This window comes from Thermus sp. 2.9 (assembly GCF_000794385.1).
Taxonomy (GTDB): Bacteria; Deinococcota; Deinococci; order Deinococcales; family Thermaceae; genus Thermus; species Thermus thalpophilus.
Genome location: NZ_JTJB01000047.1, coordinates 1 through 54,245, shown reverse-complemented (window position 1 = coordinate 54,245; position 54,245 = coordinate 1). Strand labels below are relative to the sequence as shown.

50 protein-coding genes and 4 pseudogenes (1 of these 54 running past the window's edge) are annotated in these 54,245 nt (G+C 68.0%); 23 read left to right on the top strand and 31 right to left on the bottom strand.

Annotated elements, in window-relative coordinates; genetic code table 11:
• Both pheT and QT17_RS11675 read left to right on the top strand, forming a co-directional pair.
• A protein-coding gene (gene pheT / locus QT17_RS11680) for a phenylalanine--tRNA ligase subunit beta (RefSeq protein WP_039460201.1) crosses the window boundary here: on the top strand, window positions 1-884 show its final stretch. 1,465 nt of this gene lie to the left of the window's left edge; only the last 884 of its 2,349 coding nucleotides appear in the window; its start codon lies beyond the left edge, outside the window; the stop codon is at window positions 882-884.
• A gap of 9 nt (window positions 885-893) precedes the next feature.
• Entirely contained in the window at window positions 894-1,367 is a 474-nt protein-coding gene (locus QT17_RS11675; RefSeq protein WP_039460199.1) for a hypothetical protein, read from the top strand.
• On the opposite strand, the gene pfkA is transcribed toward QT17_RS11675, so the two are convergent.
• The 5 genes from pfkA to QT17_RS11650 form a co-directional block, all read right to left on the bottom strand.
• Window positions 1,335-2,303 carry a 6-phosphofructokinase gene (gene pfkA, locus QT17_RS11670; protein ID WP_039460197.1) on the bottom strand — a complete coding sequence of 323 codons (969 nt, stop codon included), beginning with the start codon at window positions 2,301-2,303 and terminating at the stop codon, window positions 1,335-1,337. The two genes, QT17_RS11675 and pfkA, sit on opposite strands and share 33 nt — an antisense overlap.
• On the bottom strand, window positions 2,300-3,100 hold the full coding sequence (gene rsmI, locus QT17_RS11665) for a 16S rRNA (cytidine(1402)-2'-O)-methyltransferase (protein WP_039460195.1): 801 nt from the start codon (window positions 3,098-3,100) through the stop codon (window positions 2,300-2,302). Before rsmI ends, pfkA begins: the two co-directional genes overlap by 4 nt.
• Before the next feature lies 1 nt (window position 3,101).
• Entirely contained in the window at window positions 3,102-3,596 is a 495-nt protein-coding gene (locus QT17_RS11660) for a hypothetical protein (RefSeq protein ID WP_039460194.1), read from the bottom strand.
• Between the two features lie 74 nt (window positions 3,597-3,670).
• The gene (locus QT17_RS11655; RefSeq protein WP_039460190.1) at window positions 3,671-4,198 is read right to left on the bottom strand and encodes an inorganic diphosphatase; all 528 of its coding nucleotides are present in this window, start codon (window positions 4,196-4,198) and stop codon (window positions 3,671-3,673) included.
• A gap of 10 nt (window positions 4,199-4,208) precedes the next feature.
• Complete coding sequence (locus QT17_RS11650) at window positions 4,209-4,838, bottom strand: glycerophosphodiester phosphodiesterase (protein WP_039460189.1); 630 nt, start codon at window positions 4,836-4,838, stop codon at window positions 4,209-4,211.
• Window positions 4,839-5,470: 632 nt separating this feature from the next.
• On the opposite strand from QT17_RS11650, the gene QT17_RS11640 reads away from it, so the two are divergent.
• Both QT17_RS11640 and QT17_RS11635 read left to right on the top strand, forming a co-directional pair.
• Entirely contained in the window at window positions 5,471-5,779 is a 309-nt protein-coding gene (locus QT17_RS11640; RefSeq protein ID WP_039460187.1) for a ComEA family DNA-binding protein, read from the top strand.
• A complete protein-coding gene (locus tag QT17_RS11635; protein ID WP_039460185.1) occupies window positions 5,766-7,796 on the top strand; it encodes a DNA internalization-related competence protein ComEC/Rec2 in 2,031 nt (676 codons plus the stop codon). The genes QT17_RS11640 and QT17_RS11635 overlap by 14 nt, the downstream gene beginning before the upstream one ends.
• On the opposite strand, the gene QT17_RS11630 is transcribed toward QT17_RS11635, so the two are convergent.
• The 4 genes and pseudogenes from QT17_RS11630 to mnmG all read right to left on the bottom strand — a co-directional run bounded on the left by QT17_RS11630 (window position 7,784) and on the right by mnmG (window position 11,863).
• On the bottom strand, window positions 7,784-8,590 hold the full coding sequence (locus tag QT17_RS11630; RefSeq protein WP_039460183.1) for a ParB/RepB/Spo0J family partition protein: 807 nt from the start codon (window positions 8,588-8,590) through the stop codon (window positions 7,784-7,786). The genes QT17_RS11635 and QT17_RS11630 overlap by 13 nt on opposite strands.
• Complete coding sequence (soj, locus tag QT17_RS11625) at window positions 8,574-9,323, bottom strand: chromosome-partitioning ATPase Soj (protein ID WP_039460181.1); 750 nt, start codon at window positions 9,321-9,323, stop codon at window positions 8,574-8,576. The genes QT17_RS11630 and soj overlap by 17 nt, the downstream gene beginning before the upstream one ends.
• The gene (gene rsmG, locus QT17_RS11620; protein ID WP_039460180.1) at window positions 9,317-10,045 is read right to left on the bottom strand and encodes a 16S rRNA (guanine(527)-N(7))-methyltransferase RsmG; all 729 of its coding nucleotides are present in this window, start codon (window positions 10,043-10,045) and stop codon (window positions 9,317-9,319) included. Before rsmG ends, soj begins: the two co-directional genes overlap by 7 nt.
• Before the next feature lie 28 nt (window positions 10,046-10,073).
• Window positions 10,074-11,863 (bottom strand): annotated as a pseudogene (gene mnmG, locus QT17_RS11615) (tRNA uridine-5-carboxymethylaminomethyl(34) synthesis enzyme MnmG).
• Between the two features lie 64 nt (window positions 11,864-11,927).
• Between mnmG and dnaA the strand changes: the two are divergent.
• From dnaA to pyk, 4 genes are all read left to right on the top strand, one after another.
• Window positions 11,928-13,241 (top strand): chromosomal replication initiator protein DnaA, encoded by a 1,314-nt coding sequence (gene dnaA / locus QT17_RS11610; protein WP_039460178.1) that lies wholly within the window; start codon window positions 11,928-11,930, stop codon window positions 13,239-13,241.
• Between the two features lie 301 nt (window positions 13,242-13,542).
• Complete coding sequence (gene dnaN, locus QT17_RS11605) at window positions 13,543-14,661, top strand: DNA polymerase III subunit beta (protein ID WP_039460176.1); 1,119 nt, start codon at window positions 13,543-13,545, stop codon at window positions 14,659-14,661.
• Window positions 14,662-14,711: 50 nt separating this feature from the next.
• Complete coding sequence (gene eno, locus QT17_RS11600) at window positions 14,712-15,980, top strand: phosphopyruvate hydratase (RefSeq protein ID WP_039460175.1); 1,269 nt, start codon at window positions 14,712-14,714, stop codon at window positions 15,978-15,980.
• Window positions 15,967-17,391 (top strand): pyruvate kinase, encoded by a 1,425-nt coding sequence (gene pyk, locus QT17_RS11595; RefSeq protein WP_039460173.1) that lies wholly within the window; start codon window positions 15,967-15,969, stop codon window positions 17,389-17,391. Before eno ends, pyk begins: the two co-directional genes overlap by 14 nt.
• 47 nt (window positions 17,392-17,438) lie before the next feature.
• On the opposite strand, the gene QT17_RS11590 is transcribed toward pyk, so the two are convergent.
• Both QT17_RS11590 and QT17_RS11585 read right to left on the bottom strand, forming a co-directional pair.
• On the bottom strand, window positions 17,439-17,867 hold the full coding sequence (locus QT17_RS11590; RefSeq protein ID WP_039460172.1) for a cytochrome c: 429 nt from the start codon (window positions 17,865-17,867) through the stop codon (window positions 17,439-17,441).
• Window positions 17,868-17,895: 28 nt separating this feature from the next.
• A pseudogene (locus tag QT17_RS11585) lies at window positions 17,896-18,777 on the bottom strand (radical SAM protein); the annotation flags it as partial.
• A gap of 30 nt (window positions 18,778-18,807) precedes the next feature.
• Between QT17_RS11585 and QT17_RS11580 the strand changes: the two are divergent.
• Window positions 18,808-20,028 (top strand): IS256 family transposase, encoded by a 1,221-nt coding sequence (locus QT17_RS11580; protein ID WP_039460170.1) that lies wholly within the window; start codon window positions 18,808-18,810, stop codon window positions 20,026-20,028.
• Between the two features lie 6 nt (window positions 20,029-20,034).
• Here QT17_RS11580 and QT17_RS14585 read toward each other — a convergent pair.
• From QT17_RS14585 to QT17_RS11550, 7 genes and pseudogenes are all read right to left on the bottom strand, one after another.
• A pseudogene (locus QT17_RS14585) lies at window positions 20,035-20,232 on the bottom strand (radical SAM/SPASM domain-containing protein); the annotation flags it as partial.
• Between the two features lie 38 nt (window positions 20,233-20,270).
• Complete coding sequence (locus QT17_RS11575; RefSeq protein WP_039460168.1) at window positions 20,271-21,260, bottom strand: hypothetical protein; 990 nt, start codon at window positions 21,258-21,260, stop codon at window positions 20,271-20,273.
• Window positions 21,257-21,871, bottom strand: a complete 615-nt coding sequence (locus QT17_RS11570) for an MBL fold metallo-hydrolase (RefSeq protein ID WP_039460167.1) — start codon at window positions 21,869-21,871, stop codon at window positions 21,257-21,259. The genes QT17_RS11575 and QT17_RS11570 overlap by 4 nt, the downstream gene beginning before the upstream one ends.
• The gene (gene dxs, locus QT17_RS11565; protein ID WP_039460165.1) at window positions 21,858-23,705 is read right to left on the bottom strand and encodes a 1-deoxy-D-xylulose-5-phosphate synthase; all 1,848 of its coding nucleotides are present in this window, start codon (window positions 23,703-23,705) and stop codon (window positions 21,858-21,860) included. Before dxs ends, QT17_RS11570 begins: the two co-directional genes overlap by 14 nt.
• A 7-nt stretch (window positions 23,706-23,712) precedes the next feature.
• Window positions 23,713-24,357 (bottom strand): hypothetical protein, encoded by a 645-nt coding sequence (locus QT17_RS11560; RefSeq protein WP_039460163.1) that lies wholly within the window; start codon window positions 24,355-24,357, stop codon window positions 23,713-23,715.
• A 10-nt stretch (window positions 24,358-24,367) separates the two neighbouring features.
• A complete protein-coding gene (locus tag QT17_RS13710) occupies window positions 24,368-24,766 on the bottom strand; it encodes a hypothetical protein (RefSeq protein WP_039460161.1) in 399 nt (132 codons plus the stop codon).
• Between the two features lie 5 nt (window positions 24,767-24,771).
• Window positions 24,772-25,434, bottom strand: coding sequence for a PspA/IM30 family protein (locus QT17_RS11550; protein ID WP_039460159.1), 663 nt, complete (start codon window positions 25,432-25,434; stop codon window positions 24,772-24,774).
• Between the two features lie 71 nt (window positions 25,435-25,505).
• Here QT17_RS11550 and QT17_RS11545 point away from each other — a divergent pair, with 71 nt between their 5' ends.
• The 5 genes and pseudogenes from QT17_RS11545 to QT17_RS11525 all read left to right on the top strand — a co-directional run bounded on the left by QT17_RS11545 (window position 25,506) and on the right by QT17_RS11525 (window position 29,480).
• Window positions 25,506-26,090 carry a TetR/AcrR family transcriptional regulator gene (locus tag QT17_RS11545; protein WP_039460157.1) on the top strand — a complete coding sequence of 195 codons (585 nt, stop codon included), beginning with the start codon at window positions 25,506-25,508 and terminating at the stop codon, window positions 26,088-26,090.
• Window positions 26,077-26,580, top strand: a pseudogene (locus QT17_RS15060) (ABC transporter ATP-binding protein); the annotation flags it as partial. The gene QT17_RS11545 and the pseudogene QT17_RS15060, both read left to right, overlap by 14 nt.
• A gap of 349 nt (window positions 26,581-26,929) precedes the next feature.
• Window positions 26,930-28,051: an ABC transporter permease gene (locus QT17_RS11535; RefSeq protein ID WP_039460155.1), complete on the top strand. Its 1,122-nt coding sequence runs from the start codon at window positions 26,930-26,932 to the stop codon at window positions 28,049-28,051.
• Window positions 28,048-28,839 (top strand): hypothetical protein, encoded by a 792-nt coding sequence (locus tag QT17_RS11530; protein WP_039460153.1) that lies wholly within the window; start codon window positions 28,048-28,050, stop codon window positions 28,837-28,839. Before QT17_RS11535 ends, QT17_RS11530 begins: the two co-directional genes overlap by 4 nt.
• Window positions 28,824-29,480: an outer membrane lipoprotein carrier protein LolA gene (locus QT17_RS11525; RefSeq protein ID WP_039460151.1), complete on the top strand. Its 657-nt coding sequence runs from the start codon at window positions 28,824-28,826 to the stop codon at window positions 29,478-29,480. Before QT17_RS11530 ends, QT17_RS11525 begins: the two co-directional genes overlap by 16 nt.
• On the opposite strand, the gene cysK is transcribed toward QT17_RS11525, so the two are convergent.
• Window positions 29,477-30,391 (bottom strand): cysteine synthase A, encoded by a 915-nt coding sequence (cysK, locus tag QT17_RS11520; protein WP_039460149.1) that lies wholly within the window; start codon window positions 30,389-30,391, stop codon window positions 29,477-29,479. The genes QT17_RS11525 and cysK overlap by 4 nt on opposite strands.
• 81 nt (window positions 30,392-30,472) lie before the next feature.
• Between cysK and QT17_RS11515 the strand changes: the two genes are divergently transcribed.
• From QT17_RS11515 to surE, 3 genes are all read left to right on the top strand, one after another.
• Entirely contained in the window at window positions 30,473-30,940 is a 468-nt protein-coding gene (locus tag QT17_RS11515; RefSeq protein ID WP_039460148.1) for a peptidylprolyl isomerase, read from the top strand.
• A 114-nt stretch (window positions 30,941-31,054) separates the two neighbouring features.
• On the top strand, window positions 31,055-31,261 hold the full coding sequence (locus tag QT17_RS11510) for a cold-shock protein (protein WP_016330342.1): 207 nt from the start codon (window positions 31,055-31,057) through the stop codon (window positions 31,259-31,261).
• Window positions 31,262-31,319: 58 nt separating this feature from the next.
• Window positions 31,320-32,069, top strand: coding sequence for a 5'/3'-nucleotidase SurE (gene surE, locus QT17_RS11505; protein WP_039460146.1), 750 nt, complete (start codon window positions 31,320-31,322; stop codon window positions 32,067-32,069).
• Here the strand turns inward: surE and QT17_RS11500 are convergent.
• Together QT17_RS11500 and QT17_RS11495 are read right to left on the bottom strand one after the other, a co-directional pair.
• The gene (locus QT17_RS11500; RefSeq protein ID WP_039460144.1) at window positions 32,056-32,838 is read right to left on the bottom strand and encodes an S-adenosyl-l-methionine hydroxide adenosyltransferase family protein; all 783 of its coding nucleotides are present in this window, start codon (window positions 32,836-32,838) and stop codon (window positions 32,056-32,058) included. The genes surE and QT17_RS11500 overlap by 14 nt on opposite strands.
• A gap of 1 nt (window position 32,839) precedes the next feature.
• Window positions 32,840-34,297, bottom strand: a complete 1,458-nt coding sequence (locus QT17_RS11495) for an abortive infection protein (protein ID WP_039460142.1) — start codon at window positions 34,295-34,297, stop codon at window positions 32,840-32,842.
• A gap of 57 nt (window positions 34,298-34,354) precedes the next feature.
• On the opposite strand from QT17_RS11495, the gene QT17_RS11490 reads away from it, so the two are divergent.
• Entirely contained in the window at window positions 34,355-35,056 is a 702-nt protein-coding gene (locus tag QT17_RS11490; RefSeq protein ID WP_200883403.1) for a hypothetical protein, read from the top strand.
• A gap of 4 nt (window positions 35,057-35,060) precedes the next feature.
• Here the strand turns inward: QT17_RS11490 and QT17_RS11485 are convergent, their stop codons facing one another.
• Together QT17_RS11485 and ispF are read right to left on the bottom strand one after the other, a co-directional pair.
• Window positions 35,061-35,657, bottom strand: coding sequence for a trimeric intracellular cation channel family protein (locus tag QT17_RS11485; RefSeq protein WP_039460139.1), 597 nt, complete (start codon window positions 35,655-35,657; stop codon window positions 35,061-35,063).
• Entirely contained in the window at window positions 35,650-36,108 is a 459-nt protein-coding gene (gene ispF / locus QT17_RS11480) for a 2-C-methyl-D-erythritol 2,4-cyclodiphosphate synthase (RefSeq protein WP_039460137.1), read from the bottom strand. Before ispF ends, QT17_RS11485 begins: the two co-directional genes overlap by 8 nt.
• Before the next feature lie 16 nt (window positions 36,109-36,124).
• Here ispF and QT17_RS11475 point away from each other — a divergent pair, with 16 nt between their 5' ends.
• Window positions 36,125-36,676, top strand: coding sequence for an HD domain-containing protein (locus QT17_RS11475; RefSeq protein ID WP_039460135.1), 552 nt, complete (start codon window positions 36,125-36,127; stop codon window positions 36,674-36,676).
• Window positions 36,677-36,712: 36 nt separating this feature from the next.
• Window positions 36,713-37,033 carry an FUN14 domain-containing protein gene (locus QT17_RS11470; protein ID WP_039460133.1) on the top strand — a complete coding sequence of 107 codons (321 nt, stop codon included), beginning with the start codon at window positions 36,713-36,715 and terminating at the stop codon, window positions 37,031-37,033.
• Here the strand turns inward: QT17_RS11470 and QT17_RS11465 are convergent.
• Window positions 37,008-37,580 (bottom strand): 5-formyltetrahydrofolate cyclo-ligase, encoded by a 573-nt coding sequence (locus QT17_RS11465; RefSeq protein WP_039460131.1) that lies wholly within the window; start codon window positions 37,578-37,580, stop codon window positions 37,008-37,010. The genes QT17_RS11470 and QT17_RS11465 overlap by 26 nt on opposite strands.
• A gap of 52 nt (window positions 37,581-37,632) precedes the next feature.
• On the opposite strand from QT17_RS11465, the gene dnaE reads away from it, so the two are divergent.
• Window positions 37,633-42,576 (top strand): DNA polymerase III subunit alpha, encoded by a 4,944-nt coding sequence (gene dnaE / locus QT17_RS11460; RefSeq protein WP_039460130.1) that lies wholly within the window; start codon window positions 37,633-37,635, stop codon window positions 42,574-42,576.
• Between the two features lie 45 nt (window positions 42,577-42,621).
• On the opposite strand, the gene groL is transcribed toward dnaE, so the two are convergent.
• The 7 genes from groL to QT17_RS11425 all read right to left on the bottom strand — a co-directional run bounded on the left by groL (window position 42,622) and on the right by QT17_RS11425 (window position 51,280).
• Window positions 42,622-44,253, bottom strand: a complete 1,632-nt coding sequence (groL, locus tag QT17_RS11455) for a chaperonin GroEL (protein ID WP_039460128.1) — start codon at window positions 44,251-44,253, stop codon at window positions 42,622-42,624.
• Between the two features lie 11 nt (window positions 44,254-44,264).
• On the bottom strand, window positions 44,265-44,570 hold the full coding sequence (groES, locus tag QT17_RS11450; protein WP_015716023.1) for a co-chaperone GroES: 306 nt from the start codon (window positions 44,568-44,570) through the stop codon (window positions 44,265-44,267).
• Window positions 44,571-44,667: 97 nt separating this feature from the next.
• A complete protein-coding gene (locus tag QT17_RS11445) occupies window positions 44,668-45,741 on the bottom strand; it encodes a DUF58 domain-containing protein (protein ID WP_200883402.1) in 1,074 nt (357 codons plus the stop codon).
• Window positions 45,738-46,652: a MoxR family ATPase gene (locus QT17_RS11440; protein ID WP_039460126.1), complete on the bottom strand. Its 915-nt coding sequence runs from the start codon at window positions 46,650-46,652 to the stop codon at window positions 45,738-45,740. The genes QT17_RS11445 and QT17_RS11440 overlap by 4 nt, the downstream gene beginning before the upstream one ends.
• A complete protein-coding gene (locus QT17_RS11435) occupies window positions 46,622-47,905 on the bottom strand; it encodes a DUF4129 domain-containing protein (protein WP_039460125.1) in 1,284 nt (427 codons plus the stop codon). Before QT17_RS11435 ends, QT17_RS11440 begins: the two co-directional genes overlap by 31 nt.
• A gap of 374 nt (window positions 47,906-48,279) precedes the next feature.
• Entirely contained in the window at window positions 48,280-49,059 is a 780-nt protein-coding gene (locus tag QT17_RS11430) for an RNA methyltransferase (protein WP_039460123.1), read from the bottom strand.
• Window positions 49,037-51,280, bottom strand: a complete 2,244-nt coding sequence (locus QT17_RS11425) for a GNAT family N-acetyltransferase (protein ID WP_039460122.1) — start codon at window positions 51,278-51,280, stop codon at window positions 49,037-49,039. Before QT17_RS11425 ends, QT17_RS11430 begins: the two co-directional genes overlap by 23 nt.
• A gap of 37 nt (window positions 51,281-51,317) precedes the next feature.
• Between QT17_RS11425 and pgi the strand changes: the two genes are divergently transcribed.
• Both pgi and pckA read left to right on the top strand, forming a co-directional pair.
• Window positions 51,318-52,571, top strand: coding sequence for a glucose-6-phosphate isomerase (gene pgi / locus QT17_RS11420; protein ID WP_039460120.1), 1,254 nt, complete (start codon window positions 51,318-51,320; stop codon window positions 52,569-52,571).
• A 52-nt stretch (window positions 52,572-52,623) separates the two neighbouring features.
• Entirely contained in the window at window positions 52,624-54,213 is a 1,590-nt protein-coding gene (pckA, locus tag QT17_RS11415) for a phosphoenolpyruvate carboxykinase (ATP) (RefSeq protein WP_039460118.1), read from the top strand.
• The last annotated feature ends 32 nt before the right edge of the window (window positions 54,214-54,245 follow it).

The window sequence follows — 54,245 nt, the reverse complement described above, 5'->3', positions numbered from 1 at the left end:
ACCAAAAGGAGCGCCGCCTCCGGGAGCTTTTGGCGGGGCTGGGCTTCCAGGAGGTCTACACCTATAGCTTCGCCGACCCCGAGGAGGCCCCCCGCTTCCGCCTCTTTCTACCCCCCCTGCGGCTCCTAAACCCCTTGAGCCCCGAGCGGGCCGCCTTGCGCACCCATCTCTTCCCGGGCCTCCTTAAGGTCCTCAAGGAAAACCTGGCCCTGGACAAGCCGGAAAGGGCCCTCCTCTTTGAAGTAGGCCGGGTTTACAGGGTGGAAGGAGGGGTGGTGCGGGAGGAAACGCACCTGGCGGGCCTCCTCTTCGGCGAAGGGGTGGGGCTTCCCTTTGGGGAGAAGCTTTCCGGCTACCCCCTCCTAAAGGGGCTTTTGGAAACCCTCTTCGCCCGGCTCGGCCTGGCCTTCCAGGTGGAGGCCCACCCCTACCCCTTCCTCCACCCCGGGGTTTCGGGCCGCCTTTGGGTGGAGGGAGAGGAACGGGGGTTTTTGGGGGAGGTCCACCCCGAGGTGCTAAGGGGGTTAGAGCTCCCCCGGGTATGGGTCTTTGAGCTCCGCCTGCCCCTTCCCGAGAAGGCGTTCCGCTTCCAGGACCCCTCCCGCTACCCCCTGGCCCTCCGGGACCTGGCGGTGGTGGTGCCCGAGGCCACGCCCTACGCCGAGGTGGAAGGGCTCCTCAAGGAAGCGGCGGGGCCCCATTTGGAAAGCCTCGCCCTCTTTGACCTTTACCAGGGGGCGCCCCTCAAGCCCGGCACCAAGAGCCTCGCCTTCCACCTCCGCTTCCGCCACCCCGAGCGCACCCTCACCGACGAGGAGGTGGATGCGGCCATGGCCCGGATCTTCCAGGCGGTGCGGGAGCGGGGCTGGGAGATCAGGGGGTAAACTCTTCCCATGCTCACCTGGGTGGACCTGTTGGCCCTCTTTAGCCTGGCTTTAGGGCTCGCCCTGGGCCACCGGGGCGGGGTGGTGATGGGCTTTGCCGGGGCGGGCTTACTGCTCTACCTCCTCTTGGCGCAGTTCGGGCTTTCCGGCTGGGGGGTGGCTTTGGCGTTGGGCCTGGGGGCGGGGCTTTTGGGGAAGAGCCTCCCCTTGCCCCACCTTTCCCGGGCCCTCGAGGCCACCTTGGGAACGCTTGGGGGCCTCCTGTTGGGCCTCCTCCTCGCCTTAAGCCTCTGGGCGGGGTACCCCTGGGAAAGGACCGCCGCCTCCACCCTGCGCTACCCCGCCACCACCCTTCCCACCCCCGTTTACCAGGGAGTGGCGCAAAGCCCCTTCGCCCGGGAGGCCTTCCGCCTGGCCTGGAGCACCCCGTGGCTCCGCAAGGCCCTTAGCCTAGAGGGCCAGCACCCGGGAAAGGCCAAGTAGGGCCCGGTTGATGTCCTTGCGCCGCTCCACCGCCTCCTTGAGGGGGGTGAGCTCCACCTCCCCCTCCACCTCCCCCACCATGACCCCACTGGTCCCCGCGGCCAAGGCCTCCACCGCCGCCGCCCCCAGGCGGCTCGCCAGGATGCGGTCCTTGGCCGTGGGGCTCCCGCCCCGCTGGATGTGCCCCAGGACCGTGACCCGGGCCTCCACCGCCACGTGCTCCCTGATGGCGGCGAGAAGCCCCGCCGCCCCTCCCGGGTACGCCCCTTCCGCCACCACCACGATGGAGCTGGTCTTGCCCCGGCGCTGGGACTCCAGAAGTCCCTCGGCGATGGCCTTGGGGTCCACCGGCTCCTCGGGCACGGCGATGACCTCCGCCCCCCCCGCCAGGCCCACGTCCAGGGCGATGAAGCCGGCGTTCCGCCCCATGACTTCTATGAAGAAAACCCGCTCGTGGCTCGCCGCGGTGTCGCGGATGCGGTCAATGGCCTCCAAGGCGGTGTTCACCGCGGTGTCAAAGCCGATGGTGTAGTCGGTGCCGTGGAGGTCGTTGTCAATGGTGCCGGGAACCCCCACCACGGGGATGCGGTGCTCCTCCGTGAGCCGCATGGCTCCACGGAAGGTGCCATCCCCTCCGATGGCCACCAGGCCCTCAATCCCCGCCTCCATAAGCTTCTTCGCCGCCTTGGCCCGGCCCTCGGGGGTGAGGAACTCCTGGCTCCTTGCGGTGAGGAGGACGGTCCCTCCCCGTTGCAGGATGTTGGCCACGTCCCGCACCCCCAAGGGCACCATCTCCCCCAGGATCATCCCAGCGTAGCCCCGCCGGATGCCGATGACCTCGAGGCCCAAGGCGTAGGCCTGCCGCACCACCGCCCGGATGGCGGCGTTCATCCCGGGGGCGTCGCCCCCGCTGGTGAAAACCCCGATGCGCCTCATGCGTCCTCCTCTGCCTCCTCCATGGAAAGCCGGTAGGCCTCGTTCCGCGGCACCCCCCGCTCCAAGAGGGCCCGGAAAAGGTCCCTTCCCCTAAGCCCCTCCGCCCGGAGCACCCCCGCCCAAGCCTCCCCCGAGGGGGAAGAAGGCGTTTTGGGCCCGAGGACCAAGACGAACTCCCCCTTGGGTTCTTGAAAGCGCTCCAAGGCCTCCACCAGGGTTCCCCGGAAGATCTCCTCGTGCACCTTGGAAAGCTCCCGGGCCACGGCCACGGGGTGCTCGGGGCCGTAAACCTCCACGAGGTCCCGAAGCGTCTTGGCCAGGCGGTGGGGGCTTTCGTAGAGCACCGCGGTCCTCCCCTCCCGGGCCAGGGCAAGAAGCCTTTCCTTGCGCGCTTTCCCCGCCTTGGGCAGGAAGCCCTCAAAGGTGAAGCGGTGGGTGGGCAGGCCCGAGGCCACCAGGGCGGGGATGAGGGCGGTGGGTCCGGGAAGCGCTTCCACCCGCCAGCCCCATTCTAAGGCGAGGCGCACCAGCTCCGCCCCGGGGTCGGAGATGCCCGGGGTGCCGGCGTCCGTGGCGTAGGCCACGTAGGTGTAGGGGGCGAGGAGCTCCTGGGCCCGGTCCAGGGTGTGCTGGTCCAGCCTCAAGGTGGGGGTGGGGATGCCAAAGTGGCGGAGGAGAAGCCCCGTGCGCCTCGTGTCCTCGCAGGCCACCACCTCCGCCTCCTTCAACACCCTAAGCGCCCTTAGGGTGATGTCCTCCAGGTTGCCGATGGGGGTGGGGACGAGGACGAGGCGCACGCTAGAGGAGGATGGGGCGCAAGAGGGCCAAGACCTGGCGGAAGGGGAACTCGTAAACCGATCCCGAGGGGAGGGTGAACTCCAAAAGGTCCTCCGCTCCAGGAAAGACCACCCGCCTCAGGGCCAAGACGCCCTGGCCGCTCTCCACGTGGACCGCGACGTAGTCGGGCTCCAGGTTGGGCTCGTCCTCCGCCTCTTTGGGGGATTCCTCCCCTACCCCTTCTTCCAGGCGGCGGAGGGCCTCCAAAAGCGCCGTCTTGGGCACGCGCGCCTCTTCTTCTAGGGTGCCGTCGGAAAAGACCAAAACTGCCTCCTCCCCTTCCCCGTAAGCGGAAAGGCCCCAAAGAGGCTCCTTCTCCTCCTCCGGGAGCTCCACCACCTCCAAGGTGCCATCGGAAAGGAGGCGCAAGACCGCCCCGCAGGCCTCGCAGTCCAAAAGATCCCCCGCCTCGTACCCCTCCAGCTCCAAGGTTTCCCCGCACACCAGGCAGACCATGATCCCCTCCTAGGGCCATTCTACGCCGCAAAAAGCCCGGCCCCGGGGCCGGGCGGAAGGGGCTCAGGTCCCGCCTACCCCTCGTAGCGGGCGATGCAGGCCCTTACCTCCTCCAAGGCGGCGGCCCGGTCGCGCCAGCCCGTGACCTTGACCCACTTGCCCTTCTTGGCCTCCAGGGCCTTGTAGGTTTCAAAGAAGTGCTGGATCTCCTGCTTCACCCCTTCGGGAACATCGGAAATGTCTTGGATATGGTCCAGGCGCTGGTCCTCCGCCACCACCCCGATCACCTTGGCGTCCCCGCCCTTCTCGTCCTCCATGAGGAGGAGGCCCACCACCCGCACCTCCACCACCACTCCCGGAAGCAGGGGGTAGGTGGAGAGGACAAGGCCGTCCAAGGGGTCCCCGTCCTCGGCCAGGGTGGAGGGGATGAAGCCGTAATCCCCGGGGTAGAACTGGGCTCCCGGCAGAACCCGGTCCAGCTTGATCACCCCGAGCTCGGGATCGTACTCGTACTTGTTCCCAGAGCCGCGGGGAACCTCAATGACCATGTTCACCACTTCCGGCGCCTTCTCGCCCACGGGGAGGGTCTTCAGGTTCGCCATAGCCCCCCCATTATACGAGGGCCTCGGGGAAGTCCCCCACCAGGGCGTCCACCCCCCAGGCGGCCAAGGCCTGGGCTCTGGGCCGCTCGTTCACGGTCCAGGCGAGGAGACGATAACGTCCCTTTAGCGCCCGCACCCGCTCCTCCGTGAGGAGGGAGGCTTCGGGATGGAGCCACTCCACCCCCAAACAAGGGGCCAGGGCCTCCGCCTCCTCCCGCTCATAAAGGAGGCCCAAGGGGCCCACCCCCAGGCGCCTTAAGCGCACCAGGGCCAAGGGGTCAAAGGAGCTCACCCAAAGCCGCCTTGTGGGGTGGCGGGCGAGAAGCCGGGCCAAGGCCTCCTCCCGGCCGTCCGTTTCGGGGGGAAGGCTTTTTAGCTCCACGTTGATCCAGGCCCCGGGAAAGGCCTCCAAGACCTCTTCCAAGGTGGGCACGTAGGCGGGCAGCTCCCGCCGGGTAAGCCCCGCCAAGGGTACCCCCTCCAGGGTGAAGTCGTGGTGGACCACCAAGACCCCGTCCCGGGTAAGGTGCACGTCCAGTTCAAACCCGTCCAGCCCCGCCTCCAAAGCCCTCCTAAAGGACTCCAAGGTGTTTTCCCGCGCCAAGCGGGGGGCGCCGCGGTGGCCTAAGCGCAAGGGCACGGAAGGGAGTATACAATGGGGCCATGGGCAAGTATGAAGAAGCCTTTTCCCGGCTAGGAGAAAGGGCCCTGGCCCGCCTCGAGGGGCCGGGTGGTTTCCTGGCCGTGACCGAGGCGCACCTGGTCTTCGTGGACGAGGATGGGGTAAGGCGCCTGGAGCTCGCCCGCATCCGCCGGGTGGGCCGGGGGGAGGGGGGGCTCCTCCTGGTCCAGGGGGAGGGGGGCTCCTTGGAAATACCCCTGAAGGCTTTCCCTCTTGAGGAACTCAAAGCCTTCTTGGAGGGCCTAAAACCCCACGTGGCCCGGGCCCGCAAGGCCACCAGCGCCCCGCCGCCGACACCGCCCACCCCCTCCGAGCCCAGCAGCCCTCCAGAGCCCTCGAAGCCTCCCATTTGGGAAGAGGAAGCACCCCCAAGGCGGGCCTCGGTGGAACTCGCCCCGGAGCCGGAACCATCCCGGGAAGCCCCGCTTTCCGAAGCCCCCAAGCGGCGAAACCCTTTGGCCCTGCCCCTTCGGGTCCTCGCCCTCCTCACCCTGGGGTACGCCTTGGCCTTCGTGGCCCTGAACCCCGGGGCCGGACCCCTGGGCCTTGGGGGGGGTGGTCCTCGGAGGGCTTGGCCTCGCCTTGACGGAGTGGGCCTTGGCTACCTCCTCGCGGTAGCCCTCCTCGCCTTCCTCGCCCTTTGGCCCAAGGTGGCCCCCCGGCCGGGGCCCGTGCGGGTGGAGGTGTACCGCCAGGTTGCCTTTCAAGCGCCCGCCCCCGAGCCCATCAGCCTCAACCGGGCCAGCCTCGAGGAGCTGGAAGCCCTCCCCGGCGTGGGCCCGGTTTTGGCCCGGCGCATCGTGGAAGGAAGGCCCTATAGCCGGGTGGAAGACCTCCTTAGGGTGAAAGGCATCGGCCCCGCCACCTTGGAACGCCTCAGGCCTTATGTCCGCCCTTAGAAGTCTGGGCTTGGGGCTTGGTCTGGGGGGCTTGTTAGGTGCCTTGGGGCTCCTTTACCCCTGGGCCCTCCTCCTCGCCCTTCCCCTTCTCCCCCTCTTCCGCCTGCCCCTGGCAGCGGGGCTTGCCCTGGTGCTCCTCCGGGGACTCCTCCTTCCCCTCCCCGAGCCCCCCTACGGAACGAGGCTAGAGGGGACCTTCGCCGTGCGGAGCGGCCTCACCGCCGCCGAGGGGTACCGCCTTTACGTGCGCCACTACCCGCCCCTCCCCGACGGGGTCTACCGCCTCCATGGGTACATCGCCCCGCCGGAGGGGAAACGCAACCCAGGGGGGTTTGACCAGGCGGTCTGGCTCCGCTCCTTGGGGGTGCGGGGGGTGTTCCACGTGGAACGGCAGGAGGCCCTGGCCCCCCTGCCCGACCCCCGCGAGGGTTGGCGTAAGCGGCTCCGCGCCGGTCTCTCGCCTCCCGTGGCGGAACTCGCGGAGGGGGTGGTTTTGGGGGAGAAGAAGGGCCTCGAGGAGGCCTACACCTGGTTCCAGAAGGCGGGCCTCGCCCACCTCTTGGCCCTCTCCGGGCTCCACGTGGGTTTCCTGGTGGGGGCCCTTCTCGTCCTTCCCCTGGGGCGGTGGCGCTACCTCCTCGCCCTCCTCCTTCTTCCCCTGTACCTTTGGCTCGCCGGCCCGAGCCCCTCCCTTGTGCGGGCCAGCCTCATGGCGGGGCTTTCCCTCCTTGGGCTTTTCCTGGGTCTGGGGGCCGCTGGGGTGCTCCAAGCCTTGGGCCTCGCCCTCTTCCTCCAGCTCCTCCTCGCCCCCCACGCCCTCCTAAGCCTGGGGCTTCAGCTCTCCTATCTGGCGGTCCTAGGCCTGGCTCTGGTCCTCCCCACCCTCGGAAGGCCCCGTGGCCTTGGGGATCATCTCCTTCACGCCCTCGCCGCCACCCTGGCGGCCCAGGCCTTCCTGGTACCCCTCCTCCTCCACCACTTCGGCTTCCTCCCCCTCCTCTCCCCCCTCACCAACCTCCTGGCCTTGCCCCTGGTGGCCCTCCTGGTACCCTTGGGCTTCCTCAAGCTCCTCCTCGGCGGCCTCCTCGCTCCCCCGGTAGAGGCGCTCGGGCGGGCCCTCCTCGCCCTGGCCCAGGCCGGGGCGGCGGGGCCCCTGTTGCGCTGGGGGGAGATTTCCCCCTGGGGTTTTGGCCTCTATTACCTAGGGCTTCTTCCCCTCCTCCTCGCCCTTCACCGGAAACTCCCCTGGCGCCAGGCCCTCTTCCTCGCCTCCCTGCCCGTCGTGGCAAGCCTCCTCACCGCCTGGCCCAAGCCCATGGATCTTTACCTCCTGGATGTGGGCCAGGGGGACGCCCTCCTCGCCCGCATGGGCGGGGCCGAGGTCTTGGTGGATGGCGGCCGGCCCGAGCAGGCGGAAAAGCTCCTCCGGGCCCTCCGCGCCCTGGGGGTGGAGGCCCTGGAGGTCCTGGTGGCCACCCATCCCGACGCTGACCACGTGGGAAGCCTCCCACGGGTGGTGGCCGAGCTCCCCGTGGGCCTCGCCCTCCTCTCCCCCACCTTCCCCCAAGACCACCCCCTGGTGCAGGCCCTCAAGGAAAAGGGCGTGCCCACCCTCCACCCGGGGGCGGGAAGCCGCTTCCGGGTGGGAAGGGGGGAGGTGCGGGTCCTCTGGCCTGTCCACCGGAGCGGGGACGACAACCGAAACGGCCTCGTCCTCCTCCTGGACTACGGCTTCGGCAAAGCCCTCCTCCTCGCCGACCTTCCGGCGGAGTTGGAAGCGGCGCTGGAGGTGGACCGGGTGGAGGTCCTCAAGGTGAGCCACCACGGCTCCCGCACCGGCACCTCGGAAGCCCTCCTGGCCAGGACCAAGCCCCAAGTGGCCCTGGTGGGCGTGGGGAAAAACCCCTTCGGCCACCCCCACCCCGAGGTGCTGGAGCGCCTGGAGGCCCAGGGGGTTCGGGTCCTACGCACCGATCAGCACGGGGCCATCCGGGTCCTCTTCGGCTACGCCTGGTAGCCGAGGCGCTCCAAGAGGAGGGCTAGCTCCTCTTCGGAGCGGAAGTGGATCACCACCTTCCCCCGCTTTTCCCCCACCACGCGCACGGGCAGGCCCAGGTGCCGGGAAAGCTCCAGGGCCAAGGGGGAAGGCTCCGCGCTCTTCCGCTCCTGGGAAAGGCGCTCCTTCAGCGCCTCCGCCTGGCGCACGGAAAGGCCCTTTGCCAGGATCTCCTTTAGCCCCCAAAGCCGGTCCTCGGGCTTTAGCATCAAAAGGGCCCGGGCGTGGCCCGCGGTGATCTTCCCCTCCTCCAAGGCCGCCAGGACCTCCTCGGGAAGCTGCAAGAGCCTTAAGGCGTTGGCCACGGTGGGCCGGGCCTTGCCCACCCGTTTCGCCACCTCCTCCTGGCTGAGGCCCATCTGGACCAGGGCCTGGTAACCCCGGGCCTCCTCCACGGGGGAGAGGTCTTCCCGCTGCAGGTTTTCCACCAGGGCGAGCTCCAGGGCTTCTTGGTCCGTGAGGTCCCGCACCAAGGCGGGCACCTCTTCAAGCCCCGCCAACAGCGCTGCCCGATAGCGCCTTTCCCCAGCCACCAGCTCGTACCCGTCCCCTTTGGGCCGCACCAAAAGGGGCTGGAGAAGGCCCTTTTCCCGGATGGAGGCGGCGAGCTCCGCCAGGCTTTCCTCAGTAAAACGGCGCCTCGGCTGGTTGGGGTTCGGGCGGATGGCGGCGAGGGGCAGGCGCACCGCCCCCCCAGGGGACCTGGGCAAGAGGGCCTCGAGGCCCTTCCCTAAGCCGCTAGCCTTCTTGGACACGGGCGATCACCTCCTCGGCCAGGCGGCGGTAGGCGTGGGCCCCGGGGGAGGTGGGGGCGTGCTGGGCGATGGTGCGGCCGAAGCTGGGCGCTTCCGCCAGGCGCACGTTGCGGGGCACCACCGTCCAGAACACCTTCTCCCCGAAGTGGGCCCTAAGCTGGGCCTCCACCTGTTGCGAAAGCAGGGTGCGGCCATCGTACATGGTGATGAGGATGCCCAAAAGGCGCAAGGAGGGGTTGAGGCGGCTCCGCACCTCGTCCAAGGTGGCGAGCAGGCCCGCCACCCCCTCCAGGGCGTAGTACTCCGCCTGCACCGGGGCCACCACCCCCTCCGCCGCCGCCAGGGCGTTTAGGGTGATGGGAGAAAGGCTTGGGGGAGCGTCCAGGAGGGTAAAATCGTAGGCCTGGTCCTCCAGGGCTTCCCGGAGCGCCATCGGCGCCTCGGCGAGCTCCACCGTGGCCCCCACCAGCTCCGGGGTGGAGGGGAGGAGGTGGAAGCCGTCCACCGCCTGGACCAGGTCCTCCAGCCTCGCGCCCTGGAGGAGGTGGTACACGCCCCGCCCCACCCGCACCCCTAGGCCGCTGGTGGCGTTCCCCTGGGGGTCTAGGTCCACCAGGAGAACCCGCTTGCCCATGCGGGCCAGGTAGGCGGCCAGGTTGATGGCGGTGGTGGTCTTGCCCACCCCTCCCTTCTGGTTGACCAAGGCGATGCGCCGCACCTTGGCCTTTAGCATAAAGGATGCTTCTCGGGAAGGCCGGGACGCCGGGGGTAGCGGGGCGGGGTGGAGGCCTCCTTGACGAGGACCACCAGGTGCCGCTCCTCCCCGCCTTGGGGGAGGGCAAGGCGGCGCACCTCCCCCATGCGCCCGCCCAGGAGGGGAAGGGCCTGCGGCAGCCGGCCAAGCTCCTCCGCCACCTTAGGCCCCTTCTGGGCCACCATGGCCCCTTCCAAGGCCAAGAAGGGGAGCCCGAGCTCCGCCAGAACGCACATGGGGGCAACCGCCCTTGCCACCACCCGGTGGTAGGCCTCCCGGTGGGTGGGATCGTGGGCCAGGACCTCCGCCCTCCCCCAAAGGGCCATAGCGCCCTTCAGGCCCAAGGCGGCCACCGCCTCCGCCACGAAGTCCACCTTCTTCTTGGTGGCGTCCAGGAGGGTGATTTCCAGCTCCGGGCGCACGATCTTGAGCGGTAGGCCGGGGAAGCCCGCCCCCGTACCCAGGTCCAAAACGCGCCAGGGGCCTTCCCAAAGGGGCAAGGCGAGGAGGGTGAGGGAGTCCAGGAAGTGCTTCACCACCACCTCCGTCTCCGTGCGCAAGGCGGTGAGGTTGACCCGGCGGTTGGCCTCCATCAACAGGTCGTAAAGGCGGGAAAAGGCGGGCACGTGGGGGCTTAGGTCCAAACCCAAAGCGTTGCCCCCTTCCAACAGGAGCCGGACGCCCTCCGGGCTCAGCCCCACGCCCCACCCCCTTGTTTCACGGGCAACATCAGGCGAGCCTCCGCAGGTGGACGAGGAGGGCGGTGAGGTCGGAGTCGCGGATTCCCGGAACCCGCGCCGCCTCGGCCAGGGTGCGGGGACGGAGGCGGGAAAGCTTCTCCACCGCTTCCCGGGAAAGGCCCGGCACCTTGGGGAAGTCCAGGCCCTCGGGGATGGGGTGGGCCTCGAGGTCCCGCATCTTGTCCCTAAGCTTCTCCTGCCGCTCTATGTAGCCGGAGTACTTGGCCCGCACCTCCACCTGGTAGGCCTCCTCGGGGCTCAGGGGTTCGGGCGGGGGGAAGCGCTCCGCCAAGGCCTGGTAGGTGCTTTCCGGCCGCCTGAGCCAGTGGAGGCCGCTCACCCCCTCTATCCGTAAGGCCTCGAGGCGCTTGAGCTCCTCCGCCACCCGGCGGTATTTGGCCTCCACCCGCTCCAGATCCTCCTTGGGCCTGAGGCCCCAGGCCACCGCCAGGGGGGTGAGGCGCTCGTCGGCGTTGTCCGCCCGGCAGAGGAGGCGGAGCTCCACCCGGGAGGTCATCATGCGGTAGGGCTCGTCCGTTCCCCGGCCCACCAGGTCGTCCACCAGGACGCCGATGTAGCCGCTTTCCCGGGGAAGGTGCACCTCGGGAAGGCCCAAGGCGTGGCGGGCGGCGTTGAGCCCCGCCAAAAGCCCCTGGGCCGCCGCCTCCTCGTAGCCCGAGGTCCCGTTCACCTGGCCGGCGGCGAAGAGCCCGGGAAGGAAGCGGGACTGAAGCCCCCGGGTGAGCTCCGTGGGGTCCAGGCTGTCGTACTCCACGGCGTAGGCGTAGCGCTGGATCACCGCCCGCTCAAAGCCGGGGAGGCTTCGCACCATCTCCTCCTGGAGCCCAGGGGGAAGGCTGGAGGAAAACCCCTGCAAATAGACCTCGCTGGTGGAAAGGCCATCGGGCTCCACAAAGAGGAGGTGGCTCTCCTTGTCGGCGAAGCGCACCACCTTGTCCTCAATGGAGGGGCAGTACCGGGGCCCGATCCCCACGATGTCCCCGGCGTAGAGGGGGGAGAGGTGCAGGTTTTCCCGGATGAGCCGGTGGGTCCTCTCCGTGGTCCGGGTCTGCCAGGTGGGAAGCCGGGCGGCGTAGGGCCCGGGGTTTCCCGTGAAACTCCCCGGGGGCACCTCCGGGGGCACCACCTCGAGGCTTGCAAAGTCCACCGAGTCCGCCCGGATCCTGGGGGGCGTGCCCGTCTTGAAGCGGCGCAGGGTGTGCCCCACCGCCCTCAAGCTCTGGGAGAGGAAGCGGGCCGGGGGCTCCCCCTGCCTCCCCGCGGGCCGGGAGCGCCGCCCGTACCAGACCACCCCGCCGAGGAAAGTCCCCCCCGCCACCACCACCGCCTTGGCGGGGATGCCCCGGCCGTCCACCGTGCGCACCCCGAGGAGCCTTCCCCCCTCCACCCAAAGGGCCGCCACCTCCCCCCGGAGGACCCCTATGGGCCTTTCCGCCAGGATCTCCTGGGCCTTCAGGGCGTAGAGGTCCCGGTCCACCTGGACCCTAAGGCTTTGCACCGCGGGGCCCTTGGAGCGGTTCAGGACCCGGGTGTGGATGGCGGTGGCGTCCGCCGCCCGGCCCATGAGCCCGCCCAGGGCCACCACCTCCGCCACCAACTGGCTCTTGCCCGGCCCCCCACCGCGGGGTTGCAGGGCATGGTGCCGATGCGTTCCGGGTTCACCGTGACCAGGGCGACCCGCACCCCCAAGGCCGCCGCGGCCCAGGCGGCCTCGAGGCCGGCGTGCCCTCCACCCACCACCACCACGTCGTACCCCATCCCGCCCTCCACTTTAGCCCAGGGCCTGGCGTAGAATGTTCCTCCGGAACGCTGGGGGGTAGCCTTGACCCACGAGGCCGTTTGGCAACACGTCCTGGAGCACATCCGCCGCAACATCACCGAGGTGGAGTACCACACCTGGTTTGAGCGGATCCGCCCCCTGGGCATCCGGGATGGGGTCTTGGAGCTGGCCGTGCCCACCTCCTTCGCCCTGGACTGGATCCGGCGCCACTACGCCGAGCTCATCCAGGAGGGCCTGAGCCTCTTGGGCGCCCAGGCCCCGCGATTTGAGCTCAAGGTGGTACCGGGCAACCCGGTGCAGGAGGACATCTTCCAGGCTGCCCCCTCCCCCGAGCCCGCCCAACCCAAGCTCAACCCCAAGTACACCTTTGAGAACTTCGTGGTGGGGCCCAACAACTCCATGGCCCACGCCGCGGCGGTGGCGGTGGCCGAGTCCCCAGGACGGGCCTACAACCCCCTCTTCATCTACGGGGGGGTGGGCCTGGGCAAGACCCACCTGATGCACGCCGTGGGGCACTCGGTGGCCAAGCGCTTTCCCCACCTGAAGATTGAATACGTCTCCACGGAGACCTTCACCAACGAGCTCATCAACGCCATCCGCGAGGACCGGATGACGGAGTTCCGCGAGCGCTACCGCTCCGTGGACCTCCTCCTGGTGGACGATATTCAGTTCATCGCCGGCAAGGAGCGCACCCAGGAGGAGTTCTTCCACACCTTCAACGCCCTCTACGAGGCCCACAAGCAGATCATCCTCTCCTCCGACCGCCCCCCCAAGGACATCCTCACCCTCGAGGCCCGCCTGCGGAGCCGCTTTGAGTGGGGCCTCATCACCGACATCCAACCCCCGGACCTGGAAACCCGCATCGCCATCCTGAAGATGAACGCCGAGCAACGGGGCCTACGGGTGAGCGAGGAGGTCTTGGAGTACATCGCCCGCCAGGTGACCTCCAACATCCGGGAACTGGAAGGGGCCCTGATGCGGGCCATCGCCTACGCCTCCCTAAACGGGGTGGAGCTCACCCGGGCCGTGGCCGCCAAGGCCCTTTCCGACATCTTCGCCCCCCGGGAGGTGGAGGTGGACCCCCAGGAGATCGTCCGCAAGGTGGCGGAGCACTTCGCCCTCCGCCCCGAGGACCTGGTGGGGGGCGGGCGGCGCAAGGAGGTGGTGCTTCCCCGCCAGATCGCCATGTTTTTGGTGCGGGAGCTCACCCGCGCCTCCTTGCCAGAAATCGGCCAGCTCTTCGGGGGCAGGGACCACACCACGGTCCTCTACGCCATCCAGAAGATCCAAGAGCTTGCGGAAAGCGACCGGGAGGTGCAAAGCCTCCTCCGGCGCCTCAAGGAGGCCCTGGTATGACCCCTGTGGATAACCTGTGGATAACCCTGTGGATAACTGGGCTTTTCCTGTGGATAACCCTGTGGACAAGCTGTGGAAAACTGGGTCCCTCCGGGAGGCTGTGGATAACTCGCCAGTTATCCACACGTTATCCACAAGCTAGGGCCACTTATCCACAGGAGTTATCCACAGGCCTTTTCCCGTTCAGGACGGCACTTCTGCCCTCTTTTCCACATATCCACAGGCCCTACTCCTACGACTACGGATCTTTTAAATCTTTAAAAGACCAAGTCATAGTAGCAGTTAAAAGGAGGAACCGGTAATGCGTGTAATTCTTCCCAAAAACCTGTTGGCCGAACGCCTTTCCTTCCTGGAGAGGGTCATTCCCTCCCGCAGCTCCAACCCTCTTTTCACCTACCTGGGCCTGGCCCTGGGCCAGGACGCCCTGGTGCTCTTTGGGAGCAACGGGGAGGTGGACCTCGAGGCCGGCCTCCCGGCCGAGGTCCAGGGGGAGGGGCGCTACCTTGTTCCCGCCCAGCCCTTCTTCCAGCTGGTGCGGAGCCTTCCCGGGGAGCGGGTGGAGCTGGTTTTGGGGGGGGATCTGGAGCTCGCCTCGGGGAGCTTCCGCACCCGGCTCGCCCTCGCCCCCACCGAGGGCTACCCGGAGCTTTCCTTCCCCGAACCCATCCCTTCCGAGGTGTACCCATGGCAGACCACCTTGCCCGTGGAGGAGTTCCTCCGGGCCTTGACCCACGTGCGCTACGCCGCCAGCCACGAGGAGTACCGGGCCATCTTCCGCGGGGTGCAGCTGGAGTTTTCCGAAAGGGGTGTCCGCAGCGTGGCCTCGGACGGCTATCGCCTGGCCCTTTACCAGCTGCCCAAGCCTCAGCCTTTCCAGAAGAAGGCGGTGGTGCCCGCCCGCAGCGTGGACGAGGTGGCCCGGGTCCTCAAGGGGGTGGGGGCCGGGGAGGTGGTCTTGGCCCTGGGTCCCGGCACCTTGGGTTTGGCGGCGCGGGAGGGGGAGGGCTGGGTGCGCCTGGCGGTGAAGCTCATGGAAGGGGAGTTCCCCGATTACGAGCGGGTGATCCCCAAGGAGTTTCCCCTGAGGGCCACCCTCGAGGCCGAGGCCTTCCGCGAGGCCTTGCGGCGGGTGAGCGTCCTGGCGGACCGGCAGAACCACCGGGTGGACCTCTTCTTCCAAGAGGGCCGCGTCCTCCTCTCCGCCGAGGGGGATTACGGAAAGGGGCAGGAGGAGCTCCCCGTGGTTCTGGAGGGCACGCCCCTGGCGGTGGCCTACAACGCCCGCTACCTCCTGGAGGCCCTGGGCCCCGTGGCGGGCCAGGCGGCCTTATGGCTTTCCGGGCCCACCAGCCCAAGCCTCGTCCGCCCGGCGGAAGAAGGCTCAGGCTACCAGGCGGTGGTGGTCCCCCTAAGGGTGTAAGCTAAGGACCAGGGGGGCGTGAAGCGTTTCCACGCCGCGGGAGGAAACCCATGACCACGATCGTAAGCGTCAAGGCGAGGGAAGTGTTGGACTCCAGGGGCTTCCCCACGGTGGAGGCCGAGGTGGAGCTGGAAGGGGGAGCCCGGGGGCGGGCCATGGTGCCTTCCGGGGCCTCCACGGGCACCCACGAGGCCTTGGAGCTACGGGACGGGGGGCGGCGCTACCTGGGCAAGGGGGTGCGCCGGGCGGTGGAAAACATCGCAGAGCGCATCGCCCCCGAGCTCATCGGCCGCGACGCCTTGGACCAGGAAGGGGTGGACCGGGCCATGCTGGAGCTGGACGGCACCCCCAACAAGGCCAACCTGGGGGCCAACGCCATCTTGGCCGTTTCCTTGGCCACGGCCCGGGCGGCGGCGGAAGCCTTGGGGCTTCCCCTTTACCGCTACCTGGGGGGGGTCCAGGGGGTGATCCTGCCCGTTCCCCTCATGAACGTGATCAACGGGGGCAAGCACGCGGACAACCGCTTGGACTTCCAGGAGTTCATGCTGGTCCCCGCGGGAGCCAAAAGCTTCGCCGAAGCCTTGAGGGTGGGGGCCGAGGTCTTTCACGCCCTGAAGGGGGTCTTGCGGGAGCGGGGCTACAGCACCAACGTGGGGGACGAGGGGGGCTTCGCCCCCGACCTCAAGCGGAACGAGGAGGCGGTGGAGCTTCTTCTCCTCGCCATTGAGCGGGCGGGGTACACCCCGGGGGAAGAGGTTTCCCTGGCCTTGGACCCGGCGGCGAGCGAGTTTTACCGGGACGGCAAGTACCACCTGGAAGGGGAAGGCAAAGTTCTCTCCTCCGAGGAGATGGTGGCCTTCTGGGCTTCTTGGGTGGAGAAGTACCCCATCCGCTCCATAGAAGACGGCCTAGCCGAGGACGACTGGGAGGGGTGGCGCCTTCTCACCGAAACCTTGGGCAACCGGGTGCAGCTGGTGGGGGATGACCTTTTCGTCACCAACCCCGAAAGGTTGCGCCAGGGCATTGAACGGGGGGTGGCCAACGCCATCCTGGTGAAGGTGAACCAGATCGGCACCCTTTCCGAGACCCTCGAGGCCATCCGCTTGGCGCAGCGCTCCGGGTACCGGGCGGTGATCAGCCACCGCTCCGGGGAAACCGAGGATAGCTTCATCGCCGACCTAGCGGTGGCGGTGAACGCCGGCCAGATCAAGACGGGCTCCCTTTCCCGCTCCGACCGCCTGGCCAAGTACAACCAACTCCTGCGCATTGAAGAGGCGCTGGGCCAGGCGGCCCGCTACCTAGGCTATGGGGCTTTTTAAGCGCACCAAGATTGTGGCCACCTTGGGGCCCGCCTCCAGCACCAAGGAGGTGATCCGGGCCCTGGCGGAGGCGGGGGTGGACGTCTTCCGCCTCAACTTCAGCCACGGCACCCCTGAGGACCACAAGGAGCGGGTGGCCCTGGTGCGGGAGGTGGAGGAGGAACTGGGCAAGACCCTGGCCATCCTCCAGGACCTGCAAGGCCCCAAGATCCGGGTCGGCCGCTTCCGGGAAGGGCGGGTGGAGCTCAAGGCGGGGCAGACTTTCATCCTCACAAGGAAGCCCGTGGAGGGGGATGAGACGCAGGTTTCCCTCACCTACCGCGGCCTTCCCGAGGACGTGGTCCCGGGCCAGGTCCTCCTCCTGGACGACGGCAGGATCCGCCTCCGGGTGGAAAAGGTTGTAGGGGACGAGATCCACACCCGGGTGGAGGTGGGGGGCGTCCTCTCCGACCACAAGGGGATCAACGTCCCCGGGGCCGACCTCTCCATCCCCGCCCTCTCGGAAAAGGACATCCAGGACCTGGCCCTGGGGGCGGAGCTCGGGGTGGACTGGGTGGCGGTTTCCTTCGTGCGCACCCGGGACGACCTCCTCCTCGCCCGGCACTACCTTTCCCGCTACGGCTCGCGGGCCAAGCTCATGGCCAAGATTGAGAAGCCCTCCGCCGTGCAACGTTTTGAGGAGATCCTCGAGGAGGCGGATGGCATCATGGTGGCCCGGGGGGACCTGGGGGTGGAGATGCCCTTGGAGGAGGTTCCCATCGTGCAAAAGCGCCTCATCCTCCGCGCCATCGCCGCCGGGAAGCCGGTGATCACCGCCACCCAGATGCTGGAGTCCATGGTGCAAAGCCCAAGCCCCACCCGCGCCGAGGCCTCCGACGTGGCTAACGCCATCTTTGACGGGACGGACGCGGTGATGCTCTCGGCGGAAACCGCCGCCGGGGCTTACCCGGTGGAGGCGGTGGCCATGATGGCCCGCATCGCCAAGGCAGTGGAATCCTCCCCGGAGTTTTTGCAGAAGCTCAACGTCCTGCGCCCCGCCCCTACCCCCACCACCCAAGACGCCATCGCCCAGGCGGCGGACGACATCGTGGAGGCGGTGGGGGCCAGGGCCATCGTGGTCTTCACCGCCACCGGGGGGTCCGCCCGGCGCGTGGCCCGCACCCGGCCCCAGGTGCCCATCCTGGCCCTCACCCCTAGCCCCGAGGTGAAGCGGCAGCTGGCCTTGGTCTGGGGCGTTTTACCCCACCTGGCCCCGGACCCCCAGGACACGGACGACATGGTGCGCATCGCCCTGCGCGAGGTGAAGGCCTTAGGCCTCGCCCAGGTGGGGGAGCGGGTGGTCATCGCCGCGGGCGTGCCCTTTGGGGTGCGGGGGACCACCAACCTCATCCGGGTGGAACGGGTGAGCTGAAAGAGGCCCGGGGCCTTTTGGCCCCGGGGGGAGGGAGTTACGCCGGTCTACTTGACCGGGGGACGGGACTTGAGCACGTCTTGCGGGGAAAGGGGCTTGGCCCTTTGCGCCTTCACCTCCTGGGCGGTGATGGGCTTGGCCTTGGACTTGGCGAAGGTGGTGAGGACGTGGTTGAGGAGGTCCGCCACCTCCTGGTCCTTGAGCTGCCGGAAGGGAGGCATGACCCCGTTATAGGTCTTGCCCTCCACACTCAAGGGGCCTTGGAGGCCATAAAGGACCACTCGGATGAGGTATTCCCGGCCCCCCTTGGCCTGGACCACCTTGTCCAGGTGGGTGAGGGACGGGAAGGCCCCGGGAATGCCCTGGCCCGTGGCCTGGTGGCAGGTTTGGCAGTTGGCGGAGTAGAGCTTGGCCCCAGGGCTTTGGCCTAGGGCGAGGAGGCCGAGGGCGAGGAGGAGGGGAAGAAGCCGCTTCATGTTTCCAGAATAGGGGGGCCTTCTTGCCCTAGGCCAGGGGCATTTGTCCCCAGGCCCGGGGGAGATAGGCGCAACGGGGGTCCGCCGCCAGGTAATCCCCGGTTTCCGCAAAGGCCCGGGCCCGGCTACCCCCGCAAAGCTCCCGGTACTCGCAGACCCCGCATTTGCCCTTGAGGAGGGTTTTGTTGCGCAACTCCCGGAATAGGGGGCTATTTTGGTAAATGTCCAGAAGCGGCCGCTGCCGCACGTTGCCCGCCGATAGGGGCAAAAACCCGGAGGGATAGACCTCCCCGTTGGCGGCCACGAAGACGAAGCCAAAGCCGTCGGAGAGGTGGACACCTCGTCCTTCGCCCACCAAGGCCCCGTCCCCTCCCCCTTCCTTTCGCCGGCGTTCCAGGGCCACCCGGCGGAACATGGGGCCCTCCGTGGTGCGCACCTTGAAGGGGTAGCGGCGGGAAAGCTCGTAAAGCAGGTGCATCGCCTCCTCGTACCCTTGGGGGGAGAGCTGCTCCAGCAAGGCGCCCCGGCCCACGGGCACCAGGAAGAAGACCTCCCAGGTGGCCACGCCCTTTTCCGCCAGGATCTCGGCGATGCCGGGGAGCTCCTTGGCGGTGCGCCGGGTAACGGTGGTGTTCACCTGGGTCATGAGCCCCACCTCCTGGGCCCAGGTGAGGGCCTTTAGGGCCCGGGCGAAGGTGCCCGGAACCCCGCGGAAGCCGTCGTGGGCCTCGGGGCTTGCCCCGTCCAGGGAGATGGCCATCTGGTGGACGCCCAGGGCGTGGAAGCGGGCCACCACCTCCCGGGTGAGCCGGGGCGTCACCGCGGGGGTGATCCCCACTTTGAGGCCCAGGCGTTGGGCTTCTTCCAGGAGGAGGAAGAGGTCGGGGCGGGCCAAGGGGTCGCCCCCGGTGGTCGTGTAAGGAATTATGTGTAGGGGTTTGTGTATAAAAGGGGGGTACCAGGATTAGGAAGGAGGTACCCCGTGGACCAGGATACCTTGCAGGTGATGCTAAGGGAAGCGGTGAGGCAGACGGTGACCGAGGTCTTGCAGATTCTCCTGGACGCCGACCGGGAAGCCTTCTTGCGCCAGCACGGGGGACGCAAGAACGGCTACTACCCCCGCAAGCTGGAGACCGCCTTTGGCCAGGTGAAGCTGGCCATCCCCCGGGATCGGGAAGGGAAATACTATCCCAGCCTCCTTCAACCCTATGCCCGCCGTCAGGTGGACGTGGGGGAGGTGGCCATTGCCCTTTACGCCGCTGGGGTGAGTCAACGCAAAGCGGCGGAGGTGATGAGCCTCTTGCTGGGCCACCGGTACACCCACGAAACCATCAGCGCCATCACCGACCAGGTGCTGGAAGCGGCCGAGGCTTTCCAGAAGCGGCCTTTGCCGGAGGAGATGGCCTTTGTTTACCTGGATGGCTTTTTCTTGAAGGTGCTCAGGGAGGGACTTGGGGTGGAGAGGGCGGCCGTATACGTGGCCCTGGGGGTGACCCCCAAAGGGGAGAGGCAGGTTCTGGGCTTCTGGCTCCTTCCCACGGAGAACGCCCATGCCTGGGGGGAGGTGCTGAAGGAGCTTTGGGAAAGGGGGCTAAGGCGGGTGTTGCTGTTGGTCACCGATGGTCTACCTGGGATAGAGGAGGCCATCAGGAGGGTTTATCCCATGGCGGGGTGGCAGCGGTGCGTGGTGCACATGGTGCGCTCTAGCCTGGGGCAGGTGCGTTCCCGGGACAGGGCTCTTTTGGCCCAAGACCTGAAGGGGGTGTACATGGCGGGGAGCCGACAGGAAGCCCTGGGTGCTTTGGAGAGGCTGAGGGAGGCCTGGGGTGCCAGGTACCCTTCCCTGGTGGCCTCCTGGTGGGAGAACTCGGGGGCTCTGCTCCGTTTCCACGATTACCCCCAGGTGCTCTGGCCCTATCTTCGCAGCACTAACCTGATGGAGCGGTTTATTCGGGAAGTGAGGCGTGGGACGAAGGTGCGGGACCACAAGTTTCCCAAGGGAGAGGCGGTGTACAAGCTTTTGTACCTGGAGTCCGAGCGGCAGGAAGGGAGGTGGGCGGAGCGGAGGTTGAAGGGTTTTGCCGAGGTGCAGGAGGTGTTGGAAGGGATGCTTCGGGAGAGGTATGCCCCCCGTACACAGACGCTTACACATAAATCTTGACACGACCCCCCCGGTGGGGAGGAGGATGGGCTTGGGGGTGTAGGTGGCGAGTTCCCCGAGGAGCTTCAGGCCCTCTTCGGTGGAAAGCTCGTCGGGAAGGGGGTCGGGCACGGCGGAGGCCCGGCAGTGCTGGCAGGCGAGGAGGCAGGCTTTGGTCATCTCCCAGGCCACCAGGAGGGGAAAGCGGTGGAGGTCGGGCTTCATGCCCCTAGGGTAGGAGGAGGGCGAAGGGGCAGGTGTCCCTAGCGGGGAAGGGTGAGGCGGTAGGCCAGGGTTTTGGCCTCCTTGGGCTTTAGGGGAAGCTCCAGGCGGTAGCCCTCGGGGAGGGGCGTGGCCCCGGGGAAGTCCAGGCGGAAGGGCTTGGGGAAGCTTTCGGCCAGGAGCAGGGTCACGGGGTAAGGGTAGGGGTTTTCCAGGCGGGTTTCCACCAGGTAGGTGGCCTCCTGCTCCGACTGGGTGAGGAGGCGGAAGGTGCGTTCAAGGCGCGCCCTTGGGTCTTGCCCAAGCCAGAGCTCCGCTGTGCTGCCCTCGAGGGTGGCGGGAAGGCGGCCCTGCCCCAGGAAAAGCCCCTCCTCCACCACCTCCGAGGCGCTGGGGGCCAAGGGAAAGGGGGCCTGGAAGCGGTAGCCCCGCTCCAGGGGGATGCGGGCCTCGGTGCGGAAGGGGCCCTGGTAGCGGAGGAGGCGGGTGGGGGCCACCAGGGCCCTTTGGAAGGGGATTTCCGTGGTGCCGGGGAGGAGCTTCCTCGGGGGTAGCTCGTAGCGGAAGAGGCCGAAGGGATTTTCCGGAACTTCCCCAAAGGCGCGGAGGGCGGCCTCGGGGAGGGCCTTGGCCGGAAGGAGGTTCACCTCCCCCAAAAGGAGGACCAGGCGCTGGGCTTCTAAAGCTTCCCCTTCCAGCCTGAGCCTGGCCCAGGCGGTGAGCCGGCCCTCCTCCAAGGTGTAGAAGACCTCCCCCGTGAGCCCGGTGTAGAGGTAGCGGAGCCAAGCCTTCCCTTCCCCCCGGTAGCGGAAGAGGACCGCGGTGCCCTGGAAAAGCCTTTCCTCCTCCTCCACCCCCAAAAGCCGCAAGGAGCCGGGGACGATTTTGGCGAGCTTCTCCCCGGCCAGGTACACCCACGCCGAAGGGGGAAGGCGCACGGGCTCCTTCACCTCGGCGAAGCCCGGGTAGACCACCACCTCCTGGGCCAAGGCCCAAAGGAGGAATAGCCCAAAAGCGGCGAGCTTTCTCATACGCCCAGTTTACGGGCCAGCGCCTCCACCGCTTCCCGGGTGAGGGGGCCGCCGTGGCCCAGGTAGATGCGCTTGGCCCCCAGGTCCAGGATCTTGCGCACGGTTTGCCTGGCCAGGGCGTGGTCCTCGTTGATGAGGCGGGGCGGGAGGCCCTTGCCCCTCAGGGCGTCCCCCGCCAGAAGCACCCCTTCCCGGAAAAGCCCCACCTGGCCCAGGGTGTGCCCCGGGAGGTGGACCACCCGCCAGCCGAAAAGCTCCATCCCCTCCTCCGCGGGGCGGAGGGCTTCTTGGGGGAGGGGTGGGGCCAGGTTGGCGAGCCGGTGGCCCAGGAGGGGGATGGGGAGGGGCGGGCGGGGCTTTTCCCCCGTGAGGTAGGGCCACTCCTGGGGATGGGCGTAGACGGCTAGCCCATACCGCTCCCAAAGGGTCCTTGCTCCCCCGGCGTGGTCCAGGTGGTGGTGGGTGAGGAAGAGGAAGCGGGGGGGGTCGGCCAGGCGGGCGAGGAGCCGGTTTGCCTCCCAGGGAAGCCCGGCGTCCACCAGGAAGTAGCCCCCCTCCAGGGGGATGCGGTACAGGTTGGCGGCGAAGGCCAGGCGCTCAGGCCCGTTCATGGACGAGGGCGAGGCCCATCTCCGCCAGGGCTTTGCGGATGCCCTCGGCGTCAATGCCCGCCTGGCGGTGGAGGCTCGGGATGGTCCCGTGCTCAAAGAAGCGGTCGGGAAGCCCTAAGACCTTGACCTCGGGCTTCAGGCCCATCTCGTTCAGGGCTTCCAACACGGCGCTTCCGAACCCCCCCATCCGCTGGTGGTCCTCCACGGTGAGGAGCTTGTAGCGGGCGAGCTCCCGGAGCATCTCCCGGTCTAGGGGTTTTAGGAAGCGGGCGTTCACCACGCCCACCCTGGGGTCGTCCCCTGCGGCCTCGAGGGCGTACCGCAGGGTCTTGCCGAAGGCCAGGATGTAGACCTCCGTCCCCTCCTTCACCACCTCCCACTTCCCCCAGGGGATCTCGGGCCACACCCCCTCGGGGGCCCGCTCCACGTTGTCCCGGGGGTAGCGGATGGCCACGGGGCCGCCCAGCTCCAAGGCCTTTTGGAGCATGGCCCTTAGCTCCAAGGCGTCCTTAGGGGCGGCGATCTGCAGGTTGGGGACGGTGCGGAGGTAGGCGATGTCAAAGACCCCGTGGTGGGTGGCCCCGTCCGCCCCCACGATGCCCGCCCGGTCAATGGCGAAGACCACGGGGAGGTTTTCTATGGCCACGTCGTGGATCACCTGGTCGTAGGCCCTTTGCAGGAAGGTGGAATAGATGGCCACGATGGGCTTCATCCCCCTTAGGGCCAGGCCCGCCGCCGTGGTCACCGCCACGTCCTCGCAGATGCCCACGTCCAGGTAGCGCTCCGGGTGCTCCAGGGAGTAGCGCACGAGCCCCGAGCCCTCCCGCATGGCGGGCGTGATGACGAAGAGCCGGGGCTCCCGGTGGGCGAGCTCGGTGACAGCGTCCCCGAAGGCTTGGCTCCAGGAGTAGCCCTTGGATACTTTCTCCGGCTTCTTGGGGTCAAACCCCGGGGGGCCGTGCCAGTAGATGGGGTCGGCCTCCGCCACCTTGTACCCCTTGCCCTTCTTGGTGACCACGTGGAGGAGGGTAGGGCCCTCCAGGGCCTTGAGGTGTTCCAGGATGTGCATGAGGCCTTTCAGGTCGTGGCCGTCCACGGGGCCGATGTAGCGCAGACCCCAGGCGTAGAAGGGGTTTTCCTGGTGGAGGATGAGCTTGGCCGCCTCCTTGGCCCGGTCCACCAGGCCAAAAAGCTGGGGAGAGATGCGCTCAAGCACACTCCTCCCCAGCTTTTCCATGTCTTGGACCCACTTTCTAATCTGGAGCTCTTTGAAGTACTTGTTGAGGGCCCCCACGTTCTCGGAGATGCTCATCTCGTTGTCGTTGAGGATGATGAGCATCCTTTTTTGCAGCTCGCCGATCTTGTTGAGGGCGGCCAGGGCCATGCCCCCCGTCAAGGCCCCGTCCCCGATCACCGCCACCACGTGGTAGTCCTCCCCCAGGAGGTCCCGGGCGAGGGCCATGCCCAGGGCCTGGGCCAAGGAGGTGGAGGCGTGGCCGGCGGTGATGGCGTCGTGCTCGGACTCAGAGACCTTGGTGAAGCCGGAGATGCCCCCTTCCTGCCTCAGGGTGTGGAAGCGGTCCTTCCGCCCTGTGACCAGCTTGTGGGCGTAGGCCTGGTGGCCCACGTCAAAGAGGATGCGGTCTTTGGGGGAGTGGAAGACGCGGTGCAGGGCCAGGATCAGCTCCACCGCCCCTAGGGAGCTCGCCAGATGGCCGCCGTTTTGCGCCGTGACCCGGATGATTTCGCTCCGGATCTCCTCGGCCAAGGCCTGGAGCTCCTCCAGGCTAAGCTGCTTCAGGTCTTCGGGGCTATTTACCCTATCCAGGACCATACCCACCTCACTGGAAGTTGCGCTCCACCAGGATGCGCCCCTCCCGGGTGCGCACCTCCCCCACCCGGGGGGCGAACCAGACCTCGTAGGCCGTCTGCCCCGCCTGGTCCTGGTAGACCTGGCGGATGCGGTAAACGCGGAAGGTCCCCGCTGGAAGCCGCACTTCCCGCTCCTCCAGCACCTCCATGGCGTAGTCCAGGCGGCCTTGGGCCAAAGGCTCCCGGCCCGAGGGGGAGAGGAGTTCTACCTTCACCTCCACCCTCCCTCCCCAGCGGTAGCCGGGGGCGAGGAGGCCTTCTGGGGGGTACTCCAGGAGGGGCGGGGTGAAGACCACCCGGGCCGAGGGGTCTTGGAAGCCCAGGAGCCGCACGCCAAAGGCTCCCACCTGGCGGTAGTAAACCCGGTCCTCCCCTCGGCCGAAGGCGCGGAAACGGAGGGCTTCCTGCCCTTCGTAAAGGGCGGGGCCTTCCACCCGCACCCGGTAGGGGGGAGAAGTGATGGGCTCCCCCTCCGGCACGTACACCCACTCCAGCCCGGTGGCGCTGGGGTAGAAGGCCTCGCTCCGGAGGAAGGGCCGGGCCTCGGGGGCCTGGGTCACCTGGGGGGCGCAGGCGGCGAGGAGAAGGGAAAGGGCCATAAGGGACCGCCTCATGGTAGGGAGTTTACCCCGCCTCCCGCCGTAGGCTGGCCAACACTTCCCGGAGGTCCTGGAGCCGGGCCCTTAGCTCCTGGGCCTCCCGTGGACCGCCCCTTAGGAGGGCCCGCTCCGCCGCCAGGCTTTCCAGGAGGGCGAGGAGCCGTTTACGTTCCTCCTGGACCTGGATGAGGGCCCGGGATAGCGCCGTTTGGGTTTCCGGGAGGAGGTGGGGGGCTTGGAAGGCTTCCTTTAGCTCCGCCTCCCGCCGGGATAGGGCGTTCAGGGCGCCTTCCACCTCGGACCAGTCCAGGAGGTCTTTGAGCTTCGCCCGCGCCCAGTCCAGGCCTTCGGGGCGGGGTCGGATCAGGAGGAAGAGGAGGGCTAAGGCAAGGAGGAGGAGCAGGGCTTCCAACACCCAGGGCATGGGGGCTAGCCTTGGCCCAGCTCCCGCTTGAGCCGGAGAAGTTCCTCCTCCAGCTCCTTTTCCCCGGACAAGGCGGCGAGCGCCTTTTCCAGGTCCTGGCCGTCTAGGGCCTTTAGGGCCTCGTGCCGGTCTTCCAGGGCCAGGATCCGGGCCTCCATCTCCTCAAAGGCCTCCAGGGCGGGGTGCCCTTCCAGGCGGGACTCCATGCGCCGCACCGCCTCCGCCGCCTCCACCCCTTTCTTGCGGGCGAGGAGGAGCTTTTTCCGGGCCTCCGCCTCGTCTATCTTGGCCTCCAGGGCCTTGAGCTGGGTCATGAGCCGCTCGGTCAGGGCCTTGTGTTCCGCCAGTTGCCCTTTGAAGCCTTCCGCCAGGTCCAAGGCCCGCTTCCTGCGCCGCAGGGCCTCCTTGGCCAGGTCCTCCCGGCCGGCTTTGAGCGCCTCCTTGGCCTTTTCTTCCCACAAGGCGGCTTCCTTTTCGTGGCTTTCCACCTCCCGCTCCAGGCGCTTGCCCTCGGCCAGGGCGGCGGCCACCTGTTCCCGCGCCTCCTTGAGGGCTTCCTTCATGTCCAAAAGGGCTTGCTCCAGGATCTTTTCCGGGTCCTCCGCCCGGCGCAGAAGCTCGTTCAGGTTCGCCCGGATCAGGCGTCCGATGCGGTCAAGTAGGGTCATGCTGGCCTCCAGGTCCAGTATGCCACACCCTTGACGGGGTCTTAGGCCGGGGGTAGCCTGGCCCTGTAAGTATGCGCTTGCTTGCGGAAGCCGACCCCCTCGAGGCCCGCCTCCTCCAAGCCGCCCTGGAGCTTTTGGCGGAGCGGGGCTACCGCGGGGCCACCACCAAGGAGGTGGCCCGGCGGGCGGGGGTGAGCGAGGTGACGCTTTTCCGCCGCTTCGGGAGCAAGGAGGCCTTGTTGCGGAAGGCTGTGGCCGCCTTCTTCCCTCGGGGTTTCTTGGAGCGGCTTCCAAGGGAAGAGGCTCCCTTGGAGGAAGGGCTTTCCGCCCTCTTGGAGGCCTATTTGGAGCTTTTGCAGGCCCACCGGGCCCTCCTGCCCAAGCTGTTGGCGGAGTTGCTGCGCCACCCCGAGCTCCTGGCGGAGGGCCCCCCGAGGGGGATGGGATTGGCCTTGGAGCGGATTATGGCCTTCTTCCGGGCCAAGCAGGGGGCGGGCCTCTTGCGGGCGGACGAGCCCCCAGAGGAGCTGGCCTTGGCCTTCGTGGGCCCCCTTTTCGCCCGCTTCCTCCTGGGGGAGGCCTTGGGGGTGCGCCTTCCCTTGGACCCAAAGGCCTACGTGCGGGGGTATCTGGAGGGACGCTATGGTGCACGCTGAGGAGGTCACGCGAAGCTTTGGCGGCGTTAGGGCCCTGGACCGGGTGAGCCTTTCCGTGCGCCCAGGGGAGGTCTTCGGGCTCCTGGGCCCCAACGGGGCGGGGAAGACCACCTTGGTGCGGGTCCTCACCGGGGTCCTGCGCCCCGATGGGGGCCGGGCGGTGGTGGCGGGGCTGGACGTGGTGCGGGCCCCTTGGGCCGTCAAGGTGCGCATCGGCTACGCCACCCAGGAGCAAAGCGTCTACCGCGACCTCACCGTGGAGGAAAACCTCCGCTTCCGCGCCCGGCTTTATCGGCCCAAGGAGGCGAGGGCGCTGGCGGAGGAGGCGCTTTCGCGCTTCGGCCTCCTGCCCTACGCCAAGGCCCTGGCGGGCCACCTTTCCGGGGGCTGGCGGCAGCGGCTGGCCCTGGCCCAGGCGGTGGTCCACCGCCCGGAGGTCCTTTTCCTGGACGAGCCCACCACGGGGCTGGATCCCGTTTCCCGCCGGGCCATCTGGGACCTCATCCACCAGGAGGCGGAAAGGGGGGCGGCGGTCTTGGTCACCACCCACTACATGGACGAGGCGGAACGCTGCCACCGCCTCGCCCTCCTCTTCGCCGGGCGGGTCCTGGCCCTGGGCACCCCGCAGGAGCTGAAGGCCGAGGCCAAGGCCCGGGCCGGGTTCTACTTCGCCCCCGTGACCCTGGCCGAGGCCCGGCGGGTGGAGGGGTGCCTGGACGCCTGGCCCAGCGGCCACGGGGTGCGCCTGGTCCTGCGGAAAGGGGTGGTCCGCCCTTCCCCGCCACGCCCACGGAGCCCACCCTCGAGGACGTCTTCCTGGTCTACACCAAGGGGGAGGCATGAGCCGCATCCTAGCCCTGGCGGAAAAGGAGTTCTTGCAGATCCGGCGGGACCACGTCCTGCCCCGGCTCATCGTCCTCCTGCCCACCCTGATGCTCCTCCTTTTCGGCTACGCCATCAACTTCACCCTGGAGAACATTTCCCTGGCGGTCTACGACGCCTCGCAAGACCGCATCAGCCAAACCCTTCTGCAAGAGCTCACCCGGGATAACCGCTTCCGCCTGAAGGTGGTGGCCCAAAGCCCCGAGGAGGTGGTGGCGGCGGTGGACCGGGGCCAGGCCCGGGTGGGCCTGGTGGTGCCGGAAGGTGCCCTGGCGAAGGTGCGCCGGGGGGAGAGCGTGAACCTGGAGGTCTACGTGGACGGCACCGACCCCAACTTCGCCTTCCAGGCCCAGGCCGCCTTGCGCAAGGCCATCCAAGAGGTGAACGCCCGCATCCTGGTGGGCCGGGCCCTTTCCGGGGAGGCGGTCTTGCCCCCCTTGAGCCCCACCCTCCGCACCCTCTACAACCCGGACAACAAGACCGCCTGGTTCATGATCCCCGGCATCATTGGCCTGGTCCTCACCATGTTCACCGTGCTCCTCACCGCCCTTTCCATCGTCCGGGAGGCGGAAAGCCGCATGATGGAAAGCCTTTTGGCCTCCCCCTTGCGCCCCCACGAGATGGTTTTGGGCAAGGTCCTGCCCTACTTGGTCATCGCCTTCGCCGTGGCCCTTTTGGTCTTGGCCTTGGGGCACCTCGTCTTCGGGGTGCCGGTGCGGGGAAGCCTCCTTCTCCTCCTCCTCGCCATGTTCCTCTTCGTGTTGGGCTCCTTGGCCGCCGGGGTCTTGATCTCCACCCTGGCCCGCACCCAGGTGCAGGCGGTCTTCGGCACCTACGCCTACGCCTTTCCCACCATCTTCCTCTCGGGCTTCGTCTTCCCCATAGACGGCATGCCCCGCTTCTTCCAGGCGCTTTCCTACCTGGTGCCCGCCCGCTACCTCATTGAGGTTCTGCGGGGGGTGATGCTCAAAGGGGTGGGGTGGGGGGTGCTCTGGCCCCACCTCCTGGCCTTGGCCCTCTTCTCCGCCTTCGTCCTCTTCTTGGCCTCGGCCCGCTTCCAAAGGCAGGTGGCGGTATGAGGGCGTGGGCGCTTTGCCTCCTTTTGGGCCTCGCCCTGGCCCAGGGGCGGCTGGAGGCGGGGCTTTACGGGGCGCCGGGCGGCTTGACCCCGGCTTTGGAGGCCGCCTTCTCCTTGGGGGAAGGGGAGGTGTACGCCAAGGGGCAGGTGGGGCGGGGGGCTTTGGGCTACCTGGGGAGCCTTTCCTTGGGGCCCTTGGGGTTCCTCGCCTACGGGGTGCAGGGGGAGGTGGGGGAGGGGGGCGTGGGGGGCGCGCTTTTCCTGGAGGGGGGTGCGGGCCCCGTGGCCCTGGAGGGGCGGCTCGGTTTCCGGCCCCAAGCCGCCTTGCCCCTTTTCCCCGAGGCCTCCTTCTTCGGGCGGCTTGCCCTGCGCTACCGGGCGAGCCCCAAGGAGGTTTTGGGGTTGGAGGTGGCCCAAAACGCCCCTCCCCGTTCCCCCTCCTTCGGCCTGCAACCGGGGTGGGAAGGGGCGTTTCGCCTGGAAGGGAGCTACGCCTTCCGCCCGGAGGCCACCTACACCCTGGGGCTAGGGGTTTCCCCTTGGCCCTACGCCCTTTTGGGCTTTAAGGGCGAGGTGGGGGAGGAAGGGGAGGTGCTGGACCTCCTCCTCCGCCTAGGGGGAGTGAACCGGCTGGAGGCGGGGCTTTACTTAGGGGAGGCTAGCCTCCATCTCACCCTTTCCTACCCTTGGGCGGGTAGCTTCGTGGTGTGGCTTGGGGACCTGGGCCTCGAGGCGGGCTACCACCACGCCCCTTACGCCTGGGTCCGCTACGCATGGAGGTGGCCGTGAAAAAGATCCTTGCCGCGCTCGGGCTGGCCCTCTTCCTCGGTCTCGCCTGGGCCCAGTCGGTTTCGCAGATCCTGGACTTGGTGGAAAAGAACCTCTCCGAGCCCTGGCAGGCCCTGGTCCAGGGGGAGATCCAAGGCCCCGGGGGCCGGGAAGCCCTCCAGGCCCGGGTCTACGCCCTGCCCAAGGAGAGGCTCTTCCGCATAGAGTTCCTGAAGCCGGGCTCCTTGGAGGGGAACTTCACCGTGGTCACGGAGAAGGAGGTGTGGAACTACCTCTACCTCACCAACCAGCTCGTCATCAGCCCCAAGGAGAAAGCCCAGGTGCAGGGCCTGGGCTTCAGCCCCCAGGGCCTGGGCGACCCGAAGGCCCTTTCCGAGCGGGTGAGCCTCCACCTGGCGGGGGAGGAGCGCCTGCCGGAAGGCGTGGCCTGGAAGCTGGTGGGGGAGGCCAAGGAGGGGCAGGGCTTCGCCCGGCTAGAGCTCTACGTCCTAAAGGCGGACCCGAGGCCCGTGCGCTTCCTCTTCCTGGACGAGGGGGGGAAGGTCTTGGCCGACCTTAGGGTGGTGGAGTTCAAGCGGGCGAGCCTGAGCCCCGCCCAGCTCAAGCGCTACCCCAAGGACGCCCAGGTGGTGCGCCGCTAGCCCTCGGCGTAGAGGGGGGTGGTGAGGTACTTCCACCCCCCATCGGGGCTGATGCAGGCCACCCGCTTGCCGGGGCCGAGCTCCTTGGCCACCTGGAGGGCGGCCCAGATGATGCCCCCCGAGCTCATGCCCAAAAAAAGCCCCTCCTCCCGGGCGAGCCTGCGGGCCAGGGGGAAGGCGTCCTCCTCCCATACCTGGATGACCCCGTCCAGGAGGCTTAGGTCCAGGTTTTCCGGGATGAAGCCCGGGCCCATGCCCTGGAACTGGTGCTGCCCCATCTTCCCCCCGGAGAGGACGTTGGAGCGGGCGGGCTCCACGGCGATCACCTTCACGTGGGGGATCCTTTCCTTGAGGTAGCGCCCCACCCCGGTGATGGTTCCCCCCGTGCCCGAGCCGTAGACGAAGGCGTCAATGCGCCCCTCCAGGGCCTGGTAAAGCTCGGGGCCCGTGGTCTCGTAGTGGGCCCGCACGTTGGCGGGGTTTTTGAACTGGTCAGGCATGTAGGCGCCAAGCTCCTCCTTGAGCCTTAAGGCCTCCTCCCGTGCCGCCAGCATCCGCCTTTCCGGGTCGGTGAGGACGAGCTCGGCCCCGAAGGCCCGCAGGACCCGTTTCCTTTCCTCCGACATCTGGGCGGGCATGGTGAGGATGAGGCGGTAGCCCCGGCTGGCGGCGATCATGGCGAGGCCGATCCCCGTGTTGCCGCTCGTGGGCTCCACGATCACCTGGCCCGAGCCCGGCTTTAGGAGGCCCTTTTCCTCGGCGTCCTGGATCATGTACCAGGCGGGGCGGTCCTTGATGGAGCCCCCGGGGTTTAGGCCTTCTAGCTTCACGAAGACCTCGGCCATGCCCGGCTCCACCACCTTGGCGAGGCGCACCACGGGGGTTTTGCCGATGGCTCCTTCCACCCGCATACCCCCACTATAGGGGTTTCCTTGGCGGGGGGCATCTGCTAACCTAGGGAAAGCAAGCCCTAAGCTTGCGGAAGGGTGAACATGAAGGTAGCACAGGACAAGGTGGTCACCATTCGCTACACCCTCCAGGTGGAGGGGGAGGTCTTGGACCAGGGGGAGCTTTCCTACCTGCACGGGCACGGCAACCTCATCCGGGGCCTCGAGGAGGCCCTGGAGGGCCGCGAGGAGGGCGAGGTCTTCCAGGCCCACGTGCCGGCGGAGAAGGCCTACGGCCCCCACGACCCGGAAGGGGTGCAGGTGGTGCCCCTCTCCGCCTTCCCCGAGGACGCCGAGGTGGCCCCCGGGGCCCAGTTCTACGCCCAGGACATGGAGGGGAACCCCATGCCCCTCACCGTGGTGGAGGTCCAGGGGGAGGAGGTCACCATTGACTTCAACCACCCCTTGGCGGGCAAGGACCTGGACTTTGACGTGGAGGTGGTGAAGGTGCGGGATGCCACCCCCGAGGAGCTCCTGCACGGCCACGTGCACGAGGGCGGGCATTCCCATTAGGCGCAGGCCGAGCCTCCCCCGGGGTTTCCCGGGGGGGCTTGACTTTTCCCTCCCCCCGTGGGATAGTGGGGAGTCCCTGGAAAGCCAAGTGGGTTTTCGGGATGAAGGAGAAGCATGAAGAAGGGTACCGTTAAGTGGTTCAACGCGGAAAAAGGCTACGGGTTCATCCAGCAGGAAGAGGGTCCGGACGTGTTCGTGCACTTCTCGGCCATTGAGGCCGAAGGGTTTCGTACCCTGAACGAGGGGGAGCGGGTGGAGTTTGAGGTGGAGCCCGGCCGGGGCGGCAAGGGTCCCCAGGCCAAGAAGGTCCGCCGCATCTAACGGGCAAAAGCCCTCGGGGAAGCCCCTCTTGGGGCTTCCTTTGCTTTAGGCTTAGGGCATGCGCGTCCTGGTTTCCAACGACGACGGCATCTTTTCCCCGGGGATCAAGGCCTTGGGCCTGGCCATGCGGGCCTTGGGGGAGGTTTTTGTGGTGGCCCCCGACGTGGAGCAGTCGGCGGTGGGCCACGGCATCACCGTGCGCCGCCCCTTGCGCTTCAAGCACACGGCTAGCGCAGGCTTCGGGGAGATCCCCGCCTACCGGGTGGACGGCACCCCGGCGGACTGCGTGGTCCTGGGGGTGCACCTCCTGGGGCGGCCCGACCTGGTGGTTTCGGGCATCAACATCGGGGTGAACCTGGGGCTAGACCTCACCCACTCGGGCACGGTGGCCGCGGCCCTCGAGGCCACCTCCTTGGGCATCCCCGCCATCGCCTTCAGCCTGGACACCTCCGGCGAGGAGTTGGACTTCAGCGAGGCGGCCCGCCACGCGGTGAGGATCGCCCGCCTGGTGGCGGAAAGGGGCTTGCCCAAAGGGGTGCTCCTCAACGTGAACTTCCCCGCTGGCACCCCCAAGGGGGTGAAGGTCACCCGGCTTTCCACCCACCACTTTGAGGACACCGTGGTGGAGCGGCTAGACCCCGAGGGCCGGCCCTACTACTGGATCGCTGGCACCCCCGTGGGGGAGGAGGAGGAGGGGACGGACCTCTGGGCGGTGCGGCGGGGCTACATCTCCATCACCCCGGTGAGCCTGGACTTCACCGCCCGGGAATACCTGGACGAGGTGGCGGCCTGGGTCAAGGACCTATGAGGCGCACCGCCAGGCCCTCCGTTAGGCCCAAGGCCTCCCGGGCGCTTCCCCGGTTCACGCCGATCTCCAAAAGCCCGGCGCTCCCCAGGTAGGCCACCGCCTCCCCCTCCCCTACCTCGCCGAAGGTGCGGCGGATGGGGACCCTCCTGCCCGCCACCGCCACCCACCCCCCCAAGGGGGCCTGGAGGAGCGTGGTGATGGCGTTGCCGAAGCGGTCAAAGGTGAGGACCTCCCCTTCCGGCCCCGGGGTGAGGCTTAGGGGGAGGCGGAGAAGGCTTTCCACCGGCACCTCCTCACCCAAAGCTTCCGGGGGAAGCCCTAAGGCCAGGTGGGCGGCGGCGGGGGCGAAGCGGTCGCGGCCGTGGAAGGTGAACCCCCCCGGGCGCCAGCCGGGTAAGGGCTCCACCCCTTGGGGGAGAGGGGGGGCGGGCTCTTCTAAGGCGTAGGCCCGCCGGGGCGGGTCCAGGAGCCAGGCCAGGGTGAAAAGCCCGTTGTCCGGCCCCACGTAGGCCCGGCGGCCCAGGGCGGCCGTGGCCCGCCTCTTCGTCCCCACCCCCGGGTCCACCACCGCCAGGACCACGCTCCCCTCGGGCAGGTAGGGCACCGCCTCAAAGAGGGCGTAGGCCGCCCGCCGCAGGTCCTGGGGCGGGAGGTCGTGGGCCAGGTCCACCACCTGCACCCCGGGGGCCCTCTGGGCCAAGACCGCCTTCACCACCCCCACGTAGGGGTCCTGAAGGCCGAAGTCGGAGAGGAAAAACACGGGGCGCATGCTAGAAGCGCCTTAGCCAACGGGCGGGGAAGAGGGAAAGGACCACCCCCGCCACCACCCAGCCCAGGCTAAGCCCCACCACGCTTCCCGCCCGCTCCTTGGCCCAAAGAAGCCCGGCCCCCAGGAGGAGGAGGAGGAGGGTGGGCCCCGGCACCACCAAGGCGAAAAAGAGGGCGGAAAGGGCGGGGGCAAGGTCCTTGTACCGCTCCTTGAAGACCAGGGGGACGAGGCCGCGGAAGAAGGGCTCCATGAGGGCCAGGCCCAGGAAGGCGAGGAGGTTTAGGGGGAGGGTGGATAGGCCTAAAAACGGGCGGAGGAGGCCATAGAGGAAAAGGAGAAGGACCAAGGCCGGCCCCACCCAAAACCCCTCCACCCAGCTTCCCCAAGGGCCCAAAAGGGCGGGAAGCCTTTTCCTTTGCCAAAGGAGAAGGCCCAGGAGGAGGAAGGCCCCGTAGGCCAGGTAGAGGCTCGGGAGCACCTCCGCCCCCTGGTAGGGGGTGAGGAAGGCGAGGAGGTTGGCGAAAAGGAGCTTGCCCACAAAAGCGGCGAAGCCCAGGGCCAAAAGGAGGGCGAGGAGGGCCAGGAGGTAGAGGCTTCCCGGCCCCGGCAGGGGGTCTTCCACCACCTCCACGGTGCGCAGGGGCTCAATGCGGCTTTCCCCTAAAAGGACCAGGACCAAGAAGGCGAGGAGGGCGAGGAGCCAGGGCCAGGCCTTGGCCAGGAAGCGCCCGGGGAGGTTTTCCACCTGGGCCAGTTGCCCCAAGGCGGCAAGCCCCCGGCCCAAGTCCCCTTGGCCGAGGTAGGCCAGGGTCAGGGTGGAAAGGGCCTGGGCCTTTAGGTCGGGCCTTCCCAAGAGCTCCGGGAGGAGGTTTTCCAAAAGCGAAGCGGCTTCCCCGGGCCGCCCCGTGAGGAAGAGAAGGCGCCCCCGCTCCAGCCTTTCCTCCCGGGTGGAGCCCAAGACCAATAGGGCCGCCTCGGGGTTGCCCAGGCTCAGGTGGAGCCGGGCCAAAAGGAGGCGCACCTCCGGGGTGGGGGGGAGGGCTTGGGCCTCGGCCAGGGCCTCCTCCGGCCGCTTTAGGGCCTCGAGGGCCAAGGCCCGCACCAGCCTCGCCTCGGGCTCCTGCCCCAAGGGGAGGCGCAGGACCTCCCCCGGCTTCCTCTGGGCCAAAAGGAGCCGCGCCTTCAGGACCTGGCCCTCGGGGTCGTCCCCCAAGCGCTCCAGGTAAGCCTCCGCCTGCGCTAGGTCGCCCTTTTCCAAGGCGATGCGGGCAAGGAGGCGGAGGCTTGGGGCGTGGTTGGGGTCGCTCACCAAGGCGAGCTCGCAGGTGAGTTTGGCGCTTTCCAGGGCCCCTTGGTCGTATAGCCTCTGGCAGCGGGCGAAATACTCCTCGGCCCCTTGGGCCCGAACCAGGGGAGCGAGAAGGAAAAGGATAACCATCCATCCCCAAATAGGCTTCATGGCTTCCAGTTTACGTCCCCTGTCTTGTACCCGGTATAATCCCATCGGGTGAAACCCATGAAGCGATGGACGGCGATCCTTATATCGGCGCTCTTGTCCTTGGCCCTGGCCCAGGCTTCCCAGGTGGCGGCCTTGGTGGATGCGGGGCGCTTCCAGGAGGCCTATGAAGCGGGCCTCAAGCTGGGCACCGCGGAGGCCTTGGCCTTGGCGGCCAAGGGGGCGAGCTTCTACGCCCTTTACGAGGCCAAGCCTGAAGAGAAGCGGGCCTGGTTTGAGAAGGCGGAAAAGGCCGCCTCCCAGGCCATCGCCAAGGATCCGGGCTACCCGGAGGGCTACTTTGAGCGGGCCCGCGCCTTGGGGCGGCTTTCCCAGTTCAAGGGGATCCTCGAGGCCCTTTCCGAGGGGCTCGCCCCCCGCATCCGTAGCGATTTGGAAAGGACCCTGAAGCTCAAGCCCGACCATGCCGGGGCCATGGTGGCCCTGGCCCTTTGGCACTTTGAACTGGTGCAAAAGGGCTGGCTGGTGGCCGCCACCCAGGGGGCGGACGGGGGAAAAGTGGAGCCCCTGATGAAAAAGGCCATAGAACTGGAGCCCAATGTCATCATTCACCGGGTGGAGTACGCCAAGGTGCTCGCCGCCTGGAACAAGAAGGAGGAGGCGAAAAAGCAGCTGGAAACCGCCCTTTCCCTTCCCGCCAAGACCGCCGCTGACCGCTACGACCAGGAAAGGGCCCGCCAGGAGCTGGCCAAGCTGAAGTAGGGCCCTAGCGGGGGGTGGGGAGCCTAAGCCCAAGCCGCCGGCCGAAGACCCGGAGGAACACCGTGGCCAAGGCCCCGGCGAAGAGGGAGAGCTCGGGGTGGCTTCCGTGAAGGGCGTAGACCAGCAAGGCCCCCACCAAGGCGGCGGAGGCGTAGAGGTCCCCGGCCCGGTAGAGGATCCCGGGCACCTCGCCGGAGAGCACGTGCCGCAAGACCCCACCCCCCACCCCGGAAAGGGTCCCCGCCAAGGCCACCCCAAAGGGCCCCAGGCCCGCCGCCAGCCCCCTTTCCGCCCCCAAGGCGGCGAAGAGGCCTAGGCCCAGGGTGTCCAGGTAGTAGATGGGCTTTTCCAGGGCCTGCACCCGGGGGTGGAAGCGGAAGACCAAAACCCCCACCCCCACCACGCTCCACAGGAGAGGCTCGTTTTGGAGGGCGCTCGGGGGAAGGGTGCCCACCAGGACGTCGCGGATGGAGCCGCCACCCACCGCCGTCACCGTGGCCAGGACCAAAACGCCAAGGAGGTCAAACCCCTTCTCCACCCCCTTCAGGGCCCCGGTGGCGGCGAAGACCAGGGTACCGATCCAGACCAGCGCCTCAACCATCCAAAAGCACCAGGGCCCGGGCCTGGACGTGGGAAGGGAAGAGGCCCTCCGAGGTCTTGAAGCTTAAGCCCACGCGGTCTTGGGGAAGCCCCAGGAGGCGGGCTAGGTTTTCCACGAGGGCCTGGCGGTGGGGGGAAAGCTTGGGCCGGTCCAGGGTGAGGACGAGGCTCACCTGAAAAAGCCGCCCCCCCAAGGCCTCCACCCGGGACAAGGCCTGGTGCAGGAAGACCTCGCTCCTCACCCCGCGCCAGCGGGGGTCATCGTCGGGAAAGAGGAGGCCGATGTCCCCGAGGCCGTAGGCGGCCAAGAGGGCGTCGGTGAGGGCGTGGAGGGCGGCGTCCCCGTCGGAGTGGGCCACCGCCCCCACGGGGCTTGGGATCTCTAAGCCGCAGAGGTAGAGGGGCCTTCCCTCGGCAAGAAGGTGGCTATCCTCCCCGTAGCCGATGCGCATGGCTATACTTTAGGGCATGCCGCGCTTTGAGGAAGCCCTGGCCCTCATGGAGGCCTGGACGGAAAGCCCGTCCTTGCGCCGGCACATGCGGGCGGTGGAGGTGGCCATGCGGGCCTACGCCCGCCGCTTTGGGGAGGACGAGGAGCTTTGGGCCATGGCCGGGGTCCTCCACGACATGGACTACGAGAAGTACCCGGAGGAACACCCCTACCGGGGGGTGGAGGAGCTTAGGCGCCTGGGCTACCCCGAGGAGGTCCTAAAGGCCATCCTGGCCCACGCCAGCTACACCGGGGTGCCCCGGGAAAGCCGCATGGCCAAGGCCCTTTTCGCCGTGGACGAGCTCACGGGCCTCATCGCCGCCGCGGTCTACGTGCGCCCAGACCGCTCCATCTTGGGCCTGGAGCTCTCCAGCCTGAAGAAGAAGTTCAAGGACAAGGCCTTCGCCAAGGGGGTAAACCGGGAGGAGATCCGACTGGGGGCCGAGGAGCTGGGGGTCCCCTTGGACGAGCACCTGGCCTTTGTGCTGGAGGCCATGAAGCGGGAAGCCCACCTCCTGGGCCTCGCCTAGTTGCCTCAAGGGCCTTGCCCCGCTAGGGTGGGAGGCGTGGAGCTCCCCGACCTCACCCCTTACCTCGGGCAGATGACCTTTGGCGGCCTGGCCGGCTACGCCGTGGGCTACGCCTTGAAGAAGGTGGGCCGCCTTCTCGCCCTGGCCTTGGGGCTTCTCTTCGTGGCCCTGCAGCTCCTCGCCCAGGCCGGCTACGTGGAGGTGGACTGGACCCGCATCCAGCGGGACGTGGAGCCCTTGCTCCAGCAGCCCGGCCTAAAGAGCCTTTGGGAGAGGCTCCTCGCCACCCTCACCTACAACCTGCCCTTCGGGGCGAGCTTCGTGGGGGGGCTCATCTTGGGCCTCCGGGCCGGATGAGCCGCTGTGGCGTGGCGATAAGGTCCACCCGCCGCTCGGGGGGAATGGGGAGCCTGGGGTAGACCATCACCGGGTGGGCCAGGGTGGCGAAGGGGGCCTCCACCTGGAGCCAGGCCTGGGGAAAGCCGTAGCCCTTCCCCACCCAGCCCCCCTCCTCGTCCACCGCCACCGCCCCAATGAGGACGAGGTCTATGGCCTGGCCCCCGAGGGCCACGGGCACCCCGTAGCGGTAGGCCTCCCGCACCCGCTTGAGCCGCCTGGGGTCCAGGTCCTTGAGGAGCAAAAACTCCCCCGGCCGGTCCGGGTGGGGGAGGAGGAGCTCTTTTCCCTGGCGCAGGGCCTCTTCCCGTAAGGGCTTGAGCACGGCGTCCATCCCGGCCAGGATGCGCCTGGCCCCCTGAAACTCCGGGGCCTTGAGGAGGCGCTCCGCCGCCTTCTTGGCCCCCAGGAAGTTGGGGTGGTGGCCGTGGGGGGGGGTGGGGTGGAGGGCTAGCCCATAGCGGGCCAGGGCGTTCCAGACTTCTTCCCGCAGCTCCCCCAAGGTCATCTCCCCCACTTTGCCCCCTGGGCGGGGGGGAGTCAAGCTAGGATGGGAGGATATGGGCCGCAAACTCCGCTTTGCCCACCTGCACCAGCACACCCAGTTCTCCCTCCTGGACGGGGCGGCCAAGCTTTCCGACCTCCTCAAGTGGGTCAAGGAGGTCTCCCCCGAGGACCCCGCTTTGGCCATCACCGACCACGGGAACCTCTTCGGCGCGGTGGAGTTTTACAAGAAGGCCACCTCCATGGGCGTGAAGCCCATCCTGGGGTACGAGGCCTACGTGGCGGCGGAAAGCCGCTACGACCGCAAGCGGGGCAAGGGCCTGGACGGGGGATACTTCCACCTCACCCTCCTCGCCAAGGACTTTCGGGGCTACCAGAACCTGGTGCGCCTGGCGAGCCGGGCCTACCTGGAAGGTTTTTACGAAAAGCCCCGCATTGACCGAGAGATCCTGCGGGAGCACGCCGAGGGCCTCATCGCCCTCTCCGGCTGCTTGGGGGCGGAGATCCCCCAGTTCATCCTGCAGGACCGCCTGGACCTGGCGGAGGCCCGGCTCAACGAGTACCTTTCCATCTTCGGCGACCGCTTCTTCATTGAGATCCAAAACCACGGCCTTCCCGAGCAGAAAAAGGTGAACCAGGTCCTCAAGGAGTTCGCCAGGAAGTACGGCCTGGGGATGGTGGCCACCAACGACGGCCACTACGTGCGCAAGGAGGACGCCCGGGCCCACGAGGTGCTTTTGGCCATCCAGTCCAAGAGCACCCTGGACGACCCCGACCGCTGGCGTTTCCCCTGCGACGAGTTTTACGTGAAGACCCCGGAGGAGATGCGGGCCATGCTCCCCGAGGAGGAATGGGGGGACGAGCCCTTTGACAACACGGTGGAGATCGCCCGCCTGTGCAACGTGGACCTCCCCATCGGGGACAAGATGGTCTACCGCATCCCCCGCTTCCCCCTCCCCGAAGGGCGCACGGAGGCCCAGTACCTCATGGAGCTCACCCTCAAGGGCCTCCTTGACCGCTACCCCGACCGCATTACCCCGGCGTTTTACCGGGAGCTCTTCCGCCGCTTGGGGAAAATGCCCCCCCACGGGGACGGCAAGGCCCTGGCCGAGGCCCTGGCCCAGGTGGAGAAGGAGGCTTGGGAAAGGCTCATGGCCGGGCTTCCCCCCTTGGAGGGGGTGAGGGAGTGGGGGGCGGAGGCCATTTTGCACCGGGCCCTTTACGAGCTTTCCGTCATTGAGCGCATGGGCTTTCCCGGCTACTTCCTCATCGTGCAGGACTACATCAACTGGGCCAAGGAGCACGGGGTTTCCGTGGGCCCCGGGCGGGGGAGTGCGGCGGGGAGCCTGGTGGCCTACGCCGTGGGTATCACCAACATTGACCCCTTGCGCTTCGGCCTCCTCTTTGAGCGCTTCCTGAACCCCGAGCGGGTGTCCATGCCGGACATAGACACGGACTTTTCCGACCGCAAGCGGGACCAGGTGATCCAGTACGTGCGGGAGCGGTACGGGGAGGACAAGGTGGCCCAGATCGGCACCTTCGGCAGCCTGGCCTCCAAGGCGGCCCTGAAGGACGTGGCCCGGGTCTACGGCATCCCCCACAAGAAGGCGGAGGAGCTGGCCAAGCTCATCCCCGTGCAGTTCGGCAAGCCCAAGCCCTTGGCCGAGGCCATCCAGGTGGTGCCGGAGCTCAGGGCGGAGATGGAAAAAGACCCCAAGGTGCGGGAGGTTATAGAGGTGGCCATGCGGCTGGAGGGTCTGAACCGCCACGCCTCCGTGCACGCTGCCGGGGTGGTGATCGCCGCCGAGCCCCTCACCGACCTCGTCCCCCTCATGCGGGACCAGGAAGGCCGCCCCGTGACCCAGTACGACATGGGAGCGGTGGAGGCCTTGGGCCTTTTGAAGATGGACTTCCTGGGCCTCCGCACCCTCACCTTTTTGGAAGAGGCCAAGCGGATCGTGGAGGAGTCCAAGGGGGTGGTCCTGGACTACGATCGGCTTCCCCTGGACGACCCCAAGACCTTTGAGCTCCTCGCCCGGGGGGAGACCAAGGGGATTTTCCAGTTGGAGTCAGGGGGTATGACGGCCACGGTGCGGGGGCTCAAGCCCAGGCGGGTGGAGGACATCATCGCCTTGGTTTCCCTCTACCGCCCCGGGCCCATGGAGCACATCCCCACCTACATCCGCCGCCACCACGGCCAGGAGCCCGTGAGCTACGCCGAGTTCCCCCACGCGGAGAAATACCTGAGGCCCATCCTGGACGAGACCTACGGCATCCCCGTCTACCAGGAGCAGATCATGCAGATCGCCTCGGCGGTGGCGGGGTATTCCCTGGGGGAGGCGGACCTTCTCCGGAGGGCCATGGGAAAAAAGAAGGTGGAGGAGATGCAAAAACACCGGGAGCGCTTCGTGCGGGGGGCTACGGAGCGGGGCGTGCCGGAGGAGGAGGCCAACCGGCTTTTTGACATGCTGGAGGCCTTCGCCAACTATGGCTTCAACAAGTGCCTGCCCGCCCGGGCGCAGGTGGTGGACTACCGCACGGGCAGGCCGGTTTCCGTGGGGGCCATCGTCCGGGGGGAGGCGGAGGGGGTCTGGGTGGTTTCCCTGGACGAGAACACCCTTCGCCTGGTGCCCCGGCCGGTGGTGGCGGCCTTTTCCAGCGGCCGGGCCCAGGTCTTCCGCCTGCGCACTGCCACGGGACGGGTCCTCGAGGCCACGGCCAACCACCCCCTCTACACCCCCGAGGGCTGGCGTCCCTTGGGGGCGCTGAAGCCAGGGGACTTTGTGGCCCTGCCCCGCCACCTCCCCTACCTTCCTTCCACGAACCTCAAGCCCCACGAGCTGGACCTTTTGGGCTTCGCCCTGGCCAAGGGCAACCTTCGCCACCCCTCGGGGTTTTGCCTCTACACCTCCTCGGAGGAGGAGTTGGCCGCCATGCTGGAGGCCTTGGAGGCCTTCGCCAACACCCGGGCCAAGGTGGCCTGGCAAAGGGGCGTGGCCCACGTCTACGTGGGCCGAAGGGATGGGAAGCGCCCGGCGGAGGCGGTGGCGTTTTTGCGGGGGTTGGGTTTGCTTGGCCTTTCCGCTCGGGAAAAACAGCTTCCCCAGGAGGTCTTTGGGCTTCCCCCCGAAGGGGTGGCCCGCCTCCTGGGCCGGCTTTGGGTGGGGGATGGGGGGATAGACCTCAAGGGGCGGCTCATCCACTACGCCGCCGCCTCGGAGGCCCTGGCCCGGGGGGTGCAGCACCTCCTCCTGCGCCTTGGCCTGCAGAGCCGGCTTTCGGCCAAGGACTTCCCCTACCGGGGGGGGCGCAAGGGATGGGTGGTCTACCTGTTGGGTGGCCTCGAGGGCGCCCGCACCTTCGCCCGTTGGGTGGGGCCCTACCTGGTGGGTAAGCGGGCCCGGGACCTGGAGGCGCTCCTGGCCACTTGGGAGGAGGGCGGGCGGAGCACCAAGGACGTCGTTCCCCCCGCCCCCTTGCCCCTGGTGCGGGAGGCGGTGGCGCAGGCCTCTCCGGAGGGTGTGGCGGCCCTCCTGGCGGAAGCGGGCCTGGCCCAAGGGCTCCTGCGCCCGGGGAAGGGGCGGGAGGGCTTGGCCCGCGCCACGCTCGGGCGGCTCGCCCTCCTCACCGGAGGCCTCGCCCTTCAGCGCCTGGTTGGGGCCGAGATCTACTGGGACCAGGTGGAGGCCTTGGAGGCCTTGGGCGAGGAGGAGGTCTTTGACCTCACGGTGGAGGGAACCCACACCTTCGTGGCCCAGGACGTGATCGTCCACAACTCCCACGCCGCCGCCTACAGCCTCCTCTCCTACCAGACCGCCTACGTGAAGGCCCACTACCCCGTGGAGTTCATGGCCGCCCTCCTCAGCGTGGAGCGCCACGACTCGGACAAGGTGGCGGAGTACATCCGCGACGCCCGGGCCATGGGCATCCCCGTCCTGCCCCCGGACATCAACCGCTCCGGCTTTGACTTCAAGGTGGTGGGGGAGGAGATCCTCTTCGGCCTCTCCGCGGTGAAGAACGTGGGGGAGGCGGCGGCGGAGGCCATCCTGGAGGAGAGGGAGCGGGGAGGGCCCTTTAGGAGCCTGGGGGACTTCCTGAAGCGCCTGGACGAGAAGGTGGTGAATAAGCGGACCCTCGAGTCCCTTATCAAGGCGGGGGCCTTTGACGCCTTCGGGGACCGGGCGCGCCTCCTCGCCTCCCTAGAGCCCCTCCTCCGCTGGGCGGCGGAAAGCCGGGAGCGGGCCCGCTCGGGGATGCTGGGCCTCTTCGCCGAGGTGGAGGAGCCCCCATTGGTGGAGGCCGAGCCCTTGGACGAGATCACCCGCCTCCGCTACGAGAAGGAGGCTTTGGGCATCTACGTGTCCGGCCACCCCGTGCTCCGCTACCCCGGGCTCAAAGAGGCGGCGAGTTGCGCCTTGGAGGAGCTGGAGGAGTTCGTGCGGGGGCTACCGCCCCGGTCCCGGGTCCTCCTGGCGGGCATGGTGGAGGAGGTGGTGCGCAAGCCCACCAAAAGCGGGGGCATGATGGCCCGCTTCACCCTTTCCGACGAGACGGGGGCCTTGGAGGTGGTGGCCTTTGGCCGGGCCTACGAGGGGGTCTCCCCCAAGCTCAAGGAGGACACGCCCCTCCTGGTCCTGGCGGAGGTGGAGCGGGAGGAAGGGGGCCTTAGGGTCATCGCCCAAGGGGCCTGGACCCACGAGGAGGTGGCGGAGGCCCCCAAGGCGGTGGAGGTGGAGGTGGACCACGCCCTTTTGGACGAGAAGGGGGTGGCCCTCTTCAAAAGCCTTTTGGACGAGCACCCGGGGACGCTTCCCCTCTACGTGAAGGTCCAGGGGCCCTTCGGCGAAGCCCTCTTCGCCCTAAGGGAGGTTCGGGTGGCGGAGGAGGCCCGCTTGTCCCTCGAGGCCGAGGGCTTCCGCGCCCACCTGGTGCCCGACCGGGAGGTCTTCCTCCAGGGGAACGGGGGGAGCGGGGCCAAGGAGGAGGCGGTCCCCTTCTAAAGGAAAAAGGGCCGGGTTTTACCCGGCCCTTCCCCTTAGAGGGCGCTAGAAGTCCATGTCCCCGGCGCCCGCGGGGGCGGGGGTGGACTCCTTCTTCTCGGGCTTCTCCGCCACCACCGCCTCGGTGGTGAGGATGAGGGCGCCGATGGAGGCGGCGTTCTGCAGGGCGGAGCGGGTCACCTTGGCGGGGTCCACGATGCCCGCCTCCACCATGTCCACGAACTCCCCGGTGGCGGCGTTGAAGCCGTAGCGGAGGTTCTTGCTCTCGGAGAGGATCTTCTGGACGATGACGGAGCCCTCGTAGCCGGCGTTCTCGGCGATCTGACGGGCGGGCTCCTCCAGGGCCCGGCGCACGATCTTGGCCCCGGTGGCCTCGTCGCCCTCGAGGCCCTTCAGGAGCTCGTCCACCGCGCTGATGGCCCTAAGGAGGGTCACGCCGCCGCCCGGCACGATGCCCTCCTCCACCGCCGCCCGGGTGGCGGAGAGGGCGTCCTCAAAGCGGTGCTTCTTCTCCTTGAGCTCGGTCTCGGTGGCGGCCCCCACCCGGATCACCGCCACGCCGCCCGCCAGCTTGGCCAGGCGCTCCTGGAGCTTCTCCTTGGCGTACTCGCTGTCGGTGGTCTCCAGCTCCTTCTTGATGGCGTTGATCCGGGCCTCAATGTCCTCCTTCTTGCCCTTGCCGCCCACGATGGTGGTCTCGTCCTTGGTGATGCGCACCCGCTCGGCCCGGCCCAGCATGGAGAGGGTGGCGTTCTCCAGCTTGAAGCCGAGCTCCTCGGAGATCACCGTGCCACCGGTGACGGCGGCGATGTCCTTGAGCATCTCCTTGCGGCGGTCGCCGAAGCCCGGGGCCTTCACCGCGGCCACGTTGAGGGTGCCCCGGAGCTTGTTCACCACCAAGGTGGCAAGGGCCTCGCCCTCCACGTCCTCGGCGATGAGGAGGAGGGGCTTACCGGTCTGGGCCACCTGCTCCAGGATGGGGAGGAGTTCGCGGACGTTGGAGACCTTCTTCTCCACGATGAGGATGAAGGCGTCCTCGAGGACGGCCTCCATGGTGTCGGGGCTAGTGATGAAGTAGGGGGAGATGTACCCCTTGTCAAACTGGTACCCCTCCACGAACTTCAGCTCGGTCTCCAGGCTCTTGGACTCCTCAACGGTGATGATCCCCTCCTTCCCCACCTTCTCCATGGCGTCGGCGATGAGCTTGCCGACGTCGGGGTCGTTGGCGGAGATGGTGGCCACCTCCTCAATGGCCTTGCGGTCCTCCACGGGGATGGCCAGGGAGCGGATCTTCTCCACCGCGGCCTCCACCGCCTTCTCAATGCCCCGCTTGAGGGCGAGGGGGTTGGCCCCGGCGGCCACGTTCTTCAGGCCCTCCCGCACGATGGCCTGGGCCAAGACGGTGGCGGTGGTGGTGCCGTCCCCCGCCACGTCGTTGGTCTTGGAGGCCACCTCCTTGAGGAGCTGGGCCCCGATGTTCTCCAGGTGGTTCTCCAGCTCAATCTCCTTGGCCACCGTCACCCCGTCCTTGGTGATGGTGGGGGAGCCGAACTTCTTCTCCAGGACCACGTTCCGGCCCCGGGGGCCAAGGGTCACCTTCACCGCGTCGGCCACGGCGTTCACGCCGCGCTCCAGCGCCCGGCGGGCCGCCTCGTCAAACACCAGGATCTTCGCCATAGCTCACCTCCTTACTGCAGAACCGCCAAAAGGTCGCGCTCGGAGAGGATCACGTACTCCTCGCCGTCAATCTCAATCTCGGTGCCGCCGTACTTGGCGAAGACCACGATGTCCCCCTCCTTGACCTCGAGGGGCACCTTCTGGCCGTTGTCCAAGATGCGGCCCGAGCCCACCGCGATCACCTTGCCCTTCTGGGGCTTCTCCTTGGCGGTGTCGGGGAGCACGATGCCGCCCTTGGTCTTGGGCTCCTCCTCAATCCGCTTCACCACAACCCGGTCGCCTAGGGGTTTAATCACGGTCTTCACCTCCGCAGCCATCTTCACTCCCCCCTTTGACGCTCAAAGGCCGAGAGTGTCAAACCAAGGGTCATTATTTTGTCCCTAGGCCCTTTTGTCAAGGGGGTTGAGGGGGGGCTTATAAACGGAGGGGCTCGTTCCCCCGCACCACCCGGAGTTCCAGGCCGTGGGCGGCGAGCACCGCTTTAAGGCCTAGGGCCCGGAGGAGCCCCGGGGTGCGGCCCCGGGCCGGGCGGCCTTTCTCCCCGGGGAAAAGGAAGTAGCCCTCGGGCAAAAGGAGGAGGACCCCTTTCCGGGCCTGCCTCGCTCCCAGGAGGGCGGCTTTCAGGAAGGCATCTTCTGCTCCTTGGGTAAGGAGGAGGTAGGTGCTCCCCCAGGGGGCGGGGGGTGGGAGGGCGGGGCCAGGGGTGGGGGCGAGGCGGGCGAGGAGGGCAAGGGCCCGGTTCAGATGGGCCTTGCCCCGGCCCAGGGGCAGGACTTCCCCGGCGGAAAGGCCGAAGCGTTCCCCCCGGGCCTCCGCCTGGAGGAGGAGCCAGGTGGCCAGGCTTGCCGCGTGGTCCAGGTAGCCCGGGTGAAGGCTTTGGGTGTCTATGTGGAGGAAGAGGCTTCCTTGCAGGCTTTTCTCCACCTCCCGCACCACGGGGTAGCCCAAGCGGGCGCTGGCCTTGCGGGCCAGGAGCCTAGGGGTGTCCCCGGGGGTGAAGGGGCGGAGGCCCTTGGCCTCCAGGGGGTCGGGGAGGCCGAAGGCCGCCGCCCGGCCTTCCAGAAAGAGGCTGGGCGCAGGCCGGTAGGGGGGAAGAGCCCGGAGAGCAGGGTAGACCAGGACCTGGCCCGCCTCCAGGACAAGAACCCTTTTTCCAAACCCCAAGGGGCTTTGGAGCCCGAAGGAGAGGCGTACGGGGTGGAGGCCCCGCCGGCGGTAGGCGTAGGGGAGGGCCAAGGTGCGTTGGCTCCGCCCCCAGGCCACCCCGGAAAGGGCCCGGGGCACCAGGCCCAAGGGGGCGGAGGGAAGGGCCTCGAGGCGGAAGAAAACCGGCAGGGGGCTTGCGAGTTCCACCCGCACCTGCCCTTCCCCTTCCCTCCCGGGAAAGCCCGGGGGGAAGTCCTGGGCGTGGGCTTGGACCCGGGTATAGGAGGGGGCGCGGTAGAGGAGAAAAAGGAGCAAAAGGGCCAAAAGCCCCAGGAGGCTCATGCGCGCTCCACGGGTGCAGGAACCGCCCGCAGGGCCTCCGCCACCAGGCCTTCGGGGGCGATCCCGGAAAGCTCCGCCTCCAGCCTTAGGAGAAGGCGGTGGGGGATGGCGGCGGCGAAGGCCCGCTTGAGGTCCTCGGGAACCGCAAAGGGGCGGCCTTCCAGGAAGGCTAGGGCCTGAGCCAAGCGCTCCACCTGGAGAAGCGCCCGGGGCGAGGGGCCAAGGCGCACCTCCTCCCGTCCCCGCAGCCAACCGGCCAGGGCCAGGAGGTAGTCCAAAAGGGCCTCCGCCACCCGCACCCGCCGCACCGCCTTCCTCAGGGCCAAAAGCTCCTCCGCCTGGGCCACGGACGCCAGGCCTTCCAAGGGGTCTTTTTCCCGCAGGGCTTGAAGGAGGGCCTTCTCGTCGGGAAGACCCAGGGAGAGCCGGGCGGCGAAGCGGTCCCGTTGGGCCACGGGCAGGGGGTAGGTGCCCTCCTCCTCCACCGGGTTTTGCGTGGCCAGGACGAAGAAGGGTTGCGGGAGGGGGTGGGTTCGGCCTTCCAAGGTTACCTGTCCCTCCCCCATGGCCTCGAGGAGGGCCGACTGAGTGCGGGGCGTGGCCCGGTTGAGCTCGTCCACCAGGAGGACCTGGGCGAAGAGGGGGCCTTTCTCCCAGAGGAGGCTTCCCTCCCGGTACAGGTAGACCCCGGTGAGGTCCTGGGGCAAGAGGTCGGGGGTCATCTGGATGCGGCTAAAGGAGAGGCCCAGAACCCGGGCCAAGGCCTTGGCGAAGGTGGTCTTGCCCGTGCCCGGAACGTCCTCCAATAGGAGGTGCCCCCCGGCCAGAAAGGTGGCCAGGGAAAGCTTGAGGGTCTCCTCCTGGAGGAAGACCCGGTCCGCTAGGGCTTCTTGGACCCGTTGGAGGAGCATAGCCTCAGGATATCCGCCAGGTAGGCTTCTGCCTCCTGTGCGCTTTCCTCCCCCAGACCCTCCCCATAGCGCACGGGTAGGTAGAGCCGGGTGAGGCCCTCCAAGGGGGCTTCCACCCTAGGGAAAAGCCCACGGACCCGCCTTGCGTACTCCAAAGGCCCCTCGGGGGGTAGGCGGGGAAAGCCCGCCTGGCCCAGGGCCTTAAGGGCGTGGAGGTAAGCCCGGCGCACCCGGTCTTGGGGTAAGGTTCGCCGGAGGGCCCGGGGGCGCCAGGGGCTTGGGGTGGCTTCCCCTTTTGCCCCGGCCAGAAAGCGGCCCCGCCAGAGGAAAAGCGCCAGGGCCAGGAGGAGGGCCAGGGTGAGGAGGGCGGAAAGCCCGGCCAGGGCCAAGCCCGCCTCCGCCATGCGCCGAGGGCCCGGGATTGAGGTGGTGGGGGATGGCTCCAAGAGGGGGGAGGACCCCGAGAAGGTGGCTTGGGCGGGGCCACGTTCCCCGCCCCCCAAGGTGCCCAGGAAGAGGAGGAAGAGGCCCCCGGCCAGGAGGGCGAGGAGAAGGGGAAGGAGGTGGACCCCCCGGTAGGGGAGCCTTTCCCCCCGCCCCAAAAGGGGCACGAGGGCGAAGAGGAGGAGAAGGAGGGCCAAGGAATGGGCGTGGGGGAGGAGGCGGTTCAGCCAAAGGGCCCAAAGGGGAAGCCCCCCTTCCGGGGCCCCATAGACCACCCCTCCCTCCGGGGGTCCATGCACCCCGCTTGGGGTAGGGAAGCGCACCTCGGGCAAGGAGGGGAGGGGAAGGTGGGGCAAGGTGAAAGAGGCGAGCCCTCCCAGGGAAAGGCCCAGAAGAAAGGGGATGGCCAGGGCATGGGGAGGGGCTTGGAAGGCCTCTCCCCGGGCTTGGGCCTGGGCCCGGGCGCCTTCCAAAAGGCTAACCCCGTGCAAGACCCCCAGAAGGAAGAGCCCGCCAGGGCCCAAGAAAAGGGCGGGGGGTAGGAGGAAGAAGCTTGCCCAAGGACGGCCCTGGGCGGCGAGGAAAAGCCCATAGAGGAGGAGGAAGAAGGAGACCCAGGCCCACTCAGAAAGCCAGGAGGCGAGGGGCTTGCCGAAGGCCTGGAGGAGCCCCGGGAGGAAGGCCCACCCCAGGAAGCCGGTAGGAGAAAACCTTTGGGCTAACAGGAGAAGGCCAACCCCAAGGGCCAGGGAGGTCCCAAAGGGAGGCGCGGCGAGAAGGAGGATTAAGGCGGCGAGAATGGGGCCCATGGCGGCTCTCCTGGCAGCCTTATAGCCTTACATCGGCATGTATGGACAATCCTTCACATCCAGAGCACAACCATTAGGCGAAAGGCCATGGAAAGCTAGAACCATCCCTCCCCCTACAACTACCGCTAGCAGCAGAACACTCCGATATTTCATCGGTAGCCTCACAAATACCCCTACTGCCAATCCGGGGTTCCGCTTCGCCAAAGCCAAGAAGTCCCTAATCCTCACCTGCCTTCACCTCCTTTTATCCCTAAACGTAGAACACTACTACTTAAGTTGTCAACCCTCCCCCCTGGGAGGTAATATTGTGTCGTGGACACGAAGCGGACTTTAGAAAGTTTACTTAATGTTTAGGGAGAGGAACGTATCCAGGTTTACAAAAGCCCCACGGACCTTTGGCGTACCGCCTCGTAGAGGAGGAGGGCGGCGGAGACGCTCACGTTTAGGCTGTCCGCCACCCCCCGCATGGGGATGCGCACCCGGGCCTGGGCCGCCTCCTTCCAGGCCCGGGGCAGGCCCTCGTCCTCCGCCCCTAGGAGGAAGGCCACCCCCTTTTGGTAGTCCTCCTCCCAGTAAAGCTTTTCCCCTTCCGGGGTGGCGGCCACCAGGCGAAGCTCCTGGGCCTTGAGGAAGGCCAAGGCCTCCTTCTCCGCCACGGGGAAAACCGGAAGGGCGAAGACCGCCCCCGTGGAGTTGCGGATGACCTGGGGGCTAAAGAGGTCCACCCCTTCCGCCACCAAAACGAGGTCCGCCCCGGCCCCGTCCGCCGCCCGCAGGATGGCCCCCAGGTTGCCCGGCTTTTCCAGGCCCACCACCGCCAGGACCAGGGGGTTTGGGGGAAGGCGCACCCCCTGCAGGCGCCTTTGGGGGATGCGGAAGACCCCCAGGACCTGGGCGGGGTTTTCCCGGGCGGAAACCCGCTCCAGGGCCTCTTGGGAAAGCTCCAGGACCGGGGCGCTTCCCGCCAAGAGGCGGTCTTCGGGAAGCGCCCTGGGTCCCAGGACTAAGGTTTCCAGGGCGAGGCCCGCACCCAAGGCCCTTTCCACCTCCCGCCTCCCCTCCACCAGGAAAAGCCCCGTCCTTTCCCGCTCCTTGCGCTCCTTTAGGGCGGCGAGGGCCTTCACCTTGGGGTTAGCGGGGCTTTGGATCCGCAAGGCGCACCTCAAACCGGGCCACCTTGGGCCCTTGGAGTTCCAACTGGACGCTTTCCACCTGAGGGAACTCCTCCAGGAGGCGGGAGAGGCGGAGGAGGATCTCCTGGTAAGGGGCGGGGTCCTCGAGGCCCTCCAGGGGCTTTAGGAGCTCCCGGGCGTCCTTTTCCGTGAGGGGCGAAAGGCGCTGGCCCAGGGCCTGGTCCCCCAGGGGGGTGGGCAGGAGGAGGGAGAGCACGGGGCCGAAGAGGGGGTGGGGCTCGGCCTCGAGGCGGAGGGTGAGGCCCCCCGCCTTCCCCAAGGGGAGGCCAAAGGCCTTTAGGAGGGCCTCCGCCTCCTCGCGGCTTAAGCGCTTTTTGCCCTCCAGAAGCCGCCTCGCCTCCTCCAGGCGGAGGTCCGGAAAGTCGGGGAAGAAAAGGGGTTCTTCTCGCCAGCACCGGTAGGCCCAGGCCCGGGCCAAGGCGATGGCCGCCGACTCGGGGAAGCGGTAGAGGGCCGCCCGGCCCAACACCCGGGCCCGCACCCCCGGCGCCCCCATGACGCAGGCGAGGAGGAGCTTCTCCCCCGAGGCGCTTTCCACCAGGCGCAAGAACTCCTCCTCGGAGGCGAAGCCCATGGGGACGAAGAGGAGAAAGACGCTCCCTGCCTCGCTCGCTAGGGCCTCCTCAAGGGCCTGGGCGAAGTCCTCCGCCTTGGCGGTGGAGCCCAGGTCCACGTGCTCCACCTGAAGCCCCCCTTCCCGAAGGGCTTCCAGGGCCAGGTTGGAAGGGCCGGAGGCGTTGGAGATGAGGCGGACCCGAGGGTTTTCGGGCAGGCGGCCCAGGGAGAGGAGGGCGGCCACGTCAAAGGCCTCCTCCAGGTCGTTGGCCCGGATCACCCCCGCCTGGGCGAAGAGGGCCCGCACCAAGGGGTCGCGGGAGGGGTGGACGGCCAGGATGGGCTTCTTCTTGCCGATCCTGCGCGCCAGGCGGGAGAAGCGCCTGGGGTTGCCGAAGCTTTCCAGGTAGAGGAGGATGACCCGGGTGCGCTCGTCCTCCTCCCAGAACTGCAAGAGGTCGTTGGAGGAGATATCCGCCTTGGCCCCCAAGGAGGCGAAGGAGGCGATGCCGAGACCCATACCCTCGGCGTAGGCCATCACCGCCCGGCCCAGGGTGCCCGACTGGCTGGAGAGGGCCAGGGGCCCAGCCTTGGGCAAAGGGGCCAAGGCCGCCGCCAGGCGCACCTCGGGGTGGGTGTGCACCAGGCCCAAGGACCCGGGCCCCAAAAGGCGCATGCCGTAGCGGCGGGCCTTATCCGCCAGGGCCTTGGCCTCTTCCGGGGCGAAGCCCGTGGTGAGGACGATGGCGCCCCTAACCCCCCGGCGGCCGCAGGCCTCCAGGGCGCCAGGGACGCGCTCCTTGGGCACGGCGATCACCGCCAGGTCCACGGGACCCGGGATGCTCTCCACGCTGGGGTAGGCGAGGAGGGGGCCCACGGTGCCACCCTCCCGGCCAATGGCCTCGTTCACCGGGTAGACGGGCCCCTGGAAGCGGCCGAAGATGAGGTTTTCCAGAACCCGGTAGCCGATGCTTTCCGGGTCCCGGCTCGCCCCCACCACCGCCACCCCCCGGGGGAAGAAGAAGGGGTGGAGGCTGGCGATGGTGGAAACCTTTTCCCGCCACTCAAACCGCTCCGCTGTTCTCTCCTCCAGGAGGATGTCCAGCTCCACCTCCACCTCCCCCCCCTCCCGGTGGGCCCGCACCTGGAAGCCGCTTTCCATGAAGACGTTGAGCATCTGGCGGTTTTCCGCCAGGGTGAAGGCCTGGAAGCGCCGCACCCCCCGCTTGGCGGCGAGGAGGGCCAGGCGCTCCAAAAGGAGGGTGCCGAGGCCTTTGCCCTGGTGGGCGTCGTCCACCAGGAAGGCCACCTCGGCGGTGTCCTCCCCCTTGACCCGCACGTACTCCCCCGTGGCCACGATCCTGGGGGGGTCGCCGGCGAGGACGATGAGGGTCACCTTCTCCTCCTCGGGCTTGGCGGAAAGGAGGAGCTCCGCCGCCTTCTCCGGGGAGATGGGCGAGAAGAAGCGCATGCGCAAGGACTCGGGGGAAAGCCGCCTCAGGAAGTCCACGAAGAGGGGAAGATCCTTCGGGGTGGCCCGGCGCAGGAGGGCGGCGCGCCCGTCCTTGAGGAGGACGGGGCCCTCCTCGAGGCCGTGCTGGGGCGTGGGCGGGGGCACGTAGCCCATGCCCTTAGCCTACCCCGGCTGGGGGTAGGATGGGGCCATGCTGCGCCTGGACACCCGTTTCCTCCCCGGGTTCGCCGAGGACCTAAGGGCGAACCTCCCCCTCCTCCAAGAGGCCCGGGAGCGCCTTCTGGCCAAGCGGGGCCAGAAGGGGGCCATGCTGGGCTGGATAGACCTCCCCGAGGACACGGAAACCCTAAGGGAGATCCGCCGCTTCCGCACGGCGAACCCCTGGGTGGAGGACTTCGTCCTCTTGGGGATCGGGGGTAGCGCCCTGGGGCCCAAGGCCCTCGAGGCCGCCTTTAACCAAAGCGGCGTGCGCTTCCACTACGTGGACCACGTGGAGCCCGAGCCCATCCGGAAGCTCCTGAAGACCCTGGACCCCGCCAAGACCCTGGTGAACGCCATCTCCAAGTCCGGGGCCACGGCGGAGACCCTTGCGGGGCTTCTGGTCTTCCTGGACTGGCTTAAGGCGCACCTGGGGGAAGCCTGGCGGCGGCACCTGGTGGTGACCACGGACCCCAAGGGGGGAGCGCTTCGGGCCCTGGCGGAGCGGGAGGGGCTTACGGCCTTCGCCATCCCCGAGGAGGTGGGGGGGCGGTTTTCCGTCCTCTCCCCCGTGGGCCTTTTGCCCCTCGCCTTCGCCGGGGCCGACCTGGACGCCCTCCTCATGGGGGCGCGGAAGGCTAATGAGCTGGCCCTGGCGCCCTTGGAGGAAAGCCTTCCCCTTAAGACCGCCCTCCTCCACCACCTCCACCGCCACCTGCCCATGACCGTCTTCATGGTGTATTCCGAGCGTCTCAAGCACCTTCCCGCCTGGTTCGTCCAGCTCCACGATGAGTCCTTGGGCAAGGTGGACCGGGAAGGCCGCCGGGTGGGCACCACCGCCCTGCCCGCCCTTGGACCCCAGGACCAGCACGCCCAGGTGCAGCTTTTCCGGGAGGGGCCCTTGGACAAGCTCCTCACCCTGGTCATTCCCGAAAGCCCGGAGGAGGACCTCCCCCTGCCCCCGGCGGCGGAGCTCCTGGAGGCGGGCTACCTCTTTGGCAAAACCCTCTTTCGCCTCCTCAAGGCCGAGGCGGAGGCCACCTACCAGGCCCTGGCGGAGGCGGGGCAACGGGTCTACGCCCTTTACCTGTCCCAGGTGTCCCCCTACGCCGTGGGGTGGCTTTTGCAACACCTCATGTGGCAGACCGCCTTCTTAGGGGAGCTATGGGGGGTGAACGCCTTTGACCAGCCGGGGGTGGAGCTGGGCAAGCGCCTCACCCGGGCCTTTTTGGAGGGGGAGGGTTGAGGTGGAAACGTGGAAATGTGCCTTGTGATACCCTGGCCTGGAGGAGGCCCGTATGGACCGCCTGAGCTATATCGGCATTCAACCCAAAAAACAAGTCTTCTGGAACACCGCCTCCCCGGTGTTGGTGGAACACACCTTGAGCCGAGGCGAGGGGATTCTGGCCCATAAGGGCCCCTTGGTGGTGGACACCACTCCCTACACGGGGAGAAGCCCCAAGGACAAGTTCGTGGTGCGGGAGCCGGAGGTGGAGGGGGAGATCTGGTGGGGGGAGGTGAACCAGCCCTTCGCCCCGGAGGCCTTCCAGGCCCTTTTGGGGCGGGTGGCCCAGTACCTTTCCGAGCGCGACCTATATGTCCAAGACCTCTACGCCGGAGCCGACAGGCGCTACCGCCTGGGGGTCAGGGTGGTGACGGAAAGCCCCTGGCACGCCCTCTTCGCCCGCAACATGTTTATCCTGCCCCGCCGCTTTCCCGAAGACGACGAGGCGGAGCGCTTCCAGCCCGGCTTCACCGTGGTCCACGCCCCCTATTTCCTGGCCGAACCCCAGCGGGACGGCACCCGGAGCGAGGTCTTCGTGGGCATCAGCTTCCAAAGGCGCTTGGTGCTCATCGTGGGCACCAAGTACGCCGGGGAGATTAAGAAGAGCATTTTCACGGTGATGAACTACCTAATGCCCAAGCAAGGGGTTTTCCCCATGCACGCCTCGGCCAACGTGGGGCAGGGGGGCGACGTGGCGGTCTTCTTCGGGCTTTCCGGCACGGGCAAGACCACGCTTTCCACCGATCCGGAAAGGCCCCTCATCGGGGACGACGAGCACGGCTGGAGCGAGGAGGGCGTGTTTAACTTTGAGGGGGGGTGTTACGCCAAGGTCATCCGCCTTTCCCCCGAGCACGAGCCTTTGATCTACAAGGCGTCCAACCAGTTTGAAGCCATCTTGGAAAACGTGGTGGTGAACCCGGAAAGCCGCCGGGTGGAGTGGGACGACGATTCCAAGACGGAAAACACCCGTTCTTCCTACCCCATCGCCCACCTGGAGAACGTGGTGGAGTCGGGGATGGCGGGCCACCCCAAGGCCATCTTCTTCCTCTCCGCCGACGCCTACGGGGTGCTTCCCCCCATCGCCCGCTTGTCCCCGGAGCAGGCCATGTACTACTTCCTTTCCGGCTACACCGCCCGGGTGGCGGGCACGGAGCGGGGCATCACCGAGCCCAAGGCCACCTTTTCCGCCTGCTTCGGGGCCCCCTTCCTCCCCATGCACCCCGGGGTCTACGCCCGGATGCTGGGGGAAAAGATCGCCCGCCACGGCCCCCGGGTGTACCTGGTGAACACCGGCTGGACCGGGGGGCCTTACGGGGTGGGAAGGCGCTTCCCCTTGCCCGTGACCCGGGCCCTCTTGCGGGCGGCGCTCCAGGGGGTTCTGGAGGGCGTCCCCTACCGCCAGGACCCCGTCTTTGGCTTTGAGGTGCCCTTGGAGGTGCCCGGGGTGCCCCAGGACCTTCTGGACCCCCGCGCCACCTGGGAGGACAAGGAGGCCTACGACCGCCAGGCCCGTAAGCTCGCCGCCCTCTTCCAAGAGAACTTTCAAAAGTACGCCGATGGGGTGGACGAGGCTGTGCGCCGGGCGGGTCCCAGGATGGGCTGAAGAACTTTACCGGGCCCCCGGGCCCTGAACCC

What these genes read in the sequence shown, in the direction of transcription:
- pfkA (WP_039460197.1), bottom strand. Translation starts at nt 2,303, where the DNA reads ATGAGGCGCATCGGGGTTTTCACCAGCGGGGGCGACGCCCCCGGGATG.
- QT17_RS11490 (WP_200883403.1), top strand. Translation starts at nt 34,355, where the DNA reads ATGAAGCGATGGACGGCGATCCTTATATCGGCGCTCTTGTCCTTGGCC.
- QT17_RS11655 (WP_039460190.1), bottom strand. Translation starts at nt 4,198, where the DNA reads ATGGCGAACCTGAAGACCCTCCCCGTGGGCGAGAAGGCGCCGGAAGTG.
- QT17_RS11530 (WP_039460153.1), top strand. Translation starts at nt 28,048, where the DNA reads ATGAGGGCGTGGGCGCTTTGCCTCCTTTTGGGCCTCGCCCTGGCCCAG.
- QT17_RS11660 (WP_039460194.1), bottom strand. Translation starts at nt 3,596, where the DNA reads ATGGTCTGCCTGGTGTGCGGGGAAACCTTGGAGCTGGAGGGGTACGAG.
- QT17_RS11550 (WP_039460159.1), bottom strand. Translation starts at nt 25,434, where the DNA reads ATGACCCTACTTGACCGCATCGGACGCCTGATCCGGGCGAACCTGAAC.
- groL (WP_039460128.1), bottom strand. Translation starts at nt 44,253, where the DNA reads ATGGCGAAGATCCTGGTGTTTGACGAGGCGGCCCGCCGGGCGCTGGAG.
- QT17_RS11435 (WP_039460125.1), bottom strand. Translation starts at nt 47,905, where the DNA reads ATGGGCCCCATTCTCGCCGCCTTAATCCTCCTTCTCGCCGCGCCTCCC.
- pgi (WP_039460120.1), top strand. Translation starts at nt 51,318, where the DNA reads ATGCTGCGCCTGGACACCCGTTTCCTCCCCGGGTTCGCCGAGGACCTA.
- QT17_RS11485 (WP_039460139.1), bottom strand. Translation starts at nt 35,657, where the DNA reads ATGGTTGAGGCGCTGGTCTGGATCGGTACCCTGGTCTTCGCCGCCACC.
- pyk (WP_039460173.1), top strand. Translation starts at nt 15,967, where the DNA reads ATGGGGCTTTTTAAGCGCACCAAGATTGTGGCCACCTTGGGGCCCGCC.
- QT17_RS11535 (WP_039460155.1), top strand. Translation starts at nt 26,930, where the DNA reads ATGAGCCGCATCCTAGCCCTGGCGGAAAAGGAGTTCTTGCAGATCCGG.
- cysK (WP_039460149.1), bottom strand. Translation starts at nt 30,391, where the DNA reads ATGCGGGTGGAAGGAGCCATCGGCAAAACCCCCGTGGTGCGCCTCGCC.
- soj (WP_039460181.1), bottom strand. Translation starts at nt 9,323, where the DNA reads ATGCTAAAGGCCAAGGTGCGGCGCATCGCCTTGGTCAACCAGAAGGGA.
- QT17_RS13710 (WP_039460161.1), bottom strand. Translation starts at nt 24,766, where the DNA reads ATGCCCTGGGTGTTGGAAGCCCTGCTCCTCCTCCTTGCCTTAGCCCTC.
- QT17_RS11675 (WP_039460199.1), top strand. Translation starts at nt 894, where the DNA reads ATGCTCACCTGGGTGGACCTGTTGGCCCTCTTTAGCCTGGCTTTAGGG.
- eno (WP_039460175.1), top strand. Translation starts at nt 14,712, where the DNA reads ATGACCACGATCGTAAGCGTCAAGGCGAGGGAAGTGTTGGACTCCAGG.
- QT17_RS11425 (WP_039460122.1), bottom strand. Translation starts at nt 51,280, where the DNA reads ATGGGCTACGTGCCCCCGCCCACGCCCCAGCACGGCCTCGAGGAGGGC.
- QT17_RS11475 (WP_039460135.1), top strand. Translation starts at nt 36,125, where the DNA reads ATGCCGCGCTTTGAGGAAGCCCTGGCCCTCATGGAGGCCTGGACGGAA.
- QT17_RS11500 (WP_039460144.1), bottom strand. Translation starts at nt 32,838, where the DNA reads ATGCGCCCCGTGTTTTTCCTCTCCGACTTCGGCCTTCAGGACCCCTAC.
- ispF (WP_039460137.1), bottom strand. Translation starts at nt 36,108, where the DNA reads ATGCGCATCGGCTACGGGGAGGATAGCCACCTTCTTGCCGAGGGAAGG.
- QT17_RS11445 (WP_200883402.1), bottom strand. Translation starts at nt 45,741, where the DNA reads ATGAGCCTCCTGGGGCTTTTGGCCCTTTTGCTCCTTTTTCTCCTCTAC.
- dxs (WP_039460165.1), bottom strand. Translation starts at nt 23,705, where the DNA reads ATGGTCCTGGATAGGGTAAATAGCCCCGAAGACCTGAAGCAGCTTAGC.
- QT17_RS11590 (WP_039460172.1), bottom strand. Translation starts at nt 17,867, where the DNA reads ATGAAGCGGCTTCTTCCCCTCCTCCTCGCCCTCGGCCTCCTCGCCCTA.
- QT17_RS11495 (WP_039460142.1), bottom strand. Translation starts at nt 34,297, where the DNA reads ATGAAGCCTATTTGGGGATGGATGGTTATCCTTTTCCTTCTCGCTCCC.
- QT17_RS11510 (WP_016330342.1), top strand. Translation starts at nt 31,055, where the DNA reads ATGAAGAAGGGTACCGTTAAGTGGTTCAACGCGGAAAAAGGCTACGGG.
- QT17_RS11465 (WP_039460131.1), bottom strand. Translation starts at nt 37,580, where the DNA reads ATGACCTTGGGGGAGCTGCGGGAAGAAGTCTGGAACGCCCTGGCCCGC.
- QT17_RS11635 (WP_039460185.1), top strand. Translation starts at nt 5,766, where the DNA reads ATGTCCGCCCTTAGAAGTCTGGGCTTGGGGCTTGGTCTGGGGGGCTTG.
- QT17_RS11560 (WP_039460163.1), bottom strand. Translation starts at nt 24,357, where the DNA reads ATGAGGCGGTCCCTTATGGCCCTTTCCCTTCTCCTCGCCGCCTGCGCC.
- pckA (WP_039460118.1), top strand. Translation starts at nt 52,624, where the DNA reads ATGGACCGCCTGAGCTATATCGGCATTCAACCCAAAAAACAAGTCTTC.
- surE (WP_039460146.1), top strand. Translation starts at nt 31,320, where the DNA reads ATGCGCGTCCTGGTTTCCAACGACGACGGCATCTTTTCCCCGGGGATC.
- QT17_RS11515 (WP_039460148.1), top strand. Translation starts at nt 30,473, where the DNA reads ATGAAGGTAGCACAGGACAAGGTGGTCACCATTCGCTACACCCTCCAG.
- QT17_RS11545 (WP_039460157.1), top strand. Translation starts at nt 25,506, where the DNA reads ATGCGCTTGCTTGCGGAAGCCGACCCCCTCGAGGCCCGCCTCCTCCAA.
- dnaN (WP_039460176.1), top strand. Translation starts at nt 13,543, where the DNA reads ATGCGTGTAATTCTTCCCAAAAACCTGTTGGCCGAACGCCTTTCCTTC.
- QT17_RS11525 (WP_039460151.1), top strand. Translation starts at nt 28,824, where the DNA reads ATGGAGGTGGCCGTGAAAAAGATCCTTGCCGCGCTCGGGCTGGCCCTC.
- dnaE (WP_039460130.1), top strand. Translation starts at nt 37,633, where the DNA reads ATGGGCCGCAAACTCCGCTTTGCCCACCTGCACCAGCACACCCAGTTC.
- QT17_RS11575 (WP_039460168.1), bottom strand. Translation starts at nt 21,260, where the DNA reads ATGAGAAAGCTCGCCGCTTTTGGGCTATTCCTCCTTTGGGCCTTGGCC.
- QT17_RS11570 (WP_039460167.1), bottom strand. Translation starts at nt 21,871, where the DNA reads ATGAACGGGCCTGAGCGCCTGGCCTTCGCCGCCAACCTGTACCGCATC.
- QT17_RS11440 (WP_039460126.1), bottom strand. Translation starts at nt 46,652, where the DNA reads ATGCTCCTCCAACGGGTCCAAGAAGCCCTAGCGGACCGGGTCTTCCTC.
- groES (WP_015716023.1), bottom strand. Translation starts at nt 44,570, where the DNA reads ATGGCTGCGGAGGTGAAGACCGTGATTAAACCCCTAGGCGACCGGGTT.